Raw genomic sequence first — 56,429 nt, forward strand, 5'->3', positions numbered from 1 at the left:
GGGCCAGGTCCGCGGTCGCAGTGACCAGCTCACTGTCCGCGGATACATGGATCAGCCCCAGCGCGCCGTCCCCGACCAGCGCACCGGCCAGCAGGAACAGCAGCGAGGTGGACAGCAAAGTACGTGCGGCGAGACCGGAGACCAGCACAGCCACCAGCAGGGTGGCGCCGAAGACGAGGACGAGAAGCACGGCAGGAGCCCCTACGGGTCGGTTGACGGATCGTCACAGCGATCGCCGACCAGGCTTCCCGGCACACCGGAGAAAACCCTACCGCGTTCTTAACCCCCGGGCCCGCAATTGCCGCGCGCCCCGGCGCGTCTCAGCTCCAGCCGGGCAGCGCTTGGCCCGTGTAGGCGGCAGGGTTGATCTGCTCCTCGCCCGCGGCCCGCGCGAACGCCTCCAGTGCCTCGATCATCGCGCCGCGGTGGTCGACCGCCATCGCCGAGACGATCCTGGTGATCTCCGCCTGCCGGCGCTCGGTGACCTGGCGCACCACCTGACGCCCCGCCGCGGTGGCCGCCAGCACCACCAGCCGCCGGTCGCCGGGATCCTGGGTCCGTTCGACCATGCCGGCCGCGGAGAGCCGGTCCACCATTCGCAGCGCCGTGGAGGGGTTGACCGCCAACTGCTCGGCCAGCCCGGACAGGTTCACCGGACCGCCGGTGTCCAGCACCACCAGCATCCGGAACTGAGGCACGGTCAGCGCCTCCTCGATCGCCGCCAGCGAGCGGGCCGAGACGGCGACCAGCACCCGGGACGCGGTGACCACGGCGGCCACCATCTCATTGGCCGCGTCCAGGTCCTGCGGCTGTTGCGAATCGTGCATGACAGCAGTTCTACCCGCTCCAGGCCGCGAAGACGAACCCCTTACCCGCCCCCGCTTCCAACCCCCACTGCAAATATTGCATACTGCAAAGGAAAAGTTGTCGCTCCGCCGCCCGAACAGGAGGCACAACCGTGAAAGCCGCACCCGTCACCGCCCGCCTGCGCGCCGCCCTCAACCAGGCCGACCTGCTGCCGCTGAGCCCGCTCCTGCACCCCGACGTGCACTGGGCCGGCCGCGAAACCGGTCAGGCCGACTGCCGCGGACGCGCCGAAGTCATCACCCGCCTCGCCGCCCTGCACCAGCACGGCGGCCGGGTAGCCGTGGAGGAGACCTTCACCTACCCCGACGCCGTCGTACTCGGCATCAGCCCAAGCCCCCAGGGCCCTCCGCACGGTGATCGGGCGCAGCACCTCTACACCGTCTTCCATCTCAACGGCGGCCTGATCACCCGCATCCGCGGACACCGCGATCGCCACACCGCCCTGGACGCCGCCTACAACGCAAGCATCCACCCCCATCCAGCGTCTGCGCCGGCGGCGGGCACCGCGACCACCGGCGCTCCCAACCGAGGTGCGGCATGACCGCCCGCACGCCCGCACAGCCACCCACCACCGGCTGGCGACGGATGATCGCCCGCGCACCCGTCCAGCTCTACCGCTGGCACCTGGGCCCTCTGCTGGGACGACGGATCTGCCTGCTCACCCACACCGGGCGCACCAGCGGCCTGCCCCGCCAAACCGCACTGGAGGTCACCGGCACCGACCCGGCCACCGGCGCCATCCACCTGGCCTCCGGCTTCGGCCCCGCCTCCCAGTGGTACCGCAACATCCAAAACACCCCCAAGGTCACCGTGCAGTCCGGTCGCCGCCACTGGACCGGCACCGCCCGCCCGATGACCCCGGACGAGTCCGGCCGCGCCATGGCCGCCTACGCCCCGCTCCACCCCCGCACCGCCCGCACCCTCATGCGGATCTGCGGCCTCACCACCGACGGCAGCACCCAGGACTGGTACCGCATCGGCCACGACCACATCCCCTTCGTCGAAATCACCCCCGACCCGCGAACCCAGTAGCACCGACCCGAGCAGATCAGCCGCCGGCCATATGCCGCGTCCGAGAGGTCCCATGTCCACATCCCCGGGCAGCCCGACGCCCCACGCCCTCGCCGCACCCTCCTGCGCGCGCCCCGCAGCCCCGGACGGCCCGCGCGCCCGGGCTCACCGAGGGCGCGCTGCCCACGCCGGCGCTGTACCTGTACGCGGCCGCCGTCGCGAGGGCGGTGCTCACTGGACACCACAACGTCATCGCGGCCTCCTGACCGGTCCGGTGGGCCAGGCGGACACCCGCCTCACGCGCCGCCCAACCCTGCTGACGGCCGGGCTGCTGGCCGTCCTTGTCGCGCTGCTGATCTGCAGCAGTCCGAGCAGCGCCGTGGCCGCGACTTCGTCCGCCGCAGCCACGACCGGCACCCCGGCGCTGGGGCGCGCAACAGCAGGTGACATCACCGTCTCCGGGGCCTTCGTCCCCGCGCCCGCCTCGCCGGACGTGGCGGTGGCGTACTTCACCGTCGCGGACTCGGGCGCTGCGGACACCCTGACCACCGTTTCGTGCACGCAGGCCGGCTCCGCGATTCTGCACCGCACCGTCACCACCGGCGCGGGGGCCCAGGAGATGGTGCCGCTCAAGGGCGGCCTGGCCATACCGGCACACGGCAGCGTCACCCTGGCCCCGGCCGGAGGTGTGCATGTGATGATCGATCAGCCGCGGACGCAGTGGCACGCGGGTGACCAGGTGGCGCTGCAGTTGACCTTCGCCCGCGCCGGCACGGTCCGGCTGAAGGTGCCGGTGCTGCCGGCCACGGCCGCAGCCGCACTGGGGGCCACGCCCTCCTCGCCGCCCTCAGCGATGGCCGGAATGCCCGCCATGGACGGGAACGGCTCCATGTCGGGCACCATGTCCGGGCCGATGTGGATGCCCTCCGCTCGCCCGACCGCGGCCCGCTTGCTGGCCTGGCATCCGCAGCCGGTCCCGGTCGAGCTGTACGTCTGCGTGCTGCTGGCCCTGGGCTACGGCTGGGGCGTGGCGCGGCTGCGCCGGCGCGGCGACCGCTGGCCGATCGGCCGGACCCTGGGCTTCGCCGCCGGGCTGCTCTCCGTCCTGGCGGTGACCTGCACCGGGATCGGCGGGTACGCCATGGAACTGTTCAGCGTGCACATGGTGCAGCACATGGTACTGGCCATGGTCTCCCCGGTCCTGCTCCTGCTCGGCGCCCCGGTCACGCTGGCCCTCCGGGCGCTGCCGGTGGCCAGGCGTGGCCGCACCGGACCGCGCGAACTGCTGGTGCGCCTGCTGCACAGCCGGCTCGCGAAGGTGGTCTGCTCGCCGCTGTTCACGCTGCCGGTCTTCATCGCCAGCCTCTACGGGCTCTACTTCACCGGCATCTTCGACTGGCTGATGGACGGCTGGTGGGGCCACGAGTTCATGCTGGCCCACTTCGTCGCGGTGGGGCTGCTGTTCTTCTGGCCGATCATGGGCGTGGACCCCAGCCCCCGCCGCTCCTCGCACGTGCTGAAGATGCTGGAGCTGTTCATGGGCATGCCGTTCCACGCGTTCTTCGGCATCGCGGTGATGATGTCCAGCGGACTGATCACCACCTACTACGCGCACGTCCCGGCCGGCTGGGGCTCCACCGCACTGGCCGACCAGCACGCCGGCGGCGCGATCGCCTGGGGCTTCAGCGAGATCCCGACCGTGATCGTGCTCCTGGCACTGCTGGCGCAGTGGCGGGCCTTCGAACAGCGGGCCGCGCGCCGCTCGGACCGCCGCGCCGAACGCGACCAGGACGCCGAACTGACGGCATACAACGCACACCTGGCCGCGCTCGCCCGCCGACCAGGTTGAGTCGGGGCTGTCCCGGTCCCGGCCGGCTTGCACAGGTCACATCGCCAACAGCATCACGGCCATGCTCACGGCAAGGACCACATGGCGGGCGTCCGGAAGCGGTCTGGCCCAGACGGACGGAAGGGGCACCGCATGCGCGTGGCGCCCCGAGCCCGCCGCAGCCGGCCCCGCCGGGACGGTCCGCAACAGCCGGGTGCCGCCCAAGACGGCCGAAACGCAGAAGACCAGCGCCAGGGCCAGCGTCAATCCCGGCAGCCCGGCAGGCGGCCCGCCCATACCCGCCATGCCCCGCATCCCCGCCCGCGCCGCGGCCATCGCCACTGCCATGTAGACCATGGCCAGGTACCCCACCCCATGCTCCAGGCAGTGCCGTCGGTGCGCGGTGGGCGCCCACGCGCCACCGAAGGACACGGCCGCCACAGGCAGCAGAACCGCCGGCCACACCGCCTCGGGAACCCTCGCGCCCCAGCCGTACGGCAGCGCCATCACAGCCATGGCCAGGCCCTTGACCACGCCCGAGGCGTCCAGGGTGCGCTCGATCCGGCCCAGGCCGGGAGCGCGCAGACACCGCAGCAGGCAGTACCCACCCGCGCCGGTGCACCACACGACCATCGTCCAGGCCACCAGCGGCGCCAGGTCCACCACACGCCTCCCGTCCGGACGGTCCCCGCCCAAGCCGCCATAACCCACCCGCTATAACGGCAGGTCACTTCCCCAGGCGGCGGTCCGCTGCACCCGCCCCGGGCCGCAAGCAGATGCGTCTACCGGCGCACAGAAGCACACCGGACCGGCACCGCATGCTCCCGGCGGCCCGGGGCGGCACCCTCCAGCCGGCCCGCGCCGGGTACCAGCCGCCCGCGCCCTCCCCGACCCGTGGACTCCTCCCCCTGCCGGTCACCGCTCCCGAGCACGTAAGAACTGCCTTACACGGTGGTCCGCCGTCCGGTGCCGCATGCCATACTCCCGAGCGTGGACGACGGCGGACTGGCAATACGGATACTGCGGGCGGGCGTGTTCAGCGCCCTGCTGGTGGTCCTGTCCGCCACCGCCCACATCCTGCTCACCGGCGCACCGTTGTCCGGCGACGTGGTGGGAACCGCGACCGCGCTCGTCTTTGCCGCAGCGATGCTGCTGGCCGCACGCGAGCGCACCTTCGCGCAGATAACGCTGCTGCTGGTCCCGGTCGAACTGGCCCTCAACGCCTTCTTCAACGTCAGCCAGGAGACCTGTGCACCGGGCACCGGTGCGGCCCCGGCGGGACTGTGGTCGACCGTGGTGTGCGGCGGCGGGACGGTGAGCCCTCAACTGTCCGGTCCGTCGCTGGCCGGCCCGCATTCCGTGGTGCTGGTGACCGCACCGCTGCTGCTGGCCGTGGCCTGCGCCCACCTGCTGCTGTCCGTCCTGGCGGCAGCCTGGCTGCGGCGCGGGGAGAAGGCGCTGTTCGCCGTACTGGCGGCGGCAGCGGCCGTACTGGCAGTGCCGCTGCGTCTGCTGATGCTGGTCGTCCTGCCGGCCCCCGAGCCGCCGACCTGGACGCCCGCCCCGCGCAGCCCCGACCGCCCCGGGCCGCAGGACCTGCTCCTGCGCGGTCTGCGGCGCCGCGGGCCGCCCGCTCCTGCCTTCGTCAACGGCTGACCAGCCGCACGACCGCGCTTCCCGTCACACCCGCGCCAGTTCCACCGCCAGCGTCCCGCTGCGCCGGTGACGTCTGCGCGCGACCATCTCCCCCTTTCTTCAGCGCACCGCAGGAGCGTTCTCCCATGGCCCAGAACAAGAGCCGGCCCACCAATCAGCAGCGCCGCGACGCCGCGCGCGAGCGCATGCGCGCCGAGCGCGAGCGCCAGACCCGACGCGCCTCGCGCCGCAAGGCCGCAGCCATCGGTGCCGCCATCGTGGTGGTCATAGCCGCGGCCGCCGGCATCAGCATCGCCCTGGCCGACCACCACCCGAAGAGCAGCAGCACGGCGCTGGTCCTTCCGGCCCACTCCACCGGCAGCAACGGCACCACCGTCGTCTACGGCAAGGCCACCAGCCCCGAGGTCCTGGACGTGTACGAGGACTTCCGCTGCCCGGTCTGCGACAAGTTCGAGAAGGCCGACGCCGCGATCGTCCAGCAACTGGCCGACAACGGCACCTACGTCATCCACTACCACATGGGCACCTTCCTGGACAGCAACCTCGGCGGCAACGGCTCGCACCGGGCCCTGGCCGCGGCCGGTGCCGCACTCAACGAGAGCACCGCCATGTTCAAGGCCTGGCACGACGAGATCTACGCCAACCAGCCCGCCAGCGAGGACACCGACTCCTTCTCCAGCACCAGCTTCCTGCTGTCCCTGGCCAAGAAGGTCCCCGGCCTGTCCACCCCGGCCTTCGTCAAAGCCGTCCAGGACGGCACCTACCTGCCCTGGGCCAACAAGGTCAGCGACGCCTTCAACGCCAGCGGCGTCACCGGCACCCCCACCTTCAAGCTCAACGGCAAAGCGCTGACGCTCTTCGACAGCACAGGCAACCCGGTCAGCGCCACCCAGTACACCCAGGCCGTCCAGCAGGCCATCGCGGCCACCAAGAAGTGAGACCCCCACAGATGACCACCCAGGACACCCCCACCCCCCACGCCACCGACACCCCCGGTGACGACGACAACGCCGCGCCCCCGTCGCCGCTGCTGTCCCCGGTCGGCACCGGGCTCGCCTACCGCTGGCTGCTCCTGGTCACCGGCATCATCGGGCTGATCGGCTCGATCGAGCTGACCCTGGACGACATCGCCATCCTCAAGAACCCGAACTACGTCCCCAGTTGCAGCATCAACCCGATCATCAGCTGCGGCTCGGTGATCCGCAGCGACCAGGCCCACGTCTTCGGGTTCCCCAACCCGCTGATCGGCCTCGGCGCGTTCTCGGTGGTCATCACCATCGCCGTCGCGGCACTGGCCGGAGCCCGGCTACCCGGCTGGTTCTGGCTCGGCCTACAGGCTGGCACCGTGTTCGGCGTCGGCTTCATCACCTGGCTGCAGTACCAGACCCTGTACGTCATCGGCGCCCTGTGCCCCTACTGCATGGCCGTCTGGGCAGCCGTCATCGCCCTGTTCTGGTACACCCTGCTGCACAACCTGGGACACCGCATCATCCCCGCCCCCGACACGCTACGGCGGGCAGCAGCCTCCTCCTACCACTGGACCGTGCCCTTCCTGTGGTACCTGCTCATCGCCATGCTCATCCTCAACCGCTTCTGGTACTACTGGCGCACCCTGCTCTGAGCCGGTACGCACACACGTCCGGGCGGCCCGCCAACGGCGGGCCCTCGGTGTTGTGCATCGCGTGCGAGGCTTCCGCCAAAGGCGTGTGGGCAACGGTAGAGCCGACCTCGCGTATGAGGCGGCAGGTGGCGCTTTCACCACGATGAACCCCGGCCGGAGTGGGCCGTGCTGACCCCGCGGCGCCTTCTCAAACACTCACACCAGGAACCTGCGACATGTTGCCGCTGAGCGTCAGTCCGCCGCCGGCCCCACCGACATGACCCTCGACTGCTCAGCGTCGCGATTTCACGATGAGCGCCCGCCGTACCTGGTCCGAGGTGGGGAATCCCTGATGCCCGAGCTCGGCGAGGATTTCCGCAGCCGTGGTCCTGGTGGCCCAGAAGTAGAACTCCTTGCCGTCGTGAAGCCTGATGCCCAGGCCCGGGCTGAAGGGTAGCCGCGCATGGCATGGAAAGACCTGCTCGACGGCGGATCGATCGGCAGCACGCAGTGGCACGGCCGCGAAGCGGCCGATCCCGATCCTGAGCGAGAGCCCCTCCTCGTCGAGTGTCAGCGCTCCCAGCGGCCACGTCGCATTGCCGCGGCCGAACATCGTGGGGTAGTTGACCCCACCGACATATCTCATCCCTCGACTCCTTGACATCGATTCTCCGCCGTCAGTCAGAAGTCCCTGCCAGGGGATGGCGGCGGCGTTCGGGCGTTACACGTAGTTGGTGATGTCTGCGACGGTGAAGCCCTGGTCCTGGATGTGGCGGTAGAGGTTGGTCATCATCTGCACCATGGTCTCGCCTTTGAGCTGGGCCGGGCCGCGGAAGTGACACAGGATGATGTCGCCGGGGCGCAGCCTGTGCGCGGCGGTCTGGTACTGCATGTCGTGGATCTCCATCGACTCCCTCCACAGCATCATGCCCTTCAGGTCGGCCTGTTGGACCGCGGCCACCGTCCTCTTGTCGTAGTTGCCGCCCGGGGGCCGGAAGATGTAGGGGGTGGCGCCGTACTCGCGGTGCAGCTTGACCTGCTGACCGGCGATCTCTTCCAACTGCCGTTGGGCCGACAGACTCGGCATGTCCAGGGGATGGGTGAGCGTGTGGTTCTGGATGGACACGTGCCCGGTGGCGTGGAGCTGCTCGAAGTAGCGGTAGTCGTCCTTGATGAGCGTGTCGGCGAGGCTGAGGGTGAGCGGGACCTGGAAGTCCTTGACCATCTGGATGAAGGCCGGATCCTTCTCTATACCATCGTCGATGGTCACGAACACGACCTTGTCGGTGATCGGGATCCGGGAGAACACCAGCGGATGCGTCGAAGTCAGCTTGATCGGTTTGACGGCGGGCGGCGGGCACAGGAGTGAAGGGCCGAAGCCCCGGATAACGTCGACTGATCAACTCGGCGTCGACAGTGTCGACGGTTGCCGTACCGGATCCGGTCGCGGACAGGACCGCTGACGGTGCGCTGCTCGGCCCGCCCGGCTCGGGCGAGGAACCGCCCGCACCATCCGCGCAAGCCGTCGCGAACGTGCCCAAGGAGGCCAGGACGGCAGCGCCGCTCAAGAAGCGCCGACGCGACCAGGGGGGTACACGGGTCTCTGCCACAACGACAGACGATGACACGCCCGCCGGGACCGGTTCAACGGCACTCCCCCGCGCTGCCTGCCTCGTCATCGCCGAGGCAACCGGCAGCCAGGGGTGATGGTGCCGAGGCTGGCGCAAGCCAAGGTGGCGAAGGCGAATCCGAAGCCGATGAACCGAAGTCGTCCTCGCCCTCACCGGCGGTTTCGGCCCGCCGAGACCACAGCGCACTTACCGGAAAGCCGGCCTGCAGAACCGTTCATGGACCGTTCACCGTACAAACCTCGTGTCGGGGCTCGGTGTATCGGGTGGGGTGTGCAGGTGGTGGGCGGTCCAGGGTAGTGCGGTGGGGGTCTCCCGGTTCCAGGTATGGAAGTTGTGGCCTCCGCTGGGAAGGATGAGTGAGGCGACGTCCATGGGGGGCTTCGCCGCGGCGATGAAGGCGAGTGTGGCCCGGTAGTCGGCCTCGCCCTGGCGGCTGGTGGCGACCAGGACCGAGACGCGGGGTGGCGGCAGGTTCCGCAGACGCCACATCAGGTCGTTCTCCTCCCGCAGTCTCTGGCTGCCTGCGAACAGGTTGCCGGTGGTGCTGTCCTGGGCCGCGGTGTAGTAGCCCGAAAGGGAGGCCGCCGCGCTGAACGCCTGCGGATCGCGCACCGCCAGCTTCAGTGCGCAGTAGCCGCCGGTGGAGTCCCCGATCACCGCCCAGCTACGGCCCGAAACGCCGACCCGGTAGTGCGCGGCCATCGCCTGGTGCAGGTCGACGTCGAAGAAGGTCTCGGCCTGCGGGCCGGCGGGCACGTCCTGGCACTCGGTGTCGCGGGGCATGGCCACCGAGGGGCGCATCATCACCAGCACCGTGGGCTGCATGGCGCCGCGCACGATGGCCTGGGCCGCGAGCGTGGGGTACTTCATCCGGGAGATCAAGTTGTGCGCGGTGCCCGGGTAGCCGGTCAGAACCAGAATCACCGGGAACCTGCGGCGGGCTGCGGACGCCTGGAAGTACTGCGGCGGCAGGTAGACGTAAGCCTGCTCGGTCAACCCGGTGCCACTGCCGCGGATGCTCACCCGCTGCACCATGCCGGCCGCCGTATGCGGCCCGGCGCCGGGCAGCATCAGCGGCACCGGCTTGCTGCCCTTCACCTTCACCGGATCCCCGGGATGCACCGGGGCCCGCGCAGGGCCGGACCGGTTGGCGTGCGCCGTGAACACCCCCGCGCCGCCCTGGCCGGTACCCAGCAGGTCATCGAAGGAGCTGTAGAAGCCGCCCCAGTCGTTTGCCGCCAGGCCGATCGCGGCAAGCGCCAGGACCTGGCCCGCCAGCAGGACCAGGGCCCGACCGGCCAGGGCCCGCCAGCCGCGCCCGCCCAACCGCGGCCACAACCACACGGTCCCCGCATAGGCCACCACCGCGCCCAGGGCAACCACAAGCTCCAGCTTCCGGCTGGTCAGTCCCACAAGTCCCCTTCAATGGCAGATGCTGGGGTCAAGGCGCGGTCACGACGAAGGCGTGGGCCCGGCCAGGTGGGCGCTGATCCACTGGATCAGCCCGTGGCCCATCCCCGGAACGTAGGTGTAGGCGTCGTGCTTGCCGCCCTGGATCACGTTCAGCTCGGTATGGACCGGACCCCTGCCGTAGGTGGCGATGAACTGCTTGACGTCCGCGATCGTCGAGGAGTTCTCCCGGGTGCCCACCTGAAAGCCGAGGTAGACGTCCGGACCCTTGCGGGCGATCAGTCGGCCGGCCAGGACCTGCGGGTTGTTCTCCCGCTCCTGTGCCGCATGGCCGTGCCACAACGGGGAGTCCGGGACGATGTCCGGTCCTGAGATCAGGGCGGCCTTGAACCGGTCCGGGTACTTCAGCACGGCCTTCAGGCTCGCGAAGCCGCCACTGGAGGAGCCCATGAAGGCCCAGCCGTCGCGGGATTTCAGAGTGCGGAAGTTCGCCCGCATCAGGTCCGGGACGTCCTCGGTCAGCCAGGTGCCCATCTTGGGCTGGCCGGGGATGTCGCTGCCGTCCCAGTACAGGCCGCCTGCGTCGGTGGCGGGGTTGAGCACCGGCATGGCCAGCAGGAACGGCTTGCTCTTGCCGGCCCGGTACCACTTGGTGATGGACTGCTCCAGCTTGAGACTCGGGTCCATCCAGTAGTTGTACGGATAACCCGGCCCCCCGGGCAGCGCGATCATCACCGGGAAGCCGCTGCGCGCGTACTGCGGGTCAAAGTAGGCCTTCGGCGCCCAGACCCAGACCCTGCCGGTGTACCCGGACTGCTTCCCGTGCAGGGTGACCACACCGATGTGGGTGCCGTCGTCCAACGTATGCGCAACCCGGAACGCCGCCCGCGGCCCGGTCGGCAGCACCGTACCCGCAGACACCGCCCCCGCACCGTCCCCGCTGCGGCCCGCACCCAGCGCCGAACCCGGCTTCGCCGCGGCTGCGGGAACCAAGCCGTAGCTGACCGGGTCGCCCTTCTGGCTGAACGGCGGGATCTCGTAGTGCCGCATCACCGGAACAGCAGCAGCAACCAGTCCGGCTGCACACCCCGCCACCACCGCCCACACCGCTGTCCGCCGCCAACCACGCCACCGCGCACAGCGACCGTCCTGCGGTGGGAGGGACGGCGTCACTTCAACGGGCATCGCACAAACTCCGGCTGACGAATCGACAATCAAGAAGGCTCTGCACGGGACACAGACCTGATCGTCACCCAGGCCATCCGCCACTGCCACTGTGCACATCCGAGCGGGGCAGGACCGCTCCGCGCCGGCCGGACTGCCACGCTACCGCCCGTGCCAGACCGCACCGGCGTGTCGCAGCGCGGTCGGCCCGCGTGTCGCCCACGGGCCGGGGCTTGTGCGCGAGGCGCAGCCACGGGGCACCCCCCGGATCCCGTCCCCGTCCCACGACCGTGATCCGCATGCGGCGTTGGCCTGGACCGGGAGTCGTGCCTGCTGGGGTAGGGCCAGACCGGCCTGCCGATGCCGCTGCCCCGCCGAGCCGCCCGCCAGGTCGCGCAGTACGGGGCCGAGGTCGGCCGCCTCGCGGATCCAGGGGGCGAGCCCGGCCTGCTGGGGCGGCGGCCTTGGTCCGCCGTGGCCGGGTAGCAGCGCTACCGCTACCCGCGCACCGGGATGCGGAAGGTGCTGCCCTCCGGCGGCGCGACCCTGGTTGAGAGAGCATGCGGGACACAAACGTCGCAACGGTCGGCCAACCATGGCAGCCGGCGCGGTCTCGGTTTTCAGGTCACTGTCGTGGAGCTTGACGGTGTGGGCCGGCCGGTGGCGCAGTGGCGGAGCCGGTGCCGCTCCTGCTGGAGGGTGCGTTCGCCGAGGTCGGTGAGGTGGTAGCGGTGCCAGGTGCGGCGGGTGTTGCCGCCCAGCAGGTCACGTTGGATCAGTTCGGTGTGCACCATGCGGTCCAGGACGCTGTAGAAGCGGCCGGAGGGCGGGTGGAGACGTCCTTGGGACAGTGCGGTGACCTGTTCGGCGAGGCGGTCCGCGGTCAGCGGGCCCGGCACCAGGGCGAGGAGCACGAGCAGGGCCGACTCGGGTGCGGGAGTGCCGTTCACGCGATTCCCCCTCGCGATGGTGCGGCTCGACCGGAGCACCTGCCCGGGCGTGGCGGGTGCCAGGTGCAGCTGCCCCGCGCCGCGGTGCCGCGGCGCGGGGCCGGCTGCCTGGGGTCAGGACAGGGTGGCGATGACGGTCTTGAGCTTGTCGGTGATGGCGGAGGGCAGTTGCATGTAGCCGGCGGAGGTGATGGCCTGCTGGCCGGCGTCGCTGGCGGTGTAGGTCAGGAACGCCTTCAGGGCGGGCAGGGTGGCGGGGTTGTTGCCCTTGTCGCAGGCGATCTCGTAGGTGACCAGGGAGATGGGGTAGTCGCCGGGGGTCTTGTCGGCGTAGTCCAGTTGCAGCGCCAGGTTGCTGCCGGTGCCGATGACCTGGGCGTTGGCCAGGGCCTTGGCGGCGGCGTCGGTGGAGACCGCGACCGGGGTGCCGGAGCCGGTGTCGATGGCGGCTGTGGTGATGTTGCCGCTCTTGGCGAACGACAGCTCGAAGTAGGAGATGGCGCCCTTGACGGCCTTGACCTGGGCGGCGAGCCCGGAGGAGCCGGTGGCGCCCTGGCCGCCGGGGGCGGGCCAGGTGGAGTTGGTGCCGTAGGTCCAGCTGGCGGCGGCGGAGGCTTTGAGGTAGGCGGTGAAGTTGGCGCTGGTGCCCGAGCCGTCGGAGCGGTGGAAGGTCTGGATCGCCAGGTCGGGCAGCGACGCGCCGGCGTTGAGGGCCTTGATCGCCGGGTCGTTCCACTTGGTGATCTTGCCAGTGAAGATCTTGGCGAGGAGGTCGGCGTTCAGGACCAGGTTGCTCACGCCCGGCACGTTGTAGCCGATGGCAATGGGGCCGCCGGCCATGGGCAGGTTGATGGCCCGGCCGCCGCCGGTGCACACGCTGCCGGACTTGGCGATCTCATCGGCGGCCATGGCGGCGTCCGAGCCGGCGAAGGCGACCTTGCCGGCCAGGAAGGTGGTGCGGCCGGCCGAGGAGCCGACCCCCTGATAGTTGACGTTCGCGCCGGGGCACTGCTGCTGGAAGTCCTTGGCCCAGATCGTCATGGCGTTCTGCTGGGCCGTGGAGCCCGAGCCCAGGACGGTGCCGCTGCCGCAAGCGCCCGCCGTCGAGGACGCCGCCGCGGTGGCCGCAGCGGTCGCGGCCGTCGAGGCGGCTGCGGTGGGGCTGTTGTTGTCGCTTCCGCAGGCGGTGAGCGTCAGGGCGCCGAGCGCCGCGGCGGCACCGAGGGCGAGGATTCTGGAGCGGCTGCCGAGCTGGGGGTTCACCTGGTGTCCTCATATTCCGGGAAGTCCCTGCGCACAGGGTATATCTGAGTCAGATGTTTTCTGTCGCCGACAGACACGTTAGATTCCCCGAGGGAAACGCCCAGGCTGCCGCGGATGAACGAATGGTGAATCTCACCGGTCCGCGCGATGGCGTGCGAACCCGTCCGGCGGCACTGCCGGGAGAAGGGGGTGATGCGGTGTCAGGAGCTGGGCTCGCGGCCGTGGGCGGCCAGCTCGCCGTGCAGGTGTCGGACCAGGGAGGCCATGGCGGGCAGGGCGGCGCCCAGGGCGCGCCGTTGTTCGGGGTCCAGGGCGTCCAGGGCCGCGCCGATGCGGCGCTCGTGGGCCTGCTGCCAGGAGTCGAGGCGCTCGCGCCCGGCGGTGGTGAGCTGGACCGACGCCTTGCGACGGTCGCCGGCGTCGGTGCCGCGGTCCACCAGTCCTGCGGCGATCAGGCGGCTGATCAGGCCCGAGACGGTGTTCGGGGCCAGTCGCAGCCGCGTCGCGAGTTCGCCTGCGCGCGCGGGCTCGGATTCCGCGAGTGACTGCAGGATCTCCACCTGGGCGATCGGCAGCGTCTCCCAGGGGTAGTCGGTGCGGATCGAGGCCCGCAGCGCCCGGCGCAGTCCGGTGACCGCCTCGGTCAGCAGGCGGGTGTCCAGCGCGGGTTCGGCCGCGCTCGGGCTCGCCGCAACGGCGGGGGTCGGGGTGGTCGGGGCGGCCATGGGATCACCCTAGCGCCGCGTCCACCGGCCCGGGATCCGGTACACGCCTCGCCCGATTACTGCTGTGTGCGACATAATCGTTGGCCGATGTAATGTGGTGCCCCTCGCAGGGCGGGATGTCCGCCGTGCCGGTCGCAAGGGGAGCGCCCCGGATGCAGCTCGCGTACCTGCCCAGCCCCTCGCAGGGCGTATGGCACCTGGGGCCGGTCCCGATCCGCGCGTACGCGCTGTGCATCATCGCGGGCATCGCCGCCGCCCTGTGGCTGACCCGGCGCCGCTGGACCAGGCTCGGCGGCAATCCGGACGACGTCGTGGACATCACCCTGTGGGCGGTGCCCTTCGGCGTCGTCGGCGGCCGGCTCTACCACCTGGCCACCGACCCGGAGCTGTACTTCAAGCCGGGCGAGCAACCGATCCGTGCCCTGTACATCTGGGACGGGGGTCTGGGCATCTGGGGCGCGGTCGCACTCGGGGCGCTCGGCGCCTGGATCGGGTGCCGCCGCCGCGGGGTGCGCCTGTCGGCCTTCGCCGACGCGCTGGCGCCGGGACTGGTGCTGGCCCAGGCCATCGGCCGCTGGGGCAACTACTTCAACCAGGAGCTCTACGGCAAGCCCACCACCCTGCCCTGGGGCCTTCTGATCGACCCCGCGCACCGCCCCGCCACCACACCCGGCCAGGGCGTCTACCAGCCGACCTTCCTGTACGAGTCGCTGTGGGACCTGGGCGTGGTGGTCCTGCTGCTGTGGGCCGACCGGCGCTGGACGCTGCACTCGGGCCGGCTGTTCGCCCTGTACGTCCTCGCCTACACCGCCGGCCGCGCCTGGGTGGAAGCACTGCGCGATGACCACGCCAACCATCTCGCCGGCCTGCGCCTGAACGACTGGACCTCCCTGCTCGTCCTCGCAGCCGCCGCTTCCTACCTGGTCGCCACCCGCCAACGGCCCGCACCCCCTGACCCCCTCGGAACGGGAGCGGTCGCGCCAGACCAGTCCAAGGAGCACGCATGAACACCGCCACCGCGCCGGGGCCGCTGCGCCAACGGGCCGCCCTGCTGCCCCGGCGGCTGCGGCGCACCAGCCGCCCCGCGTGGTGGGCCGAACTGCTGCTGACCGCGATCGGCTACGCGCTCTACTCGGTGATCCGCAACGCCGTCCCCGACCACCGCATCGCAGCCCTGCACCGCGCCCAGCAGATCCTGGACGCCGAGCGCACGCTGCACCTCAGCTTCGAACTGCCCTTGAACCACGCGGTCAACCACATCACCTGGCTGGTGGTGGGCATGGACTACTACTACGCCACCCTGCACTTCATCGTGGTCATCGGCTGCCTGCTGTGGCTGTACTTCCGGCGCCCCGAGGCCTACCGGGCGGCCCGCACCGCCCTGTACTCGGCCACGGCCCTGGGCCTGGTCGGCTTCTACGCCTACGCGCTGGCCCCACCGCGCTTCCTGACCGGCGAGGGCTTCATCGACACCGTCGTGGTCCACCACACCTGGGGCTCGTGGGCCTCGGGGCCGGTCGCCGATGTCTCCAACCAGTACGCCGCCATGCCCTCCATCCACATCGCCTGGTCCACCTGGTGCGCCGTGGTCCTGTACAAGCTCGCCCGAACGCGCCTGGTGCGCTGCGTTGCAGTGGTCTACCCGGTGGCGACCTGCATCGTGATCCTGTCCACCGCCAACCACTTCGAGGTCGATGCTCTGGCCGGACTGCTGACCATCGCTGCCGGCTTCGCCTTCCAGCGCCTGCTCACCGGGGCCCCAGCACTGGACCGGTCGGTGGTGGTCCCATCACGCTGGGGCCGCGGCCGGGCAACGGTCGTCTGAGGAAGCCGATGGCCACAGGGCCTTAACCGGGCCGTCCCCGCTCGTGCCCCCAGCTGCGGCTCCGCCGTGCTGCTGTGGTCCAGCAGGTGCTGTCCGCCGCCGCGACAAATACATCTCCTTCCGACTATGTCTGTTGCAGATATATAATGGGTCTCGTCGAGCCGTCCACCCTCGGGGAGAGGCAACCGTGTCCGTACCCCACCAGCCCCTGCATCGGCCCCACGGCCTGGCCCTGCTCACCTGGGAACGCCCGCGGCCCGACCGCATCCGCAGCCGGCCCTGGGCCTGGCGCCTGGCCGTGGCCACGGTGTGCTTCGGCGCCTTCATGGGCCAACTCGACGCCAGTATCGTCACCTTGACCTACGGCTCACTGCGCACCCAGTTCCACAGCCAATACGCCGCCGTGCAATGGGTCTCCCTGGCCTACATGCTCGCTCTGGTCGCCCTGCTCATCCCCGTCGGCCGACTGTCCGACGCCCACGGCCGCAAACTGCTCTACCTCTACGGCTTCGCCCTGTTCACTGCGGCCTCGGCCGCCTGCGGCCTGGCCCCCACCCTCGGCCTGCTCATCGTCTTCCGCATCCTGCAGGCCGCCGGCGCCGCCATGCTCCAGGCCAACAGCGTCGCCCTGGTCACCACCAGCGCCCCACCGGGAAAAATGCGCACCGCCCTGGGAATGCAGGCAGCCGGCCAGGCCATCGGCCTGGCCCTGGGACCCACCATCGGCGGCGCCCTGGTGGCCACCATCGGCTGGCGCTGGGTCTTCGGCATCAACGTGCCCGTCGGCATCATCGCCCTGATCGCCGGCCACTACCTGCTCCCACGCACCCGCCAGCGCAGCGCCCCCCGACACCCCGACCTGCTCAGCGTGCTGCTCCTGGCCCTGACCACCACCAGCACCCTGCTCGCCCTGTCCGTCCTGTCCGGGCTGGGCCCGCCCGCCTGGACCGCCCCCCTGCTGCTGGCCACCGCCGCAGGCAGCGGCACGGCCTTCGCCCGCCGCCAGACCCGCTGCCCGCGCCCACTGGTCGACCTGGCCCTGCTGCGCACCGACGCGATCGCCCCCGGCCTCCTGGCCGGGATGTGCGGATACCTGGTGCTCTTCGGCCCCCTGGTCCTGGTCCCTCTCGCACTCGCACGCCTAGGCGTCGGAGCACTGCTGTCCGGCATCGTCCTGACCGCGCTGCCGCTCGGGTTCGCGCTGGCGGCAACCCTGGCCGACCGCCTCCTGCCGCGCGCCTGGAGCGACCGCACCCGCAGCCGCGCCGGACTTGCCGGCTGCATAGCAGCCCTCGCCCTGATGGCGCTGCTCCCCTTCCACCCAGCCGTTCTGCCCGCCCCGCTGGCACTACTGGGACTGGCCCTGGGCGTCTTCCTGCCCGCCAACAACACCCAGGTCATGCGGGCCATCCCGGCCGCAGCCTCCGGAGCCGGCGGCGGAATGGTCAACATGACCCGCGGACTGGGCACCGCCCTCGGTGTCGCCACCATCACTCTGAGCCTGCACACCGTCCCGGGAACCACCGGCGTCCGGACCGCAGTCGCCACGCTGCTCGCTTTCGCCACCCTCGCCCTCGCCACGACCGCTTGGAGGCGGGCCGCTGATCGTGGGACTCCAACGGGGCACGCGAGCTGAGCTCGATGCCGTGCCGATGGACGTCGTGTGCACTGTCGTGACCATGTACCTCAGCCTGACTCATCTCCGACAGAGTCAAGCTAAGATCTCAGCCCCGCGCGGGGACGCTCGCTTCCATGCGTCCCCGCAAGACCTGGTTCAAAGTGCTTGCCACGCAAGCGCGAGCGCGCTGTCCTTCTTCCTGGGAGCCGGATGCGGACGCATCACCCGCAGCACGCAGCCCAACCGGATCTCCCTGACCCTGGCCACCGCTATGAACAACAGCAGTGCCGCCGCGGTCCTCGCCTCGACCTGGTTCCCCCGACTGCCCGGCGTGCTGCTGCCCATCCTGTGCTACAGCCTGCTGCAGAAGACCGCAGCCAGCGCCGTGGCCACCCGTGGCCCGGCACCCCGCCAAGCCCCTGCCCGCTGACCGCCGGGCCGAGCGGGCCGTCCATCGGTCGGCGGGCCGAGTCGGCCGCGACGACCGCGCGAGCGGTGTCGCACCGCCTGGCAGCGGACCGAAACCCGTGCCTACGATCGTCGAGCAGGGAGACCTCGAACAGTTGGGAGGAGTGCACCCGTGCGTCGGAACCGCGTGCCGCTGCTGGGCGGCCTCATGCTGGCCACCGGGGCGGTGACCGCCACCCTGGCCGGCCACCCAGGTACGGCAGCGCGCGGCGCGGCGCCACCCGCCCGTCCCCTGGCAACCGCGCAGCGTGGCCCCGGTGCCCTCGGCGCGGGCAGCCAGGACCAGGGCGGGAGCCCGCCGGCTGGCGTCTACGCGGCGACCGGGTCCGGGATGCTCAGTCCCGCCGTCACCGGCGACCCGCAACTGGTGTATGTGCCCAACAGCGGCGAGACGGGGATGCACGGGGTGCACACCTCCCCCAGCAGCGACCGCAACACCGTGACCGTGATCGACCCGCGCACCTTCAAGGTCGTCGGGCACCTTCCGGCTGGAACTCTGCCCCAACACGTCACCCCTTCCTGGGACCTGAGGACCTTGTGGGTGGACGCTAGCGGCAGCAACCAACTGATCCCCGTCGACCCGCGCACCGCCCGCCCGGGCGCACCGGTCCCCGTCGAAGCGCCCTACAACCTCTACTTCACCCCCGACGGCCAGAGCGCACTGGTGATGGCCGAGCGCCTGAACCGCATCGACGTACGCGATCCCCACACCATGGCGCTGCGGCGCTCGGTGCCGGTCCCGTGCGAGGGCATCAACCACGCCGACTTCTCCGCCGATGGCGGCTACTTCATCGCCTCCTGCGAGTTCTCCGGCCAACTGCTCAAGTTCGACAGCCACACCCTGGCCCTGCTGGGAACCCTGGACCTGGGACAGGGCACCGTGCCCCAGGACGTGCGCCTGGGCCCCGACGGGCGAACCTTCTTCATCGCCTCCCTCAACGAGGGAGGACTGATCACCGTCGACGGCGCCACCCTGCACCGCACCGGCACCATCCCCACGGCCGCGGGCGCCCACGGGGTCTACCCCAGCCGCGACGGCAAACTCCTGTACGTCTCCAACCGCGACGCCGGATCAGTCACCGTCGTTGACCCCGCCACCCGCAAGGCCGTCGCCACCTGGCCCATCCCCGGCGGCGGCTCCCCGGACATGGGCTCCGTCAGCGCCGACGGCACCCAACTGTGGCTGTCCGGACGCGACAACGACGAGGTCTACGTCTTCTCCACCACCGACGGGCACCTACTGGCCCGCATCCCGGTCGGAGCCAACCCGCACGGGCTCACGTTCTTCCCCCAACCAGGCCGCTACAGCCTGGGTCACACCGGCAACTACCGCTGACAGGGCAATTCCACGTTGCCGAAGGTGCACGCGTTGGCGGTGTGCCGGGGTGTGGTTGGCCCGGATGGCGGCTGCAGGACAGGCCGACACGGGCAGGCCGGCGGTGCCGGGTCCGGTCCAGATCGTGAAACGGATCGGGGTGTTGCTCGCTTGCAGGGACCGGCACCGTGCAGGCCGCTGTCGGCTCCGCCTCCGCGGCAAGATCGCAGGTCTACACCTACTCGGTCGGGCACCTTTCTGCCCGTGCGCGTGGACGGCCGCCGGTTTCTTTTCGCCGCTCGTTCATGGGGGCGACACATCGATACATCCCTTCCGTTTCAGTTGAAGCTCCACGGTTCTAACCGTCGTTACACTTCAGACGTGATGGAGCTTGGAATGTCGATTCAGACAGCGGTTTCCGCCCACAGACGCGCCGGCACGGCCCTGGCGGCTGCGGTCGCGGTGGCCGGCCTCGCCACCGGCTGCGGCGGCTCGGCCAAGGCATCGACCGGCGGCAGCACCACCGCCTCGTCCGCACCGGTGCCGCTGGTGGTCTACTCGGCGCAGGGCTACGACAAGGCGATGGTCACCGCGTTCCAGAAGGCGACCGGTATCCCCACCAAGCTCGTCGACGACAGCACAGGGCCGCTGCTGGCCCGGGTGCAGGCCGAGCGCGGCAACCCGCAGTGGGGCGTGCTGTGGGTCGACGGCGACGAGGCGTTCGCCTCGATGGACCAGGCCGGGATGCTGGTCAAGGGCTTCGAGCCGAATGTGCGGTTGAACGCCGCCGGGCAGGCCGTCGTGCCCGCCGACAAGAGCTACGTCCCGACCGGGCTCACCGTCACCGCCGCGCTGGTCTATGACGCGAGCAAGACCCCGAATCCGCCCACGAGTTGGCAGGAGCTGCTGACCCCGGCCTGGAAGGGCCAGGTCGGAATGAACGACCCGTCCGTGTCCGGCCCGACCTATCCCTTCGTCGCAGGCATGTTCGCCCAACTGGGCGGTACCAGCCAGGGCGAGGCGTTCTACAGCGGCCTGAAGAGCAACGGTCTGCATGTGTTCCAGACCAACGGTGACACCCTCCACGCGCTGCAGACCGGTCAGATCAAGGTCGCCCTGATCCAGAGCTCCGCCGGGCTCGCCACCGGGACCAAGAACCACAACATCAAGACCGCCTACCTGCCGAAGGTCACCTCACTCCCCAGTGTCATCGGCATCGACGCCAAGGCGTCCGCCAAGGAGCAGTCCGAGGCCGAGCAGTTCGCCTCGTTCGTGCTCAGCGCCCAGGGCCAGCAGGTGATGCTGACCGGGGATCAGAACGGCGACTCGCTCTACTGGCCGATCGTGCAGGGCGTCTCCCCGCAGGCCGCTCTGCCCGCGCTGTCCTCGGTCCCGGCCCAGGCGATCGACCCGAAGACCTGGGGCCCGCAAGAGGGAACCATCAACACCTGGTTCACCGACACGATCGTGCACTGATCCATGACTGACACCACTACCGGCTCCCGGCCGCGCGTCGTCCCGGACACGGCCGGGACGACGGGCGCCGCGCCCGCACGCCCGCTCGGACGGGCCGCGGACCGGCTGCACGGCACGGCGCGGGCACTGCCGTGGATCCTGTTCGCGGCCGTGCTGCTGCTGCCGGTCGTCAGCTTCCTGCTGGTCGCCGTCACCCCGCGGCTGTTCGGACAGGGCGGCGCCTGGTTCACGCTGAGCGCGTTCGGACAGGTGATGTCGGGCTGGACCGCTCGCGCGATGCTGGACACCTGCATGGTCGGGCTGGGTGCGGCCCTGGTCGCCACCGTCGTCGCCACCGCGCTTGCCTGGATCACCGAACGCACCGACCTGGTGGGGCGCGGCCTGTGGAGGCTGCTGCTGTGGGCCCTGCTGCTCGCCCCCTCCTACCTGGAGTCGCTCGGCTGGACCTGGCTGGTGGAACCCCAGGGTGTGCTGTCCCGGCTGCTCGGCCACGACCCGGCCGCCCTGCGCTCGGCCGTCTTCGGCCCGGCCGGAGTGATCTGGGTGCTCGCCTCCCGCGGCGTGCCGTTCGCCTATCTGGCCGTCTCCGCGCTGATCCGGGGCATGGGCCGGGAGTTCGAGGACGCAGCCCGCACCCACGGCGCGAACCGCTTGGCCACCGCACGGCTGCTGCTGCCGATCCTCGCGCCCGGCCTCTGGGCGGGCTTCGCCATCGTCTTCGCCGAGTCCATCAGCGACTACGGAGTGGCCGCGACGCTCGCCACCCAGGCGAACTTCCCACTGGTCACCGGTGCCATGGAGCAGTCGATCTCGACCTTCCCTGCGCAGTTCCCACTGGCCTCGGCCATGGGCTGGCTGCTGCTCGGCCTGGTCGGTCTGGCGCTGCTCGCACAGCGCCGCTCGATGCGCGGACGCAGCTTCACCGTGCTGTCGGGGCGGACCCGGCCGGCCGGCCGTACCCGGCTCTCCGCCCGGGCACAGGCCACCGCGCTCGGCGCCGTCGGCAGCTTCTTCGTACTCGCCCTGGGCATCCCCGCCTTCGGCGCGGCCGCCGCCGCCCTGCTGCCCTCCGCAGGCAAGGTCACCCTCACCGGGCTGACCCTCGCCAACTTCCGCCAGGTGCTGCACAGCGGCGAGCTGCTCTCGGCCCTGGGATTCTCGGCCCGGCTGTCGGTGATCACCGCCAGTGCGGCCCTGGTCCTCGGCGCCTTCGCCGGCCGGGCCCTGGCCCGGCGCGGCAACGGCGCCGCCGGACGGATCCTGGACCTGCTGCTGCTCGCCGCCATCGCGCTGCCCTCGGTCCTGCTCGCCAGCGGCTACATCTTCACCTACAACCTGCCGCTGGCCTCGCACCTCCGGATCGACCTGTACGGCACCAGCACGCTGCTGGTCCTCGGTTACCTGGCGGGCGCCCTTCCCTCGGCGGCACGGCTGCTGTCCGGTTCGCTGGGGCAGGTCAGCGACTCGCTGCTGTGGGCCGCCCGGGTGCACGGCCGCCCGGCCGCGCCCGCCTGGTCAGGCGCAGTGCTGCCGCTCGTCGCCGGCTCACTGGTGTGGACGTGGCTGATCGCCTTCTGCGGAACCCTGCTGGAACTACCGGTCTCGCAACTCCTCGCCCCACCGGGCAGCGAACCCCTGTCCGTCGCCATCACCCGACAGCTCCAGGGCTACAACGTCGGCGCGGGCGCGGCCATGACCGTCCTGGTCGTCGCCGCCGCCCTCGCGTTGATCGCCGTGGCCCTCGGCGTCCTGCGCCTGTTGCTCCCCGCAGCCCACCGCCTGGAGGCCGTGGCATGACCGCCCATCTGCGTGTCGAGAACCTCAGCAAGAGCTTCGGCCCGACCCGCGTCCTCGACCGGGTCACCTTCACCGTCCCGCCGGGGCGCTTCACTGTACTCCTCGGCCCCTCCGGCTCCGGCAAGACCACCCTGCTCCGCTGCCTGGCCGGAATCGAGCGCGCCGACTCCGGCTCCGTCCACCTGGGCGGGTTGACCCTGGCTCAGGATCGCTCCCATCTCGCGCCGGACCGCCGCGACCTGGCAATGGTCTTCCAGGACTACGCGCTGTGGCCGCACATGACCGCAGCCGCCAACGTCGGCTACGCGCTGCGCCGCCGACGCCTGGACCGCGAGCAGTCCCGGCGGCGGGTCGAGCAGGTGCTGACCCGGGTCGGCCTCAGCGACCACGCGGAGCAGTTCCCGCACCAGCTCTCCGGCGGCCAGCAGCAGCGGGTCGCCCTGGCCCGCGCCCTGGTGGCCGAACCCGGGCTGCTGCTGTTCGACGAACCGCTGTCCAACCTGGACGCCGACCTGCGCGAACGGCTGCGAGTGGAAATCGCCACGCTCACCCGCGAGTCCGGCGCGACCGTGGTCTACATCACCCACGACCAGGCCGAGGCATTTGCGCTGGCCGACGAGATCGGGGTACTGGAGGGCGGCCGACTGGTCCAACTCGGTTCCCCCGAGGACGTCTACCACCGCCCTGCCTCGCCGTTCGTGGCCCGGTTCACCGGCTTGGCCGGTGAATTGGAGGGAAGCACCGGCTTGGCCGGTGAATTGGAGGGAAGCACCGGCTTGGCCGGTGAGTTGGGGGGATCGCCGGCGGGGCCTCCCATTGACGCCGTCGGCGCCGTCACCGTGCGCACTGCCGCCGGACCGGTCACCGCGATGACCGGCGGCGCAGTCCCCGCAGCGGGCGGCCGGGTCCGGGTACTGATCCGCCCCGCCGCCGTCACCCTGGCCCCTGACACCGGATCCGAGCCGGCTGGCGCCCGGACCCTCACCGGCACCGTGGTGGACACCGCCTACCGGGGCCGCGGCTACGACCATGTGGTCCAACTGCCCGGCGGCGTACGGCTCACCGGAATCTTCGACCGCAGTGCGCACTCGCGCGGCGCCATCGTCCGGCTGCTGCTGGATCCCGAAGGCTGCTTCGCCTTCCCCGACCCGGGCCCGGTCCGGCGGCAGGGCTCGGAAGCCGGAACTGCCCCGGCTTCCGCCTCCACCGAGACTCCCGCCACCCATACGGCGGACCCTGAACCCATCCGCACCACCCTGGAGGTCTGATGACCACCCCACCGCCCGTCCCCGCCCCTGGAGCCGCCGCGTGAGCTCCTGGGTTCTCTTCCTCACAGTCTTCCTCGCCTGCTCGGTGGAAGCTGTCGAGGCCCTGACCATCATCCTGGCCGCCGGAACCAGCCGGCACTGGGGCTCCGCCCTCCAGGGCACCGGCGCCGCGCTGCTCGCCCTCGCCGCCACCGTGGCGGTCCTGGGCCCGGCCGTCTCGCTGATCCCGATCAACGGGCTGCGCCTGGTCGTCGGCGCGCTGCTGCTGGTCTTCGGCCTGCAGTGGCTGCGCAAGGCCGTGATGCGCGGTTCCGGCTACAAGGCCCTGCACGACGAGACAGCGGCCTACGCCGACGAGGTGGAGGCCGCCCGTGCGGCAGCGGCCGGCGGACGCGGCGCCGTGCGTGACTGGTACGCCTTCACGCTGTCCTTCAAGGGCACCTTCCTGGAGGGGCTGGAGGTGGCCTTCATCATGGTCACCTTCGGCAACAACCAGAAGGACGTTCCGGTCGCCGTCCTGGGCGCGTTGGCCGCGGTGGTGCTGGTCGCCGCCGTCGGCATCGCGGTCCGCGCGCCGCTGGCGCGGGTCCCCGAGAACACCATGAAGTTCGTGGTGGGCACCATGCTCACCTCCTTCGGCGTGTTCTGGGCCACCGAGGGCATCGGTGCCCGCTGGCCCGGCTCGGACACCTCGCTGCTGGTACTGGTCCCAGTGGTGGCGCTGATCGCGCTCGGCTACACCGCAGCCCTCCGCCGCGGTAACCCCGCCGCCAAGAACTCCGTGGCCGCCGCGTCCGGTGTCCCGGTGGAAGGAAGCCTGACATGACGCTGCTGCGCAACTTCGCGATGTTCTGGTACGACTTCATCGTCGGCGACGACTGGCGCGTCGCACTGGGCGTGGTGCTGGCCCTGGCCGCGACCTACGGCCTGGTCAAGAGCGGCGTCGACGCCTGGTGGCTGCCGCCGGTCGCGGTGGTACTCCTGCTCGGCCTGTCGCTGCGCCGGGTCGTGCGGTCCGCCCACCAGGGGTGAACCGCACGGTGGCCCCCGCGCGGTGAGCAAGGGGAAAGGGGAGGGCCCGTCAACGGCCCTCCCCCTCCTCGGCGTAGACCCGGCCCGCGTACTCGTCCAGGACCTGCTCACACTTGGCCAGCGCCGCCGTCGCCTCGGCCTTGCCGGACGCCGCCAGCACATCCCGGTTCTCCACCTTGGCGAACCAGTTGCGCAGCTTCACCAGGTCCTCGTCGTTCTCCTCCAACTCGGCATAGGTGAAGTGCTCGGCCCGGTACTCCTTGTCGATCTGCCCCAGGAAGTCCTGGCAGCGGTCGACGATCTCCTCGTACTCGTCGTTGCGAGCCGCGTTGAATGCCTGCTCCACCTCCGAGCTGCCCGACAGCACCTCGGAGCCCAGCAGCAGCGCGCTGCCGCCCATCTCCACGATCTCGTTGCGCAGCACCCTGAAGGACCGCTCCGCGCCCGGGCCCTGCGGCAGGGCCGCCACCGAGTTCTGCAGGTAGATGGCGCCCAGGCCCTTGATCTTGCGCCACACCCCGGCCCGCAACCGGGTCGGCTCGGCCGGGACCTTGTAGACCAGGACCAGCCAGCGCACCCCGGAACCCTCCACCGGGTGCCCGTCCGCCCGCCCGGCGTCGCCCTTCGGACCCGGCTGCCCCACTGCCTCCGCCACCTGCACTCCTCCGCCGACCAGTCCCGCGACCTACCTGATCAGAGTAGCCATGCGGCCCGGACGCAGACGCACGACGACCGGTCCGCCGCCCGCACGCCCGCAGGTGTTCACCTTGCCGCAACGGGCACGGGCACAGGCCGCCGGCCGGGCCCACGGCAGGCTGGTGGCAGGGTTGTCGCCGGTGAGGTAGCCGGCGGCGGCCGGGTCGTGGGTGAACTCAGCGGGCACCGATCACCTTGAAGCGGTCGGGGAGCCTGTGCACCTCGCCGGCGACCGGGACCGGGTCGGCGATCGCGTCGGTCGCCGACCCCGGGAGCGCCTCCTGCGCGCAGCACCGCTGCGGCAGGAGCAGGGCACCGGCGGTGAGCAGCAGCACGGTCCACAGCCGCAGGTCCCCGAGCAGTGCCGCGTCACCGATGACCGCCGGCGCCAGGTGCAGGGATGCGAAGGCGGTCAGTGACCACAGGGGGACCGGGCGTCGCAGGCCGAGCAGTTCCCAGCACAGCGCGCCGAGGAGCAGCCCGGCGGTGTAGTAGTCGTAGACGCCGGGGCAGCCCCAGGACGATGTGGCACGCTTCGGGCAACTGTGGGGCCCACAGCGGTTCGGGAAGCGGTGCACGGGCGCCTGCCGCGAGCGGTGCGCCGGCCCCGAGCAGGCGGGTGCCGCTGACGACGGCGCTGGCCGCGAAGAACACCAGCAGCGCGCCGGTCAGCCACGGCAGTCCGGCTGGGGTGCGCATGGTGGCCATGCCCGGCATGCTGCCGGCCCGCGGCATCGGTCCGGCCATGGCCACCGCCATGTAGGCCATGGCGAGGTGTCCGACCGCGTGGTCGAGGTGATGCCGGCGGTGGATGGAGCCGCGCAGGGCAGCGCCCAGTGACCACAGGCCAGCCGGCAGGAAGACAAGCAGCCACAGGACTTCGGGAACGGCCGGGCCCACCCCCAGGGGGAACACCATGACGGCCATGGCCATGCCCTTGAGCCCGGCGGAGGCGTCGAGACGCCGCTCCTCGGAGCTGAGCCGGGGCGCGTGGCGACAGCGGGCCAGGCAGTACAGGCCGGTGGCCGCCATGAGCGCGACCATCAGCCATGCCACCGGTGCGGGTGGTTGCATCCGCGTACCCCTCCTGCCGCGCTTGCCGACCCCATCGTCCGTGCATCGTCCGGGGCGGGAACAGGGCGCGCGCCCGGCGCACAGGGGGCTCCGCTGGACCGCTCCTCGCCAGCGGGTATGCCGAGGAACTGATGCGACCGGTGCGATCCGCACATCAACGCGGATCGGCGACGTATCCGAAGCCCGCCGCTGAACCAGCGCTCAGATCGATCCTCCGCAGTCGGGGTACCAGCGGGTCGTCCGGAGCGAGCACGGGTCGGGGGTCGGATTCGAGGGAGACCTCAACGGCGCAGAACAGGCGCCTGCCCCGGTTCCACTCGTTGAGCTCGGCCAGCGCCGCCAGGTGTTCGTGTAGGAACGGGGGGTCTCCGGCTTCGACGCGCTGCCGGCTCCCGGGGCGGTCGCGGCCGCCGGCCGCGACCCACACCACGACGTCGGCGGTCGTCTCGCATCCGTACGCCACCACCTGGCCCAGGTGCTGGTGGTCGCTGTCGCCGAGTTGAGCCTCGATAACCACGGTCCGCCCGTGCTCATCACGGGCGACGATGTCCAGCCGCAGGCCGCCCGCCCAGGACCGGCGGCCGAACACGTCGACGTTCTCGTACAGCTGGCCGACACGGACCTCGCTTCCAGCGGGCTCCAGAGACCGCATCCCCAGACACCGCGCGAGCAGGTCCAGATTCTCGATGAGCCACGGGTGGAAGTCGCCCACCTCCCTCGGCCACAGGTCGGTGGGCCTGCCGACGACCTGAAAACTGGGCGGTGGGCCGAAGGTTGTTCGGTAGGCGCGCTCCATCTCAGCATCGTCCCGGACGCCACTGACATACGCGCCGTCGCGGACCCGCCGGTCCCTGCCGCTGGTCCCGTTGAACCGCAAGCTCCAGGCACAGCAATGGTCCTGACCAGGGCTTCAGCTGTTCGGGGTCAGGACATGGCCCCTTTTGGGCTTACCGACCCCCCCGGTAGCCGCATGCTTACCTGGCCGCCCGTCCGGGTGTGGGGGGAGGGCCGGACCCGGCCCTCCCCCCCGACGCGGGGCTTGTGGTCAGGACGGCACTTGAATCGGCTGTGGCTGCTGCGTGTAGTTGAACTGCAAGGCAACCTGGATGGTCATCGCTTGTGGCGCGGGGAGCGCGCCTTTGGATGCGGCCGCCTTGGTCGCCGCCTGCGGGGTTGCTATCGGGAGGTGTGCGGAGAGGGTTTGGATACGCCCCTGCGAGAGGGTGGCATCCACGGTTATCTCCGCGCCGCCTGGCTGCGTCGATAGTGTGGTCAGCCAGGTCTGGTCGGCTACTGGTTCGTGTTTGGCCAACTTGGCAGTGGATACGGTCAGCTGGTATTCGGTGTGCTGTCCCGTCGCGTCCTCGGTGACGACTGGTTCCATGTTGAGGATGCTGTCGTTCCAGTCGATCGCTCCCATGAGCGTGGTGAGTTGGAATGGGTCGAGTCCTGGGGCTTGAACCTGCGGCATTGCTTGGGGACTTTGTCGCCCCACCTGGATGAGGTTCTGGCCTGTACCGTTCAGCCCCGACTGGGTTTTGGCCTCGAAGAAGATGTCTCCTGCCCGCAGGACGACGACCTTGTCCGTGTTGTTTATGGTGAGTTGGGTCTCTCCCCGTTTCCGAGAGAATTCGAGGGTGACTGCCCCCTGGGCCGTTTCCACGGGGTCGGTCCCTGACTCGACGGTCTCGTTGACGCTGGCCGTTGTCGCTGACAGCGCCGTCGTTCGATGGTAGGCGCTGAGCAGTGTGCTGTGGACTTGCTGCGTTGCGGTGGGCATCGTGGGGCTGCTCGCGCAGCCGGCGGCGAGGAACACGGCCAAGCCGCTGACTGCTACTCGGATGACTCTCACGGACCCTCGCCGGGCGCGAAATCTCCGCGCAGGGAGCTGACGATCCAATGCCCGGCGCTGTTCTTCACCAGGGTGGCCGTGTAGTCCATGACGTTCGCCGGGTTCGCTGTGGTCCACTTGCCGTCGGGCTGCTGCTGCTGGAACTTGGCCCAGACGGTCACTTGCGCCTGAACGGTTGCGGTTGCTCCCGCAACGCCGACCTGTGTGAACGTCACCTTGGACGTGCCGCTTCCGAGGTTTCGGAACTTCGGATCGGCTTCGTTGGACACGGCGTTATGCAGCGCAACGGCTTCGTGCTTGGCCTGGTCTGGGGTGAAGTGCTGGGCGAGAACCGCCGCGCCGTCGGTCAACTGCCGCGCTCGTACGGATGAGCCGACCTGTGGAGCCACCTGGCCGTTGGCGAGGGCTGCGAGGGGGCCGAGGGCGGAGGCGGGCGGTGCATCGACGCTCCGGGTCGCCTGGATGGCTGCGGTGAACCCGGCCTTCACCGCGCTCAGCTGTGCCGCGTCGTTCTGGACGGTGCTGGCTACGGACTGCTGGGTTCCTGATGCGGAGTCGGTCCAGCTGACTCCGATCAGAGTGCCGGCGGCTGCTACCGCCAGGGTGCCAAGGATGACGGTGCGTGGGCGATGAGTGGTTGCAGGCATCTTCGTCTCTCCTGTTGCTCGCTGCGGGCAGTCTCAGTTCGCGGCGTCGATGTGCATGAAATAGATCGTCGTTGTCGCGTAGTAGGCGTTGTACGGCTTGAGAGACCAGAATGCGTGGTATCGGTTCGACGTGTGCTCGTCGACGTAGTTCCCGTCCCAGACCTGGTTGGGGTACAAGTTGGGGTCGGTGCCGTAGCCGACCTGGATGGCGGCGTGGCTGATCCCCTCGCCCTGGCCCCAGTCGTAGAACAGGACGTCGCCCTCGGTCACCGCGTTGGGGTCCCAGTAGGCGGTGGAGCTACCCGATGCGGTCCCTTCCGGAATGCCGCCGGGGTAGTCGTCCACCAAGAAGTTGTGGTAGCTCACGGCAACCGACCATGTCTGGCTCCAGCTGAATTCCGTGTGCAGCTGATTCGAGTAGATCCACCAGTTCGTCACGCTCGTGGTGCTCTGGTAGGGGTTTCGGAAGGGGTAGCCGCCGGCGTGGACTGCTTGGGAGACGAAGTTCGTGCAGTCCGAGCCGAAGACCGGGTACAGAGAGCTGTTGGGGCTCGTCGCGTATTTGTCGGCATAGGCGGAAGCCGTAGTTCCGCTATAAGCAGCTGCCGGGCCGGCGGTGACACAGACGGCCGACGCCGCCAAGCTGGCAGTGAGCAAGCCGATGAAACGGCCCTTGAGTTTGAAACCCGGCATTTGCGGCTCTCCCATCGCACGGCATGACAAAGGATGGTGCGCGAGCCGACCCATAATTTGACCCGAATCGGCGGCGTGAGCCTAGGTCGAAGCCTCCCCGGAGCACTAGGGCGCGTATTTGGTTGTGATCAATTGGCGGCCCGGGTGAGGTCTTTGATCCAGATCATCGAGGCGCGGAGGTGGACTCCGGCGAGGTAGCTTTCGGGTGTCTTGTCGTATCGGGTTGCGATGCCTCGCCAGGCCTTGAGCTTGTTGATCAGGCGCTCGACGGTGTTCCTCTCCTTGTAGAGATCGGCGTCATGTTCCACGGGCCGACCGCCGCCGGAGCCCTTCCTCTTCCGGTTCGCGGCCTGGTCGGCCTTCTCCGGGATGACGGCCTTGATGCCGCGCTTGCGCAGGTGGGCGCGGTTGCCGCGGGAGGAGTAGGCCTTGTCCCCGGCGACCGCGTCCGGCCTGGTGCGGGGCCGACCCACCGGCCCGCAGACCCGGATCTTCCTCAGCACGGGGATGAACTGCGGACTGTCCGCGGCCTGCCCGACGGTCAGGATGAACGCCAACGGCCGGCATTTTCGGTCGGCAGCGAGGTGGACCTTGGTGGTCTGCCCGCCTCTGGACCGCCCGAGGAGGGCGGCCTTCAAGCGGAGTCTGCGCCGACGCCGGATGCGCCGACGTTCCTCCCGTTCGGGGTCGACTTCTACGTCCTGACCGTTTTGTTCTTCGGCATCGCCCCCTTTGACCTGGCCTTCTCCTCCTCTGCGGCAGCTTTCTCCAGTGCGGTGAGCACGTCCTCGCCCATGTGCATGCCTGCGGCGTCGTGGTGAGCCCGCGCGGTGGTGGAGTCAATGCTGACCAGCGACAAGTCCACCTCGCCGCGGTTCGCGGCCTCCGCGATCAGACCCTCCAGCAGAGCCTCGAACACGCCCGCGTCCCGCCACTGCCGGAAGCGGTTGGACACCGTCGACCAGGCGCCGAACTCCTGCGGCATCTCCCGCCACTGCCCGCCGGTCTTGAACCGCCAGATCACGCCTTCGAACTGCTGCCGCAGTTGCTCGGGGTACGGGCCGAACTCGCCGACCGGCAGGTGTGGCCGAATGAACTCCCACTCACCGTCAGTCAGTTGCGCTCTCGTCACCCACGTAGATCTACCAGTCCAAGCCCCGTGAGGCAGGCCAATCCCACAGAATGATCACAACCAAATACGCGCCCTAGTCCCGGCCTAGTGCCCGTGGTCACGCGGCAACCGGGGAGCGGCCTGGGCCAGCGCCGCACGCAGCCGCTCCATCCCGATGGTGCCGCGCAGCAGCGCGCCGACCTCCTCGTCCTCCACCGAGGTGTCCACCAAAACAGGGAGGATCACGTCCAGTAGCGCCTGCCGGTTCTCGCCGGCCGACGCCCGCGCCGCCAGGGCCTCCTTCATCTTGTTCCTCGCCCGGCTCTCGCGCGCCGAGACCGCCTGGTCGAACAGGGAGACCACGTCGTCCAGGACGTCGGCCGCGGACTGCGCCAGGACGGTCAGCAGGATCGGGTGGCGGCGCTGCGGCTCGCGCCGGTCCAACGACTGCGGGGTCAGCCGGCGCCCCACCATGGCCAGGAAGCGGCGCCGCTCGGCGGGGAGCTGGGACAGGTCCAGGGTATGCGCGTCCAGTCTGCGCAGATAGGCGAGCTTGTCCAGCTCGTCCTTCACCGCCGACGCCGAGTCGTGGGTGGCACCCGTGCCCAGCCAGTGCAGCCGCGAGGACCCGATCACCGGATCGTGGTCCAGCAGCGAGTCCAGGTCGGCCGTCCGCTGCCCGTTCAGCAGATGGGCCACCCGCTGGTAGGTCTCCCGACCCGCCGCCGCGCGGGCCCAGGCGACCCGCTCCAGCAGCTTGACCACGCCCGGGCGGATCACCCGCGAAGAGATCAGGTGTTCGCAGCCCAGCCGGAACAGCAGGGAAGGGGAGTCGTGCTCCATCGCCCGCGCGAGCAGGAACTCGACGAGTTGCTTCAGCTCCAGCGCCTTGGCCGACTTCCACCGCAGGTAGCGGGCCACCTCCTGCAGATGATCGGTGCGGGTCCGGCGGCGCGCACCGTAGGACGCCAACTCCTCCGCGGATATCCGCAGGCGCTCGGCGAGCCGGTCCACCGCCGCGCGCGGCGCGCAGGCGACGTCATCGGGCACGAACCCGATCCACGGCAAGGTACAGAGCTGGACAGCCAGTCCCATCCGGTCCTTGGCACTACGGCCCCGGCCCGGGTCGATGAACCCCTCATCCGCCGGCGTCAACGTGAAGAACCGGATCAACTCCTCCCGGTTGATCTCCGGGAACCCCCGCAACCGCTCCAGCTCAACATCCGAGAACACACGGGTCGCCACCCCGAACCTCCACCCAGCTGCACATCAGCACCCGCGGGCACAGAGCCGCCCGCCCGGGGCAACCGTAGAACCACCCACCACGAGCCGTCAGCCGAATCACCAACATCACCGCAGGTCAGGGATATCCGGTATTTTTGCGGCCGTTACTACTGGGACCCCCCTCCCGGTCGCCCTGACCGGCGCGGCCGCGGTGGGCCCTGGTCGCGTTCTCGCGCCCGTACAGCGGCGGCGCGCTACCCCGCCAACGTCCCCGGCTCCCTGATCGTGTCCCGCCTCCGCGATCATCTTGCTGGCCAGGCTGTGGCGCACCTGGCTGCTGCCGTGCCTGCACACCATCCCGGTGGCCTCCCCGCTCCTGGCCCGCTTCGGCCCTCTGGACGTGGAGCCCGCCGCGCAGGCACCCGGGACGAGGGTGTTCGCCGGCCACTACCGGATCGAATCGAGTCGGCATCACCGCTATGCGGCGCACTGACCGAACGGAACGCCGGGCAAAGTACCTCTGTGGCTGCCACCTCTGCGCCGCGCGCTGTACTCGTCGTCGCTGCCGAGCCGTCAGTGTTCGCCAGCCGGCTGCGGGCGTGGTGCGCACCGGGCGCCCGGCTGGCTGGTTGACGCGGGCCGCCGTCCAGGGTGCCTCAGCGCATCCGTATCGAGTTCGGCCGTGGGCCCGGCCGCCGCCGACACGCACCGGATCGGCTATCGGTCCCGCGCCTGGTGGACCGAGGATTCGAGCCCGTCGCGAACCGCCTGCCGCCGGCCCGTTGTCCACGACCCCGCCGCGGCGAGCACGAGGGCGGCTACCAGCACGCCCCGCTCTGGATCCTGCGCGAGCAGTACCGACGCCAACGCGGTCATGGCCAACGCGCAGGCCAGCGTGTGCGCGCGCCTCAGGGCCCGCTGCGAGCGGGCTGACCAGCAGGCGATGCGGGCGTCGCAGTAGACGAGCGCGGCGGCGCTGCGGCCCAGCACGCGCTCGGCCCGGGACGGGTATACGGCAGCGGGCACGGGAACTCCAGTCGCAAAGGTCAACTCCAAGCTACTACACGATGTAGACATCCAGTACGCGGCAGGGGGCACGGCGGGCGGGACGCCCCGTCTACTACAGCATGTAGAGTGTCGGGTGCCGCGCCTGCCCTGCAGCCGCTGCGTGCGACCACCACGACCGGAGACCTCCGGGCGCTCCCGCCGAGCCGCGGCGCCCGGGTCGGCGGCGGGGGTCGCCCGCGGTCTGCTTCCCCACTAGTTCGGAGTCTGGTCGATGGCACCACGCGCCAGCCTGCTCGACACCGTGTCCGCCGTGCCCGCGCCGCGGCCCGCGCGCGAGGAACGGGGGCGGATCACGGTCATCTCCGCGAGCGTGGGCGCGGGCCACGACGGAGCCGCCGACCAGCTCGCCCGCCGTCTGCTGGAGCAGGGCTGGGCGGTGGACCGGCTCGACTTCCTGGACCTGCTCCCGGCCCGCTTGGGCCGTCTGGTCAGCGGCGCCTACCACCGCCTGCTGACGGTGGCCCCGTGGTCCTACCAGCGCATCTACGCCAGCACCGACCGCGCCCGGCGCCCGGGGCGCCTGGCCCGGGCCTTCCTGCGGACCGCCGAGCGCCGCACCCTGCGGGCCCTGCCCGCGGGCACCCGCGCGGTGGTGTCGACCTACCCCGGTGCCAGTCAGGTCCTGGGTCGGCTGCGCCGCACCGGCCGTCTCGCCGTCCCGGCCCTGACCTACCTGACCGACCTGTCGGTCCACCCGCTGTGGGTGGCCCCCGGCATCGACCTGCACCTGGCCGCCCACGACATCCCCGCCGCCCAGGCCCGCGCCCTGGGCGCGGAACACGTCGCGGTATGCGGCCCGGTCGTGGACCCGCGCTTCAACCCCGCCACCACCCAGCAGCGCCACGAGGCACGGAGCCGCTTCGGCCTGCCCGACCGGGCGACCCTGGCACTGCTGGTGGCCGGGTCCTGGGGGGTGGGCGAGGTCGCGCGGGTGGCCGCCGAGGTCCGCGACAGCGGTGCTGCGGTGCCGGTGGTGGTCTGCGGACGCAACCAGGCCCTGGCCGACCGGCTGCGGGACCAGGGGATCGAGCACGCCTTCGGGTGGGTGTCCGACATGCCCGGCCTGATGCACGCCTGCGACGTGCTGGTGCAGAACGCGGGCGGCCTGACCTCCCTGGAGGCGCTGGCCTGCGGACTGCCGGTGGCCAGCTACCGCTGCATACCCGGCCACGGGCAGACCAACGCCGCAGCGCTCCAGCAGGCCGGACTCGCCCCCTGGATCCGCGAACCCGCCCGCCTTGGCGCCGTCCTGCGTGACCTCGCAGGAGGACCGGCGGGGCAGCGGAACCGGCAGGCCGGCCTGGCCCTGCACCAGCAGGCCAACGGCCCGACCCGGGCCATCGAGCACGCGGCAGCGGCGGGGCTTGCGGCTGCTTCACCCGCTGCCGCGTCAGTGTCCCGCCGACCGCGCCGCAAGCTCGCGTTCACGGCGGCCGCCCTGGCCGCAGCGACCTGGCTGTCCACCGGCGGCACCGAACTCGCGGTCGCCTACGGCGGATTCGACACCCTGAGCACCAGCCGGGCCGACCGGTCCTTCCTGGTGGTGCACCCGCCGCGGGGTCACCGGCTGGACGATGCGACGATCCGGGACCTGGTGGCCGCCCACGCGGCGGTGGCCATCGACGCCACGCAGGCCGCCGCCGACCCCGCCGAGATCCGCCACCTGGCCTCGGCCGGACTGACACTGGTCAACGCCGGCTACGGCACCCCCTACGCCACCGGCATCCTCACCCGCCGCGGCAGCCTCGCCGCCGGAGCCGACGCCCTGCACGCGGCCACCGGGAAGGTCCCCGGCTACTTCCTGTCCAGCACCGATGTGGACGCCGTCGATCTCGCACTCGCCGCCTACCACCGCGAGCACCTGGTCGTCCCCACAACCCGACTCGCCTGCACCACCGCTCCTGGAAGTACCGCACTGGGGCAGGTGATCCTCCTGGAATGCGGCACCGGCCAGCCGGCCGCTCTCGACGCCGCCCTGCGCCGACTCCTGCACACGCTGTCCCCCGGCACACTCACCGCTCTCGCCCAGGGCAAGGACCGGTGACCCCGGCCCGAGCGCGCCGCACCGGTTTCGGTATCGCGGCCACCGCGGCTACGGCACTCGCCGTCGTACACGCCGCCCCGGCGCTGTCCGCCTGCCGGCCCCTGCGCACCAGAGCCATGCCGCGCCTGGCCGGCATCGGCGAACCCCACCGCGTAGCCCTCACCTTCGACGACGGCCCGGACCACTGTCCACCCCACGCTTCCTGGACCTGCTCCAGGACCGCGGCGTGCACGCCACCTTCTTCGTCCTGGGCTCGCGGGCCGCCGCCGCCCCCGCGCTGGTGCGCGAGATCGCCGACGCCGGCCACGAGATCGCCGTCCACGGCTGGACCCACCGACCTCTGCCGCTGCGCGGCCCCCGTGCCACCTACGAGGACCTCACCCGAGCCATCGGCACCATCGCCGACCTGGCCGGCCAGGCGCCGCGCCTCTTCCGCCCCCCGTACGGTGTCATGAGCGCCGCCGCCCACCTGGCCTGCCGCAGGCTCGGGCTGACCCCGGTGCTGTGGACCGCCTGGGGCCGGGACTGGAGCTGCCACGCCGCCCCCGGCCAGGTCCACGACACCGTCATGTCCGACCTGCACGGGGACGGCACGATCCTGCTCCACGACTCCGACTGCACCTCCGCCCCTGCCTCCTGGCGCTCTGCCCTGGGCGCACTGCCCGCCCTGCTGGACACCTGCCAGGTCCAGGGCTGGAAGGTCGGCCCCCTACGCGACCACGGCATCCGGCCATACGCCCCGACGAGGTGATCGAAGCGCTCGGACCAACCCACTGAGCAGCCCGGCCATTTCCCGCAGGTGAGCCCCGAATGGGCCAGACGAGCGCGCCTGCGGCAACTGACGCGGTGGTACCAGCGCCAGCAAAACGTGCCCGGGGGAGGTAGCCGCGGGCTTGGCCTGCGACGTGGCACAGCCGGGCACGCCCCCGGTCCGCCAGCCGTGTGGTCGGTCCTGTTCACTACGCGATCCCGGGGAGCGACCCCTCTCCCACGGCGGGGGCCGACCGACGCTGGACGTCCACCTTGCTGGCCGCGAGGTACGCGACCAGCAGCACGATCAGGGCACCGAGGGCCAGTACCACCGGTCCGTCACCAAGGCCGACACCGCCGACAGAGCGGGGCTTGCCCAGGCCGTCGGCGATCGAGGCGCCGAGCGGTCGGGTCAGGACGTAGGCGGCCCAGAAACAGAACACCGGATTCCAGTCCAGCCACCGGTACCCCGCGGCCGGGACCAGGATCAGCGCGGCGAACACCGCCGCGGAGGTGAAGTAGCCCAGGTGCAGGGTGAAGGCGGTGAAGTCGCCGACCGCGGTGCCCATGGCGAAGGTGGCCACGACCGTGGCCCAGTAGAACGCCTCGCGCCGCCGGGTGTCGATGCTGTGGATCGACAAGGTGCCCTCGGTACGCCGCCACAGCCAGAACACGGCGAGCAGCAGCACCGCGTACAGGACGCTGGAGGCGGTGTAGGGAACGCCGAGGGCCACGTGCATCACGTCGGCGGCCATGGTGCCGAAGATGCCGACCATGACGACGGCGAACCAGTACGTCCAGGCCCAGTAGCGGGCCATCCGGAACTGGAGCGCCAGAGCGATCAGGAACGCGGCGAAGCCCAGCACGACGGCGAGCTGCGGCGCCATGGCCTGGACCAGGTAGTCAGAGGCCCCCTCACCCACCGCCGTCGACAGTCCCTTGACGATCCAGAACGCGGCGACGATCCCGGGCACGCGAAGCGCGCCACCAGGAAGACCGGGGGAACCGGTGGCGGCACTGCCGGAACGGGCATGGCGAGCAATCGAAGTCATGGGTCGTTGGAGGCGCGGGGCTCCGTGTGGGCCCGATTCCTCCGTCTCCTTTCAATCCGGGCCTGCGGCTGTTCCGCACTCGGCACGACGGTTGTCCTGTGGCTGGTGCTGCGCAGTACCCCATGCATTGGACCGAGCCGGACAATCGGGTCACCCCCGTGCCGGTGGACCCACTGCACTGGCCAGCTGTTCCGGCCCCGATCCCCGCCAGCCTGTGACGTCTGAGCACTGGGAAATGGTCGCGTTCGGACCGGGGCCTCACCACGTGTACGGGTCGGCCGGGGCAGTGGCGGCGGTCTCGGCATGCTCGAACAGCCTGTCGGTGTCGTGGGCGGCCTCGGCCAGGCTGCCGCAGGACAGGGCCAGCAGCAGCGTGAAGGCCACCAGCGGCATCCTCCGGTGTGCGGGCGGCGGGACGAGCAGCGCTTTCACCCGGCGCGGGACCGGGCCGCCGGTCGCGGCCAGCAGCGCGGACACGCGCCCTGCGGCGGTCTTGGCCAGGGCGGCGCGGGCCACGGCGCGGGCCACGGTGGCGCGGTCGCCGACGGCGGTGGCGGCGTCCTCGTCGGCCCAGCGTTCCACGGTGTAGGCGCCCTCGGTGGCCAGGGGCCGCAGCAGCGGGCAGGCGGCGGCGGCCAGTTGCAGGGTGACCAGGAAGAAGTGGTGCTGGTGGCGCAGGTGGCTGCGCTCGTGGGCCACCAGCGCCTCGCGCTCAGCTGGCGCCAGGGTCTGCAGCATGCCGGTGGAGACCACGATCCGCCCACGGGTCCCCACCGGCACCGCCAGTCCCGGCAGCCCCGGCAGCGCAAATGCCTCCAGGCGCTCGTCGTCGATCACTGCGAGTTCCCCGTCGCCGGGCAGGCGATGGCAGTCCCGGTAGGCCCGGACCAGTGCGCGCCCGCGCAGCCAGGACGCGCGCCCCAGGGCGATGGTCATCACCGCTAGGACCAGGCCGCACCCGGCCGCGACGCTGCCCGGCAGCGGATCGGCGGCATGCAGCACTCCGGTCGACCACTGCCCGAGGAAGGCCACCAGCGGAATCTGTCCGAACCCGATGAACGCCAGCAGGGCCAGCGCCCCGGCCCACCCGGCAACGGCCACGACCGCAGCGGTGATCAGCACCCAGGACCCGGCGCGCGGCGGCAGCCTGCGTACCATCCGCGGGGCGAGGAACGCGAGCAGGGTACTGACCGCGAACGGGACGTAGACGCTGATACGCACCGGATTACTGCCCCTGGTCCCCGCGCAGCAGCTGCTGGAGCAACTGCTCGTCCTGCAGGGAGAGGTCCGAGACGAAGCGGGCCAGCACCGCCTGGCGGTCCGAGCCGTGCTCCAGCAGCGAGACCATGTGCTCCGCTGTGTGCTCGGCCTCGTCACGAACCGGGGTATACGCGTACCCGCGACCCAGCCGCTGACGCGTGAGCATGCCCTTGTCGTACAGCCTGGACAGAATCGTCATCACGGTGGTGTAGGCCAGCTCCCCCGGCAGCGCCTCATTGACCTGAGCCGCCGTCAAAGCGCCCGGCGCGGCCCACAGCACACCGAGCACGTCACCCTCCAATCGGCCCGCAGGCCGCCGCCCGCCACTGCGCACCGGATCACTCATCCGTCCCTCACTCCCCTCAGTGCCGCCGTGCGGCCGCGCCGGCGATCTAGCAGCGGCCGGATCGGCTGTGGCAGCGACACGACAGCAGGCATCGCAACTCCGGCGCAATCCTCAAACCCAAGCTACTACACAGTGTAGACATTCTGCGCCTGCCCGGCCGGAACGCCGGGATGCCCACCAACAGCGTGGATGATCCGGACGGCAGCCTCGACGACTGCTGTCTACCGGACCGACAGCCGGGTTCACGCGCCGCACCGGGGCAGCGACGGCACCGCGGCGGTCCCTGGCCACGACCGTCCCCCACTCGGACCCGGCGCGGTTCGGCACCGGCACGGCGAACACCCCCCCCGGGGCCGGTCCCACCGGACCGGAGCCGGTGGGGTGCGAGGCCAGCGGCCGGCGCATATGAGACGCCTCCACCGCCTCCGACCAGCCCCGGCTGACCTGGCCCGTCCTAGCCTCTACCGGCGCCGCCTACCTGACTGCGTTGAGGGCGAGTCTCTCGCGGAGGCCGGTGTGCGCCCTCATACGGTGGCCAGGTCGCCGCGCGAGGCGGGGGCGGTCAGGGGTCCGGCGCGGACGAGCAGGGCCACCGCGGCGAGGGATTGTTCACGACCCGCCGATGCAGACATTGTTCAGTACCCTGCAACGGGCGTGGAAGAGAAGAGGGGCGACACCGCCTCAGCAGCTTCGCCACCACGATGCAGAGGGTCACAGCGGCAATGCTGAACCCGCCGCGAACCCGTCCACTCACAGCTGACCCGCTCGGGCACTGAAAAAGCCGGGCCAGGGAGCAAGCTCCCCGGCCCGGCCACGCCTGTGCCGGTCAGTCGTGGTGTCGACGGATACGCCAGAAGCAGGCCCCGCTGAACAGTGCGGCCAGTGCCAGGTAGATGCCGGTTTCGTACCACTGCAGCGGCCAGTAGTTGCTGCCGGGCTGGTAGGTGAGGTCGATGTGCAGGTCGTGTGGTGCCAGGCAGTCGCCGATCGCCGCCATGCCCTGTGGCCCACCGTTCATGCAGGTGCTGACCTCGCTGAAGGAGATCTGCTGTCCCTGGCTGTTCAGGACGTTGCCTCCGGACTGGATCCAGGCACCGGCCGGCCCGGGGTTGAAGACGGTGAGAAGGTCGTTGCCGCCATCGCTTCCGATGCCGCCGGCCTGGCTGAGCAGGCTGGCGTTGACCGCCGGTTGGCTGACGGTCGACGGCAGCAGGTTGGGCCGGACCTGGGTGGCGAACAGGACCTGAAGGCCGACGAACACGGCGAGGGTGAGAGCCATGGCCAGCAGGACGCGCCGGAAGGCGAGGCCGAGCGCTGTGGCGAGGGCGAACGCGAACGCCGCGTACCCCAGCGGCACGATGTTGCGGGTGGCGAAGGTGACCGCGCCGAACCGGCTGTCGGCGACATGGTCAAGCGGACTGGCCCACCAGGTGACCAGGAGGCTGAATGACCCGGAGGTCGCGATGGCCGCAAGGCCAACGGCGGTGAGTTTGACGGTGAGCCACCGCATGGGGGTGATGCTCTGGTTCCAGGTCATGCGGTGCGTGCCGCGCTCCAGCTCCGAGGCGATCAGCGGAGCGCCCCAGAAGACGCCTATCAGGGGCGGCATGGCGAGCAGGAGGAGCTGGAACAGTTGCAGGGGCCCGTTGTGCGCCTGCTGGAACTGTTGGAGGATCAGGCCGCACTGGCTGCGGGGCTGTCTGCACGCGGCCTCGGCGACCGTGTAGGCGTGGTGCATCTGCTGGCCGGTGACCAGGAGGTAGATCGCGGCTGCCGCAAGGACGGTGGCTGCCGCGAGGGCCTGGATGCGGAATTGGCGCCAGGTGAGCCAGATCATCGCGTGGTCTCCGGGTTCTGCGCGGTGGAGCGGTCACCCGAGGCGACGGCACGTTCCATATAGGTCAACACCAGGTCCTCCAGGCCGACCGGTTCCACCGCCCAGTCGCCCGCGGGTACCGGGGCCGCGCTGCGCACGAGGAATGTGCTCTGGCGTTCGGTGTGCTCGGCGTGGACGAGGTCCAGGCCGGGGGGCAGGGTGTCGGGGTCGCGGCGCGAGCAGACGATCCGATGGTGGTCGCCAGTGAGCTCCTCGACCTCTCCGGCCAGGCGCACGCGACCCGCCGCCAGCACGATCACGTAGTCGCACACCCGTTCCAGGTCGGAGATGAGGTGGGAGGAGAGAATCACGCTGGTGCCCTGTTCGGCGACTCCTTCCATGAGGTGCCGCAGGAAGTCGCGCCGGGCCAGCGGGTCCAGGCTCGCCACTGGCTCGTCCAGAATCAGCAGGTCCGGTCGTTTACCGGTGGCGACCGTCAGCGCGAGCTGGGCGCGTTGGCCGCCCGAGAGCCTGCCGGCCTTCTGCGCGGGATCCAGTCCCAGGCTCTCGATGCGCTGGGCGGCGAAGGCCTGGTCCCAGCGGGGGTTGAGGCGTGCACCGAGCTTGAGGTGGTCGGCGACCGACAGGCCGGGGTAGACCGGGGTGTCCTGGGCGACGAAGCCGACCCGGGCCACCTGCTCGGGGCCCGCCCCGGGGCGGGACCCGAGCACGGTGACGCTTCCGGTGGTGGGGGTGAGCATGCCGCAGGCCAGTTTCAGCAGGGTGGACTTACCCGCGCCGTTCGGGCCGACGAGGCCGACCACGTGCCCGGAGGGGATGTCCAAGGTGCATTCGGACAGTGCCTGGCGCTGTCCGTAGCGCTTGCCCAGCGCGTGGGCTTCGACGATCGCGGTCATCTGTCCTCTTCGGCGGTGTTGCGGAAGGTGTTGTGGAACAGGGCCTGGATCCCCGCGTCGGTCAGGCCCGCTGCACGGGCCCGGGCCAGCCAGGCCACCAGGTCCTGGCGCAGCGGTTCCTGTTCGGCGAGCGAGGCCTGGCTCAGGGAACGGGTGATGAAGGTGCCGACACCGGGTTTTGGCGCCGCCAGGCCCTCGTGCTCGAGCTCCCGGTAGGCCTTGAGGACGGTGTTCGGGTTGATCGCGACCTTGGCCACGACCTGTTTGACCGTGGGCAGCTGGTCGCCCTCGGTCAACAGGCCCAACAGCAGCGCCTGCCGTACCTGCTGAACGATCTGCAGGTACGGGGCGACGCCGGAGTGGGCGTCCAGCCGGAAGTCGATCACCAGTCCTCTATTCATCTAGGGTCCTAGTACAATAGATGCACTGCATGGCATCGCGTCAAGGCCGCCGCCCCTAGCTGTCTGGCACGCCTCCCGGCTTCAACCACGGCAATGGGCTCCCCAACTGCAGTCCTTGCGTAGACGGCGTGCCCAGCGCGGCTTGAGACAGGGCGGAGCGGTGAGACACCCGAACTGTCCCTAACCGGGGCAGGCGGCGGGGAGGAGGACGTGGGTGTGTCGGCAGGTGCGGCAACGGGCTCGCTGCGGGCGGACCTGGCGGGTGCTGCCGTCGGCCTGGCGGACGGGGCACTGACGCGCGCTGCCCCAGGGCCGCAGCGGGCTGTGGCAGGTAGGGCATGGCAGCTGGCCGTGCGTCAGGTCGTGGCTGGCCTGTCCGTCGTCCAGGACCGCGATCATGGTGTGTCCTTGGCTCCATCGGACAGGACCGTCGCAGCCCACCTGTACGCGAAACCCAGACGAACCGAGCGCACTCCGGTCCCCGAACCCGAGATCGGAATCAATGTGTACTAAATGTGTACTGGGCGGCAGAACCCAGGGCTCTCGAAGCCAACTCGCCCTGAACGAAAGGCCGTTGCACTAGCCGACATGGATGACATGCGGTCTGCGGGTGCGCAGGTCACAGCCTTGCCGTGCGCACTGTCTACAAGCCGGTGACCTGCGAACTTGCGACTGCCCACTTCGGCGATGCCCGCAACCTACGGATTTCTGCGGCGTAGGTCCCATCACGGGGGCAAGCCTCTGACCTGCATGTTTATGCAATCGCTAGCTGACAGATGGTCGGCAGTGGGCGCCGGAGGCCCGACGCGAGCGTCCCGTATGTCCGATTTGAATCGGACATACGGGGCCAAATTGAGCCACCTTCGGGATTCGAACCCGAGACCTACGCATTACGAGACCATGAGCGATCGTGTTGCGTGGTGACTCGTCGTGCTTTGTAGTGACGTTTTGCCTGATCAGAGGACGCGCGACAGGTTGACCCGTGCCACCCCGTGATGCACGGTCCAAAGGCGTCTGCCCACCGGCTGTCCACCGGAGGGGCCGCCTCGGGAGTTCCGCAAGATCACAGGGGGCTCAGGGCGGAGCTCCCGATGAGGGCAGACGGCCGCGTGAGGTTGCTTGTTCGACCTCCACAGCGTCCTCGTGTCGACGGGCGCTTCTCATGTCAGCGCGCGTAGCCGAGGGTGCCCGTCCGATCTACCTGCAAGATCTCCTAATCCGGGGCCTGCCTGCATCGGCGAGGTGTGCAGCCAGTCGGACAGCACGCCTCACCGAGCAACTTCTAGTGCAGACTCAGCTCAGGAGCACTTGCCGAACGACGAGCAGGCCTTGTGGTTGCCTTCCTTGCAGTGAGCGCACTTGTTGCCCGCACCGCGGTCCTTCTCACATGCACATGCCATGATATTGCCCTTCAGGTCGACTCTCGCCCGGCGTTGCTGCCAGAACCTGGTACTTCAGAGGGAACCGCGCGCAGGCTGTTCCTGTACGCGGAACTTGGAAATCCCAGTCAAGTGAGCTCCACACCCTCCCCAGAGGGGACGCCTTCGATTCGGTGCGGTCAGTGATCGTGCCTGAGACGGTAGTCGTGGACCAGGGCCTGGTCTTCGTCTCCGCTGGCTTCCGCGGGGCCTGCGGCACGCCGGGTTCTCAGCTCAATGTGGCGGCCCTCTCCTGGCAGTTCGGCAGCCCTTGGCTGAGCCAGCCCCGGTCGGCCAGGACCTGCAGGATGCGTTGGGAGTCCACCGACAGCTCCGGCCAGGCCAGCCCCGCGCGCCACACCGGTACCTTCGACTTCGGCTTCGCCGCTGCCGTCGGCTTTTCAGGACGCACCGGCTGCGGGATCTGGATCCCGCACGCTATTGGTGGCATCCGGGACGATGACCCTATCGCCACCCAGGGTCAGTATCCCGCCGACCCACGATCGGGCAATGTCCACTCCTGTCAGGCCTGCTCGGCCATAACCAAGCTCGGCGTGGACGCGGTCGCCTCCTCGCAGCTCGTCCACGCGACGGTGAGCGGTGAGCTCCCGATGTTCCAACAGCCTGACAACTGACGGCATCCGCGATCTCCCCGGGGAACGACAACATGTCAGGTCGCGACCTGTTCCAAGCGCAACCAGATCATCAAGGAACGGGGCACTTGCCGCACCTGCAGGGGCGGCGCGGTGGCAAGCCCCGCGCTGGTAGACACAGCCACCCTGAAGAGCCTGCCAGTGCCCGTCAGTCGCGGAAGACCCAGTGGTTGGGACCGGCGTCTCCTGGACGCAGGCCCATGCGAGCCGACGGGTGGCGGGCACCGTGGAGCAGGTCGTGGATGTCCGCGAGGACGGGGCGGGCCTGCGCGAAGTAGCCGTGGCCCAGCATGGTCAGGTCCACGGTGTCGGTCTCGATGGTGTGGATGCCGTCCATCAGGGTGAGCGGAGGTGCGAATCCGGCGCGTGGGGAGCCGTGCAGGATGCCGGAGCTGCGCAGTGCCTTGTCCTTGGACGACACGTAGAGGGTGGTGCCGTCGGCCACCGGGCGGTAGGCGACGGCCTCGGCGCCAAAGAACTGGGCACCCACGTCCGGGGCGGCGAGGATGACCTGGCCCAGGGCGATCCCCTCAGTGGCAGAGGTGTGTTCGACCACGCGCATCGCCACCCGCAGCATCGCCCTGTTGCCCATGCTGTGGGCGAGCACATGCACTTTTCTGGCCCCCGAAAGGACACACAGGTCCCGCAGGAAGCGGCACAGATGCCGCTCCGCGTGTTGCACGGTGTCCTCATCGACCAGATAGCCGCCGGTGCGGCCCAGCGAGGGCCAGCTGAAGAAGGCGGTCACACCCGGCACCTTGAGGTCCGCGTGCAACTGGGCCGCACGGAGCGCCGCTTCGGTGAAGAGGGTGCGGTAGCCGTGCAGATAGAGGAGGATGCACCCCTCTCCCGGCTCCGCGGCCGCGTGCAGTGCGTCCCGTAGCGCCTGCCAGTACGCCTCCCCGGCCATCGCCCGGTGCTCAAGGAGCCGCAGCCTGTCCTGGCCAAGGGACCGCGAGCGCCGCTGCCGGAGGCGGCCGAGCTGCATGGCCTTGGGGACAGAGACGACGCAGCAGCCTGTGTGCAGGCTGTCGTCAGGAGTCGTTCCGTAGGGCTCGGCCTCTTGGGTGTCCGGGTCCTGCGGCCGCCTGTTGGTGCCGTACCAGACGGTCACCCGGGGTTCGTCCGTCCAATTGCCCGAGGCCCGGTAGTTCTCGTTCGACAACTCCCGGCCTCCGGTCCGCGAAGGCTGGAGGGGCTCGGGGAATTCGGCCATCCCCGTCTCCGCAAAGGCCTGGTCGAAAGCCTCCGCCTCCGGGGATCCCGCAGCGATCCGCGCGTACCAGGCCAGCAGGAACGCGGTAGCGTTCGCGCGGCCCATTCGCTCGCAGACGTCGACGAGCTCGCCGTCGCCGCCATCGGGCGGGTCGGTTCGCTCGCCGGCCGGCAGCACGGTTGCGGCGCATCCGTCGAGCACGACGCGCAGCGGACTGCAACTGTGAAGAGCGTCGCGCCATGCGGCCCTTGTGCCGGGCAGGGGCACCGTGTCGTCCGGCGGACCGACCAGGTGCAGTACGTCGGCGCCGACAACCTGGGAAGCGAGGTCGTGGAGCCCCTCGCCGCCGTCCAGGCGCACCCGCAGACCGGGCACCGAACGGAGAGCTCGGAGCAGGACTGCAGCTTCATGGGCCGCTTCCCGACCCGGTAGCGCCCGCACCACCACGTGGAGGGGCGCGATCCTGCTGTCGTCGTCACGCTGTACCGGATCGCCAGCCATCCGTGTCTCTCCTCTTCGTCGTTCTTCGTCTCGCGTATCCCGCACCGTCAGGCTCCACTGTGCAGGTACGGCGCCCACATCAACGGCTGGTCGGGATGGTGTGCACGAGCCGCGCGGACGGCTGCGCAGAGCGCGACGGCGGGCTGCTCGCGCCAGCCGGAGTATGCCAGCCGTTGATAGAACGTCTGCGCGACCTCTTCGGCGGCGCTGTCCGCAGTGGGCCAGATGGTGGCCACGACGTGCGGATAGCCGGCGATGTGGAATGCCGAGGCGATGTGGAGTGATTCGTCGGGCAGTGTCGGCCCGGGCCGGGCGGTGTCGCAGGCCGACAGATAGGCAAGCCAGGCGTGCGGTGGTCTCAATCGGGAGATCCTGGTGAGCCCCAGGTCCTCGTCGCCGAGTTCTACATAGCCCAGCGAAGGATTCACCGGGTTGTGCACGGCGTGGCTGATGAGGTGGACGCTCGACGCGCCGGCCAATGCGGCCAGGACACCCTCCTCACCTGCTGCGGTGCCGTCCACCAGGTGGACGTCCGGCACCAGGGTCAGTACCGCGCTGCTCTCGCCGGACGCCACATCCAAATCGGCGGCACCGCTGAGCAGCAGCATCCGCCCGTCGGGAGGTGGCTGCGCTTCCTTCGCCCGGCGGCGCGCAGCCAGCAGCGAACGGACCGTTGAGGTGTACGAACTCACGCACCGGTCCAGCACATTCGCGCCGGGACCGTTGCCGGCGGCGTGCACCGGCAGCGACGACAGCAGGCCGGTGGGCACCCACCACACACGGAGGGGCGCTGCGAACGGCCGGTCAGCTGACAAGTCGGCCAAGGCGTCGAGCACGGGGCCCGCCACCGTGTCCCACAGCCAGCCGACTGTGTTCGAGAAGGCCGCGTCGAAGGCACGTTCGGCAGTGCGGCGGGCGGGTCCCTCAGTCTCCATGATGCGTTGCAGCGACACGTCCATGTCCTCGGCGTACCGGGCGACATGCTCCTGACTGAGAGCGGGCAGCGGCAGCGCGGTGACGGCGCCGTCGGCGATCAGCAGGGCGGCGCAGCCGTAGCGGGAGACGTTGACCAGGACGACCGGCCCCTCGGCTGCGGCCGTCAGCAGTTCATCCTGGGTCGGAGGCAGCAGGAACCGCTCCAGGCCCGGCACCGCCCTGATCTCCGCCAGCAGTTCCTCCCATCTGGTGCCCAATTGGTGAGTCGTGTCGCGCGCCTGCCGGTCGACCGGGTCACCGGGCCCTGGTGGGCGGTCCAGGGCGCCGCGCAGCGCTGTGAAGCGTCGGGCGAGGGGCTTGGCGAGTCGTTCCAGGACGGAGGGGGCGGTCGACGGGTCGGCCATCTGGTCGACCAGGATGCCGCGCCCCCACTCCAGCAGGCTCAGGGCCTGTGTCGGGTCGCCAACCGCGAGCGCGCACGCCGCGGCCTCGGACGCCAGGCCGAGGAAGGAGACCAGGTGCCGTTCGCGATCGCGGTGGTCCAGGTGGCGCGGCGCAAGGCGCGGCAACAGGCCCACCGCAGCGGCGAAGAGCTTCAACGCCCAGGTCTCGTCGCTGTCCTCCATCGCCAGGCGCGCCGCGGCCCAAGCGGCCTCGATGCGCAGGGACACGGGTGCTTTGGCATGGTCGGAGGCTTCCGCCAGGACGAGGCGGGCCTCCGCGCGGTCCGCAGCCGCACGGGGAAGGCCGGGGAGTGCGAAGGCGCGCTCCCTGAGAGCGTCGCCGAGGTTGAAGCGGTACAGCGCATTGTCCGCGTGTCCTGCGGGCGACTCGGCGATGGCCTGCCGGAAGAGCTCCACGGCCCGGTCGAACGGCTCGGGCGTCGCGCGCTCGACTGCCCACGTCTGGAGCAGCGTTCCGAGATTCGAGAGCATACGCGGGCGTTCGACGTGGTGGACCGGAGTACGTGCTGCGGCCTCCTCGGCCACCTCCAGGGCCTCGTCGAGGTCGGCTGGTTCCCCCGAGTGCCGGTGGCGGGCGAGCAGGGCATTGGACAGGTTGGACAGATACCGGATGGTCTCCGCGTGGTCCGGCGGCGAACTGCGCGTGACCTCGCGCAGGATCCCGACGGCCTCGTCGAGCCTGCCGCGTTCACCGCGTGCTCCGCTGGTCCACAGGGCCAAGCCGAGGTTGGTCGCGTAGCGCGCGTGGTCGTGGCTGTCCTCCGAGGTCAGCGTGAGGGCCTGCCTGCTGAGTCCGATGGCTTCGTCCAGGCTTTCCAGGTCGCCGGAGATCTCGTGCCTGGTCCACAACGCCAGGGCGAGGTTGGAGGCGTAACCGGGCCGTCGGGAGTCGGTCTCGTCCGAGGCCGCTAGCGCAGCCCGGGACTCGGCGATCGCGCTCTCCAAAGCCGCGGGATCCCCCCAGCACTCGTACGAAAGGCGCAGCGCGATGCCGAGGTTGGAGCGGTATATCGCTGCCTTGGGATGCTCGGACCCAGCGAGCGCGACGGCTCCGGCGCCCGCCTCGATCGCCCGCGCCAGCAGTTCGGGGTCCCCGCCGGCCTCGTAGCGCATCCGCAGGCCCAGGCCGAGGTGGGTCAGGAAGGCGGCCCTGCTCGGGTGGTCCGCCGCCGACCTCTCCAGCGCCTCCTGGGAGCATCGAACGGCCAGGTCGAGGAGGGAGGTGTCCGAAGTCTCCTCGTACAAGTCCTGGTAGAGGGCACTGAGGTTGGACAACTGCTGTGGACTCTCCGGGTCGTCGGATGCAAGCGAGTCCACCACGTTGGTGAGCACGGCGGCGGCCTCCCGCAACACGTCGATGTCACCCGTGAGTTCAGCCAGATCCTGCAGGGCCAGCGCGAGGTTGCCAGCGATCGCCTGGCTGTCGGGGTGCGCGGTCCTCGCATCGGCGAGCACGCCGCGCAGGACGGTGACCGATCGCCGCAGGTGCGACGCCTCCCCGGTGAGGCCGTGCAGGTCCCGCAGCGCCAGACCGAGATTGGCGGCGCACCGCACATACAGTGGGTCGGTCCGCGCGGCCCGGCTGGCGCCGTCGTCCAGCACGGCGACCACGCCTTCGAGGTCGCGCACCTGAGACGAACGGTCGAAACGCGACCAGAGCGTCACCGCCAGTGCGTTGGCCGCCGCTGTCACGGCAGGCGTTCCGGGTGCCGCGGCGGCGAGCACAGAACGTGCCAGTTCTTCGGACTCCGCAAGCAAGGCCCCGTCGTCCTCCTCATCGGAGAGCTGGCGCAGCGCCGTAACCAGGACGAGCCCGGTGTCGCTCCATCCCTCGCCGATCGGGGTCAGCTCGCCGGCTGTCGCTCGGCGCAGCACGGCAACCCCCTCGGCGAGCGCTGCGACGTCCCCGTCCTTCTCGTAGCAGAGGTGCAATGCCTCCCCCAAGCGTCGCTGCGCGAGCCTGCGGCCCGCGCCCTCGGGCACCAGGGAGAGCAGTTGCCGCCCATGGGCGACTGCTTGCTCCAGGTGTTCCGGCTCTCCGGTCGCCCGGAACGCGCCGGTCAGGGCGGCGACGAACTCGCAGTGGGCCTCCAGGCCGGACCGCTCCGCGGGCCCCACCCGCAGGCAGACCCTGCGTAGCAGATTCACTGCCTCCGTGACGGCCTCGATCCCGTCGGCCTCGCCGTGGCGCGCCGACCAACCGCGAGCCGCCGCTAGGGCTTCCTCGACTTCGCTCATCTCCCCCTCTTTCAAAAGGCTTTGGGACCAGACCATTCGATCCGGCCCTGGTGGCCGTCGAACGAGTCGTGCGGCGTTTGGATGCCGGTGGTGTGGCAGGGCTCCGGGTGACTGCGGCGGCCACCGCTGGCAGTCCCCTCGTCGTCGTCCTCCAGCCGACGGAGTGGGATGATCCGTGCGCTGCGGCTGTCGTGCGGACCCCCAGTAGGAGGGATGCCGGCCGGTGAACAGTCAGAAGACCGGGACTGCCTCCCGGACCGCCCGATAGCGGTGCCGAAATCCATGGCGCTCCCTTTTCCCTTGCCTGAATTCGCTGGATGCCAGGCGGACCTGGCGATCGAGGGGCGAGAGCGCGCTCACGTGCGGGACGGCGAGCCCCGGTGGGCGGTGGACCAGGGCGGCTCGCCTCGGAAGGAGGCAGTCCAGCGTCTTACCGGGTGGGGGTGTGCTTGACCCGCCGCGGCGAGGTACCCGGCGGTGATGCGGTTCCTCGCGGTCGTACGACTCGCTGACATAGGCAGTGTCCTCGATACGTTCGACCCATGGCCACGGCTGGACGTCGTCGATCGCTGCCATCGGCAGCCCGTGAGAGCTGTTCGCCGCCAGCGTCTCCCATAGCCGGAAGAGCGTAGGCCGGGGTTCCAGCGTCAGCCGCCGCTGTACCGGGCGAACACGGCGCGTTGCTCGTCTCTCCAGGTCCACTCGCCCGACCGGGAGAAGGGCAGGCTTCGGGCGAGAACCGAGAATTGCTCCGAGGGTTCCTTGCTGGCCTTGTTGACCACGATGGCCGAGAGCATCGGGGCACAGCCGTCCTCGTTCTCGTGGTGGCAGACGTCCCGCAGCAGGTAAGTCATGATCCCCCGATGGGGAGGAACCCGGTCGAAGTCCCGTTCGGCGAGCTTCGCGCTCAACTCTCCGTAGGTTATCGATCGACCCGTACCGGCCCGCTCCCGAAGTATCTCGACAGCAGTGACCAGGACGGAGGGGTATTCCGGGTCGTTGAGCTTCATACGATTCTCCTGACGGGTCATCGGCTAGAAAGCGTAGCGCGCACCGTCGGCGCACGTCCTGATCTTTCGGGTGTCCGGCCGGTCATCCTGCTGCTCGGCTTCAGCAGCCTTGTGCGACCGTCTTGGGGGTCGATAGCCTTGCTGCCTTGCTCGACGCTTAATGCGAAGGGACTCGGGGTGGGGTTTTTCGGCTGGCGGAGCGGTAGTGCGAGGGCTGGGCAGGGCAAGTCGCCGATGGGGCCACGGGGACAGGTGGACTTGTCGCTGCCCGACGGGGAATGGTTCGCCGCCTCACAATACGTCTACAGCGAGACCTGGCGGGGGTACGCGGGCTCGCCTGAGACGTTCGCTGACGCGGGTCGTGATCACCTCGGCAATCAGAACTTCGCCGTCGCGATGCTGTTCTTCGGCAAGTCGATCGACCTGCTGCACACGCTGTATACAGACGGGGGCGGGGGTACGAGGACGCGCCAACCATCGGCCGTGGACCTCGCTATCACGTCGGGCTTCACCGAGAGCTTGGCAGTCGCTCTCGAGACGCATCCGACTGCACCGGTGGCGGAGCCGGTCCGCGAAGCCACCCACCGCCTCCGAACGATCAGTTCTGCCTGCCGGCGTGCCGGCGTCTCTGCCGATCTGTACCTGAATGCGCTGGGGGACATCGCCACCGCCAGCCCGTCCGTGAACGTTGACGACATTCTCTGGTGAGCTTCCCGTGTCGTCCTTGGGTGAGCGGGGGTTCCTCGCTCGCCGCGGCACGGGGTGCCGCCCCCTTTCGCAGACGTGGCCGGGCTGGTGACGGCTTTGGCTCGGGAACCACAGACTCGGGCTGACTTGCGGTTCAGCGACATATCCGTTCTGTCTGGTGACCCAAGGGTGAGATCCGCTTGGGCCACCCAACACTGCTCATTGCGCCGTCCTGGCCCGCGCTAGGCCCTCGGCACGCTGACAAGACTCCGAAAGGTTGGTCGACTGGTGACTGGGCCCAACGCCAAGGCATACGAACAGAGCCAACTGAACTGGGCAAAACTGCGCCAGTACGCGGTGCGCGTCGCGCGCGAGACCCATGCACCCCGCGGGACGACCAATTTCGTCGTCCAGGAGACCAGGACCCGCGAGGTCCAGACCGGGCTTTTCGGGCTGTCCAGGAAGCAGGAGTCCTTCACAGTCGACGTGACGAAGGAGCGCCAGAACGAGTATTGGGAACTCGCCCAGCGATTCTGGCGGAAGGGCGAGAAGGGCCGCGGCTCCCAGGCGGACGAAACGACGTCGAGCACCATCAGATACTGTCTGGGCACCGGCGGTGCATTATTCGTCCTCATCGAAAGCGCAACGGATGTGTACCTGAAGCGGGGTGGCTTCTTCACGACCCATGACTCCTCACAGCACCCCATGACCGAATCAGACGTGCTGCTGTTCGACTTCGCGTCGAAGTACTACACCTCGCCGGGACGAGTCTCCATCGAGACCAACCGTGATCCCGACCTGTCGAAGCTGAAGTACCGAGCTAAAGGGATTGGCCTCTCGCTCGCCTTGAAGCAGTTGCTCGAATCCCGCTGAACCATCCGCCTGCCGCGAATCCTTCACCCGGTTCCCGTGGGGTCACACCTTCAGAGGTCCAGAAGCCGGTTTCCGATCTCACGGCCTATCGGCGCCGCCAAGTGGACTCCCAATCCAGCCGCACAGTCCTGCGGGATCAACTTCCACAGAGTAGACGTGCCTGTCCCGGTTCAGCGATTGGACCGAAGACTTGGAACAGTGTGCCGTCATGGCCACCCTCGGCGACAATCGTCCGCAGCCCCCTGCTCACGTCCGGTTGGGCCAACACCGCCAGCGCCAGCGGTGCCCAACCCGACCCTGCCACCATCCTCCGACTCCACGGCATTACATGATCAAATCGGACATCCGTGTTCCTGAGGCTTGTCCGACACAGTGGTCGGCACAACGATCGAAACTGAGTTCCAATTCGAGTTTCAGCGGCACGAGATTCTGGATTCTACGGCGCACCACCATCTAGTGGTGCCACCCTGTAATGGAGCCAAGCACACCACGATCGATTGGCGCCTCTCGGAAAACGGACGCGGTTGCTCGCGCGGCCATCGCTGAGCAGGATCCCAGATCAACGTGATCAAGGCTGCCTGCCGGTATATGAGGAGGGGTAGTGGGACTTCTTGACCACCGCAAGAGCTGGCGGTTCACGCTGGCGGCGCCACCGGATCGGTGTCTTCGCGGATTCACATCCGTCTTCGACGGCACGCGCAGGGGCGGGCCCATCTTCACCAGAGCGAAGTGGGCGTTGAAGCAAACGCCGAGCGGCGCCGTCGCGGCCTACCAGGGTCGCAGTGGGGTGGTGGGCTTTCTGACGATGATGACGGAGAAGGGAAGTCATGAGCAGGCGGGAGCCGTCGGCTCGCAGGTCACCTTTGAGATGGACGCCGACGCGAACGGCACGACGGTATGCAACATGTGGCTGAACCTCTCCTCCACGACCCTCGGGTTCACCAATGACGCTCGCTTCATTCGTCCTTACATGCGACGCGTCCAGCTGAGTCTGAAGGAGATCGACCCACAACTCATTGTCCAGAGGGGCTGACCGCCGCGGACAGCGTTCGTTGCTAGGCCTCCACCGTTGCGAGGGTCCGGGCACGTTGGGCCAGGGCCTTGTCGGGCAGCCGGAGCGGTCCCGGTAGGGCAGTGGCCATATCGAGGCCGTCCAGCAGCGCGAGCCGGTGCAGCGGCCACTTGACCGTCATAAGCGTGCGGTGGTCACCGGGGCGATCGCGCAGGTGCCGTTCGACCGCGCGCAGGCCGCCGAGGTAGACGTGGTCCTTGAGGAAGCCGCCTGGAGCGCCGGTGTCGGGGAGGCCGCGCTTTACGCGCACGGTGATGTCGAAGGCGGAACGCACGTCGGTGTGCGGCACGAGGGCCCGGACCACGTCGGTGAAGCCGCTGCGGAGCGCGGCGTGCACGGCGACCACCCGCAGTGCGAAGCGCCGGTCGGGCGGGAACGCTGCCGCGAAATGCTGTTCGTGCCAGGCCCCGAGCCCTTCCTCGGTGCCGGTGTTCCCGCTCAGCCGCAGGCCCAGAACGAGCGGCCCTCGTTCGGCGTTGGCCCAACGGAACACATGTGTACCGATTTCATGCACGGTGAGGCGTACGAGCTGCTGCACGGTGAAGTGCGCGTCGGCGCGGATGCTGATCAGCCGCCTGCTTCCGTTCACGCTCATCAGGGCTGCGCTGCCGTCGACGAGTCGGGTGCTCCAGCCGTCCAGTCCCTCCGCCGCCAGGACCGCGGTCATTACGGCGGAGGCCCGAGCAGCATCCAGGCTGCGGCGCAGTTCATCGGGCACAACGGGCGCAGGCGCGGCGAGCAGCGCCAGCGCATCACCGAGCAGTGCGGCGTCGGGTGTCCCGTACTCGGCCGCGCTGATGCGGGTGATGTGCTCGGCGTCATGTCGGATGTGGGCGAGGTGGGCCTCCAGCGAACGCTCCGCCTCATCGGCCACCAGCCGGTGCCAGGGGCCGCCGGCGGTGGCTGCCTCGCAACGGATCGCCTCCAGTTCGTCGTTGGCCTTCTCCGGCTCGGCGTAGCGGAACTGCGGATCGAACGGTTCCCCCTCCTCCCATGCCTGGAGAAACCGCTCCCGGTGGATGGCAACGTCGAGCGGCGCGATCAACCGGTTCGACCGCAGCGCCGCCCGGGCGGCGAGCAGCCGACCGACCAAACCGTCCACCGCGCGCAGCTCGGACAGGACGGCGTCGGACGGGAGCGGGCTCATGACGGGTTCCCGGCACGGACTCCGCTGCCGGTGAGACGGCCCAGCCGTTCGCTCATCTGGGCGAAGTCCAGTACCCGGTACCTCAGGCTGGGCTCGTCGCCACGGACGAAAGGCTCGCAGGCGTCGAGGAACTCCGCGGCTCTGGCTGTCCACTGCGAGCGCTCGGCCGAACTGGCCGCCCCGGCTGCCTCGGCGGAGGTGAGATAGCAGTCGGCCAGGCAGAGCGTCATGATGTAGCCCGAGGATGAGGTGCCGGCATTCGCCCGCAGTTCGGCAACATCGTCCCCTCCGGCCAGGAGTTCCTCGGCGAGCGCGCGGGCCGTGCGCAGATGCTCGGCCTTGGCGTCGGGGTCCTCGATATCCCGGGCCAGGCGTGTGTAGCCGCGCACGCTGACTTGCAGGCTGACGCGCAGGATTCCGAATCGTCCGTTGGCTCGGTATGACTCCCGTCGGCTCGGCAGCACCTCGTCGCGGAGCAGGGCGAGCCCCCGCTCGCGCATCTCCAGGGTTGATGCAGCCTGCACCAGGAAGCCGGCGTAGTTGTGCAGTCGACCCTGGTATCCGCTGGTCCCGGCAGCGAAGAAGCTTTCCAGGACCGGGAGGTAGGCCTTCCATAGGTCCTCCAGGATCCGGGTGAGTTCCGCCGCGCTTGGCAGTTCGGGGACCGGGGCTGCATGCTGGCGTGCGCGGACCTGGTTGAGGCCGACCAGGAGATTGTCCACACGGTTGCAGATGTAGCCGCTGGAGAACTCCCCATGGGCGGCAGCACGCAGTAGTTCGGCGGCGAGAGGAACCGCCTCTTGGATACGTGCGGCCCGCAGCGAGGCGGTCTGCGGGCTCGTGGGGTCCTCGCCCTGCCCCGCAGGGTGGTCGATGAGTTCGGCGAGGGCGTACAGCCGCTCCAGAGGGGACTCTGTGGAGCGGCTGCTGAATGTCTCTTCGACGGCATCCGCGTAGCGCAGCATGAGCAGCGCACGCCGGTGCCGCGCGGGTTCCCCGCTATTTCCCATGGTCGCCATCATCGAGCTGAGCAGTCCCCGGTGGACGGTGAGTGCGGCGCGCTGGGCCAGCGGGGTTCCGCCCGCTGACACAGGGCTGCTTGCGGTGATCGCATCCAGCCTCACTCGAGAGAGTTCCACAGGGTCGGACTGGTCGCCGGGGTCCAGGACGTGGGGGCTGACTCCCTGGATGAACCGTTTGATCCTGCTGATCGTCATCAGGAAGAGGTCGGCCCGGCGCCCGTCCGGGCCGTCGAGGATGCGCAGGGCGGCATCGTCGGCCCCGGCGGACGCGTCGAGCAGGGTGCCCTTGGCGAAGGTCGAGACCAGTCGGCAGAGGCGGTCGTGCGCATTTCCGACCATGGCCTGCTCCGTGCTCGGGTCCGCTCCGGGCTCGTTCGACTCCGCCGGGGTCAGCCGTCGGCACAGGGTGTCGCTGAGGCGCACCACAAGGTCGAGCGACAGCGGTGAGTTGGCGGGGCTGTGGCTGGTGTCCTCCCGGCCGAACTCGTGCAGGGCCAGGGCGGTCACGCCTGCGACCCTGAACGGCGCCCCGACCGCGCTCAGCGCCCGCTGCACTCCTTCTGCCTGCATGGCGGAGAGGATCAGCAGCGGTTCGGAACGGAACACCTCCAGCAGGCACGAGGCATAGGTGCCGATGAGCAGGATCGGATCGTCGACCGGTACCTCTGCCAGGGCGTTGCACAGGGCATCGGTGACCGGTTCGAGCAGGACGTTCGCGGCGGTCAGGACGAACGCGGCCTTGGTGTCAGGCCCGAAGCGGGCAGCTGTGGCGTTGGCGATGGGCGAGGAGCCCTTCAGCTCGTCGTCGGACACTCCCCGGTCCGCGTAGCCGCCGGGTTCTGAATCCTTCGCGGGACGCGGCGCGCCGCGCATCACCTCGGCGAGCGTGAGACGGGAGTAGTCGCAGCACCAGGACTGCCAGCCTCCCGGGGCTTCTGGCCAGGGAACGCCGAAGAGGGGGCCGACCTTTCTGGCGAGCCTGGCCGGGGTCTGCTTGGCACGGCTCTCCGGGATGGGCGGAATCTGGGCATTCATGATCACTGGACTGACCTCCTGAGTACAGGATAGTCCCACTCAGGCGTAGCACAACCCCCCAAGAGCGCTTGCCACCTGTGCGTCAGATTCTCTGTTGATAGAGAAAACTACTCCAAAGCACTTGACGTCTCATGGGACGCCTCCCATCTTGGATACATATCCATCACCGGGAGGGAACCATGGCTCGGAAGTCCTCAGGACCCGACAAGCCCGCCGTCCGCAAGGCCCACCACGGCCGCTACGGCGCTGTCGCACGCGTCTCGGACCACTTCAACGGCGGCCGCGACGGTAAGAAGACCCTC

Annotated in this window: 55 protein-coding genes and 3 pseudogenes (1 of these 58 running past the window's edge); 26 read left to right on the plus strand and 32 right to left on the minus strand. The window is 70.0% G+C overall.

Annotation, left to right across the window (positions count from 1 at the left end):
* Positions 1-190 (minus strand): annotated as a pseudogene (locus tag TR46_RS27510) (cation:proton antiporter); the annotation flags it as partial.
* Between the two features lie 130 nt (positions 191-320).
* On the minus strand, positions 321-827 hold the full coding sequence (locus TR46_RS27515; RefSeq protein ID WP_042406180.1) for a MarR family winged helix-turn-helix transcriptional regulator: 507 nt from the start codon (positions 825-827) through the stop codon (positions 321-323).
* Positions 828-958: 131 nt separating this feature from the next.
* Here TR46_RS27515 and TR46_RS27520 point away from each other — a divergent pair, with 131 nt between their 5' ends.
* The 4 genes and pseudogenes from TR46_RS27520 (at position 959) to TR46_RS44595 (ending at position 3,727) form a co-directional block, all read left to right on the plus strand.
* Positions 959-1,408 carry a nuclear transport factor 2 family protein gene (locus tag TR46_RS27520; RefSeq protein ID WP_042406181.1) on the plus strand — a complete coding sequence of 150 codons (450 nt, stop codon included), beginning with the start codon at positions 959-961 and terminating at the stop codon, positions 1,406-1,408.
* On the plus strand, positions 1,405-1,899 hold the full coding sequence (locus TR46_RS27525) for a nitroreductase family deazaflavin-dependent oxidoreductase (RefSeq protein ID WP_042406182.1): 495 nt from the start codon (positions 1,405-1,407) through the stop codon (positions 1,897-1,899). Before TR46_RS27520 ends, TR46_RS27525 begins: the two co-directional genes overlap by 4 nt.
* A gap of 52 nt (positions 1,900-1,951) precedes the next feature.
* A pseudogene (locus TR46_RS44590) lies at positions 1,952-2,662 on the plus strand (copper chaperone PCu(A)C); the annotation flags it as partial.
* A 135-nt stretch (positions 2,663-2,797) separates the two neighbouring features.
* On the plus strand, positions 2,798-3,727 hold the full coding sequence (locus TR46_RS44595; RefSeq protein ID WP_439654393.1) for a cytochrome c oxidase assembly protein: 930 nt from the start codon (positions 2,798-2,800) through the stop codon (positions 3,725-3,727).
* Positions 3,728-3,763: 36 nt separating this feature from the next.
* Here TR46_RS44595 and TR46_RS27535 read toward each other — a convergent pair whose 3' ends face one another.
* Positions 3,764-4,369, minus strand: coding sequence for a DUF5134 domain-containing protein (locus TR46_RS27535; RefSeq protein WP_236655539.1), 606 nt, complete (start codon positions 4,367-4,369; stop codon positions 3,764-3,766).
* Between the two features lie 327 nt (positions 4,370-4,696).
* On the opposite strand from TR46_RS27535, the gene TR46_RS42585 reads away from it, so the two are divergent.
* The 3 genes from TR46_RS42585 (at position 4,697) to TR46_RS27550 (ending at position 6,983) form a co-directional block, all read left to right on the plus strand.
* The gene (locus tag TR46_RS42585; protein ID WP_042406184.1) at positions 4,697-5,362 is read left to right on the plus strand and encodes a hypothetical protein; all 666 of its coding nucleotides are present in this window, start codon (positions 4,697-4,699) and stop codon (positions 5,360-5,362) included.
* 125 nt (positions 5,363-5,487) lie between these two features.
* Entirely contained in the window at positions 5,488-6,300 is an 813-nt protein-coding gene (locus TR46_RS42590) for a DsbA family protein (RefSeq protein WP_042406186.1), read from the plus strand.
* Between the two features lie 11 nt (positions 6,301-6,311).
* The gene (locus TR46_RS27550; RefSeq protein WP_042406188.1) at positions 6,312-6,983 is read left to right on the plus strand and encodes a vitamin K epoxide reductase family protein; all 672 of its coding nucleotides are present in this window, start codon (positions 6,312-6,314) and stop codon (positions 6,981-6,983) included.
* Positions 6,984-7,254: 271 nt separating this feature from the next.
* Here the strand turns inward: TR46_RS27550 and TR46_RS27555 are convergent, their stop codons facing one another.
* The 7 genes from TR46_RS27555 to TR46_RS27585 form a co-directional block, all read right to left on the minus strand.
* Positions 7,255-7,608, minus strand: a complete 354-nt coding sequence (locus tag TR46_RS27555) for a hypothetical protein (protein WP_042406190.1) — start codon at positions 7,606-7,608, stop codon at positions 7,255-7,257.
* A 75-nt stretch (positions 7,609-7,683) separates the two neighbouring features.
* Positions 7,684-8,271: a polysaccharide deacetylase family protein gene (locus TR46_RS44600; protein ID WP_236655540.1), complete on the minus strand. Its 588-nt coding sequence runs from the start codon at positions 8,269-8,271 to the stop codon at positions 7,684-7,686.
* A gap of 547 nt (positions 8,272-8,818) precedes the next feature.
* Positions 8,819-10,006 (minus strand): alpha/beta hydrolase, encoded by a 1,188-nt coding sequence (locus TR46_RS27565; RefSeq protein ID WP_042406192.1) that lies wholly within the window; start codon positions 10,004-10,006, stop codon positions 8,819-8,821.
* 39 nt (positions 10,007-10,045) lie between these two features.
* Positions 10,046-11,053 (minus strand): alpha/beta hydrolase, encoded by a 1,008-nt coding sequence (locus TR46_RS27570; RefSeq protein ID WP_042406196.1) that lies wholly within the window; start codon positions 11,051-11,053, stop codon positions 10,046-10,048.
* Between the two features lie 734 nt (positions 11,054-11,787).
* Positions 11,788-12,117, minus strand: coding sequence for a helix-turn-helix transcriptional regulator (locus tag TR46_RS27575; protein ID WP_042406197.1), 330 nt, complete (start codon positions 12,115-12,117; stop codon positions 11,788-11,790).
* Positions 12,118-12,231: 114 nt separating this feature from the next.
* Entirely contained in the window at positions 12,232-13,380 is a 1,149-nt protein-coding gene (pstS, locus tag TR46_RS27580; protein ID WP_042406199.1) for a phosphate ABC transporter substrate-binding protein PstS, read from the minus strand.
* A gap of 200 nt (positions 13,381-13,580) precedes the next feature.
* Positions 13,581-14,105, minus strand: a complete 525-nt coding sequence (locus TR46_RS27585) for a MarR family winged helix-turn-helix transcriptional regulator (protein WP_042406201.1) — start codon at positions 14,103-14,105, stop codon at positions 13,581-13,583.
* A gap of 152 nt (positions 14,106-14,257) precedes the next feature.
* Here TR46_RS27585 and lgt point away from each other — a divergent pair, with 152 nt between their 5' ends.
* From lgt to TR46_RS27630, 10 genes are all read left to right on the plus strand, one after another.
* Positions 14,258-15,112 (plus strand): prolipoprotein diacylglyceryl transferase, encoded by an 855-nt coding sequence (gene lgt, locus TR46_RS27590; RefSeq protein ID WP_042406204.1) that lies wholly within the window; start codon positions 14,258-14,260, stop codon positions 15,110-15,112.
* Positions 15,109-15,930 carry a phosphatase PAP2 family protein gene (locus TR46_RS27595; RefSeq protein WP_042406205.1) on the plus strand — a complete coding sequence of 274 codons (822 nt, stop codon included), beginning with the start codon at positions 15,109-15,111 and terminating at the stop codon, positions 15,928-15,930. Before lgt ends, TR46_RS27595 begins: the two co-directional genes overlap by 4 nt.
* A 187-nt stretch (positions 15,931-16,117) precedes the next feature.
* On the plus strand, positions 16,118-17,566 hold the full coding sequence (locus TR46_RS27600; RefSeq protein WP_269084280.1) for an MFS transporter: 1,449 nt from the start codon (positions 16,118-16,120) through the stop codon (positions 17,564-17,566).
* Between the two features lie 253 nt (positions 17,567-17,819).
* Positions 17,820-17,978 carry a hypothetical protein gene (locus TR46_RS42595; protein ID WP_161790208.1) on the plus strand — a complete coding sequence of 53 codons (159 nt, stop codon included), beginning with the start codon at positions 17,820-17,822 and terminating at the stop codon, positions 17,976-17,978.
* A 150-nt stretch (positions 17,979-18,128) separates the two neighbouring features.
* On the plus strand, positions 18,129-19,352 hold the full coding sequence (locus tag TR46_RS27605; RefSeq protein ID WP_236655541.1) for a YncE family protein: 1,224 nt from the start codon (positions 18,129-18,131) through the stop codon (positions 19,350-19,352).
* A gap of 375 nt (positions 19,353-19,727) precedes the next feature.
* Positions 19,728-20,807, plus strand: a complete 1,080-nt coding sequence (locus TR46_RS27610; RefSeq protein WP_042406208.1) for an ABC transporter substrate-binding protein — start codon at positions 19,728-19,730, stop codon at positions 20,805-20,807.
* 3 nt (positions 20,808-20,810) lie between these two features.
* Positions 20,811-22,604 (plus strand): ABC transporter permease, encoded by a 1,794-nt coding sequence (locus tag TR46_RS27615; protein ID WP_042406210.1) that lies wholly within the window; start codon positions 20,811-20,813, stop codon positions 22,602-22,604.
* A complete protein-coding gene (locus TR46_RS27620; protein WP_052433140.1) occupies positions 22,601-23,872 on the plus strand; it encodes an ABC transporter ATP-binding protein in 1,272 nt (423 codons plus the stop codon). The genes TR46_RS27615 and TR46_RS27620 overlap by 4 nt, the downstream gene beginning before the upstream one ends.
* 40 nt (positions 23,873-23,912) lie before the next feature.
* Positions 23,913-24,698, plus strand: a complete 786-nt coding sequence (locus TR46_RS27625) for a COG4280 domain-containing protein (protein WP_042406212.1) — start codon at positions 23,913-23,915, stop codon at positions 24,696-24,698.
* On the plus strand, positions 24,695-24,904 hold the full coding sequence (locus TR46_RS27630; protein WP_042406214.1) for a hypothetical protein: 210 nt from the start codon (positions 24,695-24,697) through the stop codon (positions 24,902-24,904). The genes TR46_RS27625 and TR46_RS27630 overlap by 4 nt, the downstream gene beginning before the upstream one ends.
* Positions 24,905-24,953: 49 nt before the next feature.
* On the opposite strand, the gene TR46_RS27635 is transcribed toward TR46_RS27630, so the two are convergent.
* The 10 genes and pseudogenes from TR46_RS27635 to TR46_RS27680 form a co-directional block, all read right to left on the minus strand.
* Positions 24,954-25,559 carry a Chromate resistance protein ChrB gene (locus tag TR46_RS27635; RefSeq protein ID WP_201776451.1) on the minus strand — a complete coding sequence of 202 codons (606 nt, stop codon included), beginning with the start codon at positions 25,557-25,559 and terminating at the stop codon, positions 24,954-24,956.
* Positions 25,560-25,589: 30 nt separating this feature from the next.
* On the minus strand, positions 25,590-25,787 hold the full coding sequence (locus tag TR46_RS27640) for a hypothetical protein (RefSeq protein ID WP_042406216.1): 198 nt from the start codon (positions 25,785-25,787) through the stop codon (positions 25,590-25,592).
* A complete protein-coding gene (locus TR46_RS45400) occupies positions 25,777-25,935 on the minus strand; it encodes a hypothetical protein (RefSeq protein ID WP_161790209.1) in 159 nt (52 codons plus the stop codon). Before TR46_RS45400 ends, TR46_RS27640 begins: the two co-directional genes overlap by 11 nt.
* Before the next feature lie 34 nt (positions 25,936-25,969).
* Positions 25,970-26,674, minus strand: coding sequence for a DUF5134 domain-containing protein (locus TR46_RS45405; protein ID WP_084718980.1), 705 nt, complete (start codon positions 26,672-26,674; stop codon positions 25,970-25,972).
* A gap of 154 nt (positions 26,675-26,828) precedes the next feature.
* Positions 26,829-27,470: a PDDEXK family nuclease gene (locus TR46_RS27650; RefSeq protein WP_152626705.1), complete on the minus strand. Its 642-nt coding sequence runs from the start codon at positions 27,468-27,470 to the stop codon at positions 26,829-26,831.
* A 249-nt stretch (positions 27,471-27,719) separates the two neighbouring features.
* Complete coding sequence (locus tag TR46_RS27655) at positions 27,720-28,496, minus strand: hypothetical protein (protein ID WP_152626706.1); 777 nt, start codon at positions 28,494-28,496, stop codon at positions 27,720-27,722.
* Between the two features lie 26 nt (positions 28,497-28,522).
* On the minus strand, positions 28,523-29,173 hold the full coding sequence (locus TR46_RS27660; protein ID WP_042406224.1) for a hypothetical protein: 651 nt from the start codon (positions 29,171-29,173) through the stop codon (positions 28,523-28,525).
* Positions 29,174-29,206: 33 nt separating this feature from the next.
* On the minus strand, positions 29,207-29,881 hold the full coding sequence (locus TR46_RS39965) for an amidase domain-containing protein (protein WP_161790210.1): 675 nt from the start codon (positions 29,879-29,881) through the stop codon (positions 29,207-29,209).
* A 113-nt stretch (positions 29,882-29,994) separates the two neighbouring features.
* Positions 29,995-30,998, minus strand: a pseudogene (locus tag TR46_RS39970) (IS5 family transposase).
* Between the two features lie 84 nt (positions 30,999-31,082).
* A complete protein-coding gene (locus tag TR46_RS27680) occupies positions 31,083-32,222 on the minus strand; it encodes a DUF4158 domain-containing protein (protein WP_042406318.1) in 1,140 nt (379 codons plus the stop codon).
* A 286-nt stretch (positions 32,223-32,508) separates the two neighbouring features.
* On the opposite strand from TR46_RS27680, the gene TR46_RS27685 reads away from it, so the two are divergent.
* Positions 32,509-32,694 carry a hypothetical protein gene (locus TR46_RS27685; RefSeq protein ID WP_042406237.1) on the plus strand — a complete coding sequence of 62 codons (186 nt, stop codon included), beginning with the start codon at positions 32,509-32,511 and terminating at the stop codon, positions 32,692-32,694.
* A 224-nt stretch (positions 32,695-32,918) separates the two neighbouring features.
* Here TR46_RS27685 and TR46_RS41430 read toward each other — a convergent pair whose 3' ends face one another.
* The gene (locus TR46_RS41430; protein WP_042406240.1) at positions 32,919-33,227 is read right to left on the minus strand and encodes a hypothetical protein; all 309 of its coding nucleotides are present in this window, start codon (positions 33,225-33,227) and stop codon (positions 32,919-32,921) included.
* 253 nt (positions 33,228-33,480) lie between these two features.
* On the opposite strand from TR46_RS41430, the gene TR46_RS27695 reads away from it, so the two are divergent.
* Together TR46_RS27695 and TR46_RS44615 are read left to right on the plus strand one after the other, a co-directional pair.
* The gene (locus tag TR46_RS27695; RefSeq protein WP_152626708.1) at positions 33,481-35,313 is read left to right on the plus strand and encodes a glycosyltransferase; all 1,833 of its coding nucleotides are present in this window, start codon (positions 33,481-33,483) and stop codon (positions 35,311-35,313) included.
* 226 nt (positions 35,314-35,539) lie between these two features.
* Positions 35,540-36,064 carry a polysaccharide deacetylase family protein gene (locus TR46_RS44615; protein WP_236655543.1) on the plus strand — a complete coding sequence of 175 codons (525 nt, stop codon included), beginning with the start codon at positions 35,540-35,542 and terminating at the stop codon, positions 36,062-36,064.
* Between the two features lie 208 nt (positions 36,065-36,272).
* Here the strand turns inward: TR46_RS44615 and TR46_RS27705 are convergent, their stop codons facing one another.
* From TR46_RS27705 to TR46_RS27730, 6 genes are all read right to left on the minus strand, one after another.
* A complete protein-coding gene (locus tag TR46_RS27705) occupies positions 36,273-37,037 on the minus strand; it encodes a COG4705 family protein (RefSeq protein ID WP_052433141.1) in 765 nt (254 codons plus the stop codon).
* A 336-nt stretch (positions 37,038-37,373) separates the two neighbouring features.
* Positions 37,374-38,336: a M56 family metallopeptidase gene (locus tag TR46_RS27710; RefSeq protein WP_042406242.1), complete on the minus strand. Its 963-nt coding sequence runs from the start codon at positions 38,334-38,336 to the stop codon at positions 37,374-37,376.
* Positions 38,337-38,340: 4 nt separating this feature from the next.
* Positions 38,341-38,721, minus strand: coding sequence for a BlaI/MecI/CopY family transcriptional regulator (locus TR46_RS27715; protein ID WP_042406243.1), 381 nt, complete (start codon positions 38,719-38,721; stop codon positions 38,341-38,343).
* A gap of 826 nt (positions 38,722-39,547) precedes the next feature.
* Positions 39,548-40,558: an ABC-2 membrane transporter-related protein gene (locus tag TR46_RS27720; protein ID WP_042406246.1), complete on the minus strand. Its 1,011-nt coding sequence runs from the start codon at positions 40,556-40,558 to the stop codon at positions 39,548-39,550.
* Entirely contained in the window at positions 40,555-41,454 is a 900-nt protein-coding gene (locus tag TR46_RS27725) for an ABC transporter ATP-binding protein (RefSeq protein ID WP_042406248.1), read from the minus strand. The genes TR46_RS27720 and TR46_RS27725 overlap by 4 nt, the downstream gene beginning before the upstream one ends.
* Positions 41,451-41,855 (minus strand): GntR family transcriptional regulator, encoded by a 405-nt coding sequence (locus TR46_RS27730; RefSeq protein WP_201776452.1) that lies wholly within the window; start codon positions 41,853-41,855, stop codon positions 41,451-41,453. The genes TR46_RS27725 and TR46_RS27730 overlap by 4 nt, the downstream gene beginning before the upstream one ends.
* A 1,585-nt stretch (positions 41,856-43,440) precedes the next feature.
* On the opposite strand from TR46_RS27730, the gene TR46_RS27735 reads away from it, so the two are divergent.
* Complete coding sequence (locus tag TR46_RS27735) at positions 43,441-43,908, plus strand: hypothetical protein (protein ID WP_042406254.1); 468 nt, start codon at positions 43,441-43,443, stop codon at positions 43,906-43,908.
* Between the two features lie 166 nt (positions 43,909-44,074).
* On the opposite strand, the gene TR46_RS38310 is transcribed toward TR46_RS27735, so the two are convergent.
* On the minus strand, positions 44,075-45,343 hold the full coding sequence (locus TR46_RS38310; RefSeq protein WP_152626709.1) for an alpha/beta hydrolase: 1,269 nt from the start codon (positions 45,341-45,343) through the stop codon (positions 44,075-44,077).
* 90 nt (positions 45,344-45,433) lie between these two features.
* On the opposite strand from TR46_RS38310, the gene TR46_RS42605 reads away from it, so the two are divergent.
* Positions 45,434-45,574 carry a hypothetical protein gene (locus tag TR46_RS42605; protein ID WP_161790211.1) on the plus strand — a complete coding sequence of 47 codons (141 nt, stop codon included), beginning with the start codon at positions 45,434-45,436 and terminating at the stop codon, positions 45,572-45,574.
* A 116-nt stretch (positions 45,575-45,690) separates the two neighbouring features.
* Here TR46_RS42605 and TR46_RS27745 read toward each other — a convergent pair whose 3' ends face one another.
* Positions 45,691-49,281, minus strand: a complete 3,591-nt coding sequence (locus TR46_RS27745; protein WP_042406258.1) for a CHAT domain-containing tetratricopeptide repeat protein — start codon at positions 49,279-49,281, stop codon at positions 45,691-45,693.
* A 647-nt stretch (positions 49,282-49,928) separates the two neighbouring features.
* Entirely contained in the window at positions 49,929-50,291 is a 363-nt protein-coding gene (locus tag TR46_RS27750) for a hypothetical protein (RefSeq protein ID WP_042406261.1), read from the minus strand.
* Between the two features lie 258 nt (positions 50,292-50,549).
* Between TR46_RS27750 and TR46_RS27755 the strand changes: the two genes are divergently transcribed.
* From TR46_RS27755 to TR46_RS27765, 3 genes are all read left to right on the plus strand, one after another.
* On the plus strand, positions 50,550-50,999 hold the full coding sequence (locus tag TR46_RS27755; RefSeq protein WP_152626711.1) for a hypothetical protein: 450 nt from the start codon (positions 50,550-50,552) through the stop codon (positions 50,997-50,999).
* Positions 51,000-51,266: 267 nt separating this feature from the next.
* On the plus strand, positions 51,267-51,851 hold the full coding sequence (locus TR46_RS27760) for a hypothetical protein (protein WP_152626712.1): 585 nt from the start codon (positions 51,267-51,269) through the stop codon (positions 51,849-51,851).
* Positions 51,852-52,452: 601 nt separating this feature from the next.
* Positions 52,453-52,884, plus strand: a complete 432-nt coding sequence (locus TR46_RS27765) for a hypothetical protein (RefSeq protein WP_042406270.1) — start codon at positions 52,453-52,455, stop codon at positions 52,882-52,884.
* Positions 52,885-52,906: 22 nt separating this feature from the next.
* On the opposite strand, the gene TR46_RS27770 is transcribed toward TR46_RS27765, so the two are convergent.
* Complete coding sequence (locus TR46_RS27770; RefSeq protein WP_042406272.1) at positions 52,907-54,070, minus strand: tyrosine/phenylalanine carboxypeptidase domain-containing protein; 1,164 nt, start codon at positions 54,068-54,070, stop codon at positions 52,907-52,909.
* Entirely contained in the window at positions 54,067-56,127 is a 2,061-nt protein-coding gene (locus TR46_RS42610; RefSeq protein ID WP_161790212.1) for a hypothetical protein, read from the minus strand. Before TR46_RS42610 ends, TR46_RS27770 begins: the two co-directional genes overlap by 4 nt.
* A 179-nt stretch (positions 56,128-56,306) precedes the next feature.
* On the opposite strand from TR46_RS42610, the gene TR46_RS27780 reads away from it, so the two are divergent.
* Positions 56,307-56,429: the 5' portion of a hypothetical protein gene (locus tag TR46_RS27780; RefSeq protein WP_042406279.1), read on the plus strand. It continues 585 nt past the right edge of the window; the window shows 123 of its 708 coding nt (coding positions 1-123); the start codon lies at positions 56,307-56,309; its stop codon lies off the right edge, out of view.

It is taken from the genome of Streptacidiphilus carbonis, assembly GCF_000787775.1.
Lineage (GTDB): Bacteria > Actinomycetota > Actinomycetes > Streptomycetales > Streptomycetaceae > Streptacidiphilus > Streptacidiphilus carbonis.

Coding starts and splice junctions, on each gene's coding strand:
- TR46_RS27725 (WP_042406248.1), bottom strand. CDS start 41,454: ATGACCGCGATCGTCGAAGCCCACGCGCTGGGCAAGCGCTACGGACAG.
- TR46_RS27515 (WP_042406180.1), bottom strand. CDS start 827: ATGCACGATTCGCAACAGCCGCAGGACCTGGACGCGGCCAATGAGATG.
- TR46_RS27695 (WP_152626708.1), top strand. CDS start 33,481: ATGGCACCACGCGCCAGCCTGCTCGACACCGTGTCCGCCGTGCCCGCG.
- TR46_RS45405 (WP_084718980.1), bottom strand. CDS start 26,674: ATGCAACCACCCGCACCGGTGGCATGGCTGATGGTCGCGCTCATGGCG.
- TR46_RS27555 (WP_042406190.1), bottom strand. CDS start 7,608: ATGAGATATGTCGGTGGGGTCAACTACCCCACGATGTTCGGCCGCGGC.
- TR46_RS27585 (WP_042406201.1), bottom strand. CDS start 14,105: ATGGCCGCCCCGACCACCCCGACCCCCGCCGTTGCGGCGAGCCCGAGC.
- lgt (WP_042406204.1), top strand. CDS start 14,258: ATGCAGCTCGCGTACCTGCCCAGCCCCTCGCAGGGCGTATGGCACCTG.
- TR46_RS27620 (WP_052433140.1), top strand. CDS start 22,601: ATGACCGCCCATCTGCGTGTCGAGAACCTCAGCAAGAGCTTCGGCCCG.
- TR46_RS27715 (WP_042406243.1), bottom strand. CDS start 38,721: ATGAGTGATCCGGTGCGCAGTGGCGGGCGGCGGCCTGCGGGCCGATTG.
- TR46_RS27745 (WP_042406258.1), bottom strand. CDS start 49,281: ATGAGCGAAGTCGAGGAAGCCCTAGCGGCGGCTCGCGGTTGGTCGGCG.
- TR46_RS44595 (WP_439654393.1), top strand. CDS start 2,798: ATGCCCTCCGCTCGCCCGACCGCGGCCCGCTTGCTGGCCTGGCATCCG.
- TR46_RS27750 (WP_042406261.1), bottom strand. CDS start 50,291: ATGAAGCTCAACGACCCGGAATACCCCTCCGTCCTGGTCACTGCTGTC.
- TR46_RS27770 (WP_042406272.1), bottom strand. CDS start 54,070: ATGAGCCCGCTCCCGTCCGACGCCGTCCTGTCCGAGCTGCGCGCGGTG.
- TR46_RS27525 (WP_042406182.1), top strand. CDS start 1,405: ATGACCGCCCGCACGCCCGCACAGCCACCCACCACCGGCTGGCGACGG.
- TR46_RS27615 (WP_042406210.1), top strand. CDS start 20,811: ATGACTGACACCACTACCGGCTCCCGGCCGCGCGTCGTCCCGGACACG.
- TR46_RS42595 (WP_161790208.1), top strand. CDS start 17,820: ATGAACAACAGCAGTGCCGCCGCGGTCCTCGCCTCGACCTGGTTCCCC.
- TR46_RS42610 (WP_161790212.1), bottom strand. CDS start 56,127: ATGAATGCCCAGATTCCGCCCATCCCGGAGAGCCGTGCCAAGCAGACC.
- TR46_RS27660 (WP_042406224.1), bottom strand. CDS start 29,173: ATGCCTGCAACCACTCATCGCCCACGCACCGTCATCCTTGGCACCCTG.
- TR46_RS27630 (WP_042406214.1), top strand. CDS start 24,695: ATGACGCTGCTGCGCAACTTCGCGATGTTCTGGTACGACTTCATCGTC.
- TR46_RS39965 (WP_161790210.1), bottom strand. CDS start 29,881: ATGGGAGAGCCGCAAATGCCGGGTTTCAAACTCAAGGGCCGTTTCATC.
- TR46_RS27730 (WP_201776452.1), bottom strand. CDS start 41,855: ATGAATAGAGGACTGGTGATCGACTTCCGGCTGGACGCCCACTCCGGC.
- TR46_RS27650 (WP_152626705.1), bottom strand. CDS start 27,470: ATGGAGCGCGCCTACCGAACAACCTTCGGCCCACCGCCCAGTTTTCAG.
- TR46_RS27595 (WP_042406205.1), top strand. CDS start 15,109: ATGAACACCGCCACCGCGCCGGGGCCGCTGCGCCAACGGGCCGCCCTG.
- TR46_RS42590 (WP_042406186.1), top strand. CDS start 5,488: ATGGCCCAGAACAAGAGCCGGCCCACCAATCAGCAGCGCCGCGACGCC.
- TR46_RS27610 (WP_042406208.1), top strand. CDS start 19,728: ATGTCGATTCAGACAGCGGTTTCCGCCCACAGACGCGCCGGCACGGCC.
- TR46_RS27570 (WP_042406196.1), bottom strand. CDS start 11,053: ATGCGGCACTACGAGATCCCGCCGTTCAGCCAGAAGGGCGACCCGGTC.
- TR46_RS27550 (WP_042406188.1), top strand. CDS start 6,312: ATGACCACCCAGGACACCCCCACCCCCCACGCCACCGACACCCCCGGT.
- TR46_RS27720 (WP_042406246.1), bottom strand. CDS start 40,558: ATGATCTGGCTCACCTGGCGCCAATTCCGCATCCAGGCCCTCGCGGCA.